53 protein-coding genes (2 of these 53 cut by a window edge) are annotated in these 56,961 nt (G+C 65.0%); 24 read left to right on the forward strand and 29 right to left on the reverse strand.

What is annotated here, in order from left to right:
- From CR152_RS28485 to egtD, 10 genes are all read right to left on the reverse strand, one after another.
- Positions 1–471, reverse strand: the 5' portion of a protein-coding gene (locus CR152_RS28485) for a tetratricopeptide repeat protein (protein WP_099880642.1). The gene continues 423 nt to the left of window position 1, outside the view; only the first 471 of its 894 coding nucleotides appear in the window; the start codon lies at positions 469–471; its stop codon lies off the left edge, out of view.
- Positions 468–932 (reverse strand): hypothetical protein, encoded by a 465-nt coding sequence (locus CR152_RS28490; protein WP_157778800.1) that lies wholly within the window; start codon positions 930–932, stop codon positions 468–470. The genes CR152_RS28485 and CR152_RS28490 overlap by 4 nt, the downstream gene beginning before the upstream one ends.
- A gap of 126 nt (positions 933–1,058) precedes the next feature.
- Positions 1,059–1,739, reverse strand: a complete 681-nt coding sequence (locus tag CR152_RS28495; RefSeq protein WP_099880644.1) for a haloacid dehalogenase type II — start codon at positions 1,737–1,739, stop codon at positions 1,059–1,061.
- A 99-nt stretch (positions 1,740–1,838) separates the two neighbouring features.
- Entirely contained in the window at positions 1,839–2,291 is a 453-nt protein-coding gene (locus CR152_RS28500) for an SUKH-3 domain-containing protein (protein WP_099880645.1), read from the reverse strand.
- Positions 2,292–2,354: 63 nt separating this feature from the next.
- Positions 2,355–2,693 (reverse strand): hypothetical protein, encoded by a 339-nt coding sequence (locus CR152_RS28505; protein ID WP_099880646.1) that lies wholly within the window; start codon positions 2,691–2,693, stop codon positions 2,355–2,357.
- A 56-nt stretch (positions 2,694–2,749) separates the two neighbouring features.
- Positions 2,750–3,802, reverse strand: coding sequence for a DUF5694 domain-containing protein (locus tag CR152_RS28510; protein ID WP_099880647.1), 1,053 nt, complete (start codon positions 3,800–3,802; stop codon positions 2,750–2,752).
- Between the two features lie 493 nt (positions 3,803–4,295).
- Entirely contained in the window at positions 4,296–4,724 is a 429-nt protein-coding gene (locus tag CR152_RS28515) for a hypothetical protein (protein WP_099880648.1), read from the reverse strand.
- A gap of 309 nt (positions 4,725–5,033) precedes the next feature.
- Positions 5,034–5,969, reverse strand: coding sequence for a YihY/virulence factor BrkB family protein (locus CR152_RS28520; RefSeq protein WP_099880649.1), 936 nt, complete (start codon positions 5,967–5,969; stop codon positions 5,034–5,036).
- Complete coding sequence (gene egtB, locus CR152_RS28525; RefSeq protein WP_370663835.1) at positions 5,966–7,171, reverse strand: ergothioneine biosynthesis protein EgtB; 1,206 nt, start codon at positions 7,169–7,171, stop codon at positions 5,966–5,968. Before egtB ends, CR152_RS28520 begins: the two co-directional genes overlap by 4 nt.
- Before the next feature lie 2 nt (positions 7,172–7,173).
- A complete protein-coding gene (gene egtD / locus CR152_RS28530) occupies positions 7,174–8,139 on the reverse strand; it encodes an L-histidine N(alpha)-methyltransferase (protein WP_099880652.1) in 966 nt (321 codons plus the stop codon).
- Positions 8,140–8,275: 136 nt separating this feature from the next.
- Here egtD and CR152_RS28535 point away from each other — a divergent pair, with 136 nt between their 5' ends.
- From CR152_RS28535 to CR152_RS28560, 6 genes are all read left to right on the forward strand, one after another.
- Entirely contained in the window at positions 8,276–9,163 is an 888-nt protein-coding gene (locus CR152_RS28535; RefSeq protein ID WP_099880653.1) for a putative selenate ABC transporter substrate-binding protein, read from the forward strand.
- Positions 9,164–9,178: 15 nt separating this feature from the next.
- The gene (locus CR152_RS28540; RefSeq protein WP_099880654.1) at positions 9,179–9,994 is read left to right on the forward strand and encodes a phosphonate ABC transporter ATP-binding protein; all 816 of its coding nucleotides are present in this window, start codon (positions 9,179–9,181) and stop codon (positions 9,992–9,994) included.
- 3 nt (positions 9,995–9,997) lie between these two features.
- On the forward strand, positions 9,998–10,828 hold the full coding sequence (locus CR152_RS28545; RefSeq protein ID WP_099880655.1) for a PhnE/PtxC family ABC transporter permease: 831 nt from the start codon (positions 9,998–10,000) through the stop codon (positions 10,826–10,828).
- Positions 10,825–11,619 (forward strand): phosphonate ABC transporter, permease protein PhnE, encoded by a 795-nt coding sequence (gene phnE / locus CR152_RS28550; RefSeq protein WP_099880656.1) that lies wholly within the window; start codon positions 10,825–10,827, stop codon positions 11,617–11,619. The genes CR152_RS28545 and phnE overlap by 4 nt, the downstream gene beginning before the upstream one ends.
- 40 nt (positions 11,620–11,659) lie before the next feature.
- Entirely contained in the window at positions 11,660–12,316 is a 657-nt protein-coding gene (locus tag CR152_RS28555) for an ABC transporter ATP-binding protein (RefSeq protein ID WP_099880657.1), read from the forward strand.
- Between the two features lie 175 nt (positions 12,317–12,491).
- The gene (locus CR152_RS28560; protein WP_054263205.1) at positions 12,492–12,779 is read left to right on the forward strand and encodes a hypothetical protein; all 288 of its coding nucleotides are present in this window, start codon (positions 12,492–12,494) and stop codon (positions 12,777–12,779) included.
- A gap of 144 nt (positions 12,780–12,923) precedes the next feature.
- Here CR152_RS28560 and CR152_RS28565 read toward each other — a convergent pair whose 3' ends face one another.
- The 3 genes from CR152_RS28565 to CR152_RS28575 all read right to left on the reverse strand — a co-directional run bounded on the left by CR152_RS28565 (position 12,924) and on the right by CR152_RS28575 (position 18,412).
- Positions 12,924–13,679: a GNAT family N-acetyltransferase gene (locus CR152_RS28565; protein ID WP_099880658.1), complete on the reverse strand. Its 756-nt coding sequence runs from the start codon at positions 13,677–13,679 to the stop codon at positions 12,924–12,926.
- Positions 13,680–13,776: 97 nt separating this feature from the next.
- On the reverse strand, positions 13,777–14,478 hold the full coding sequence (locus CR152_RS28570) for a hypothetical protein (RefSeq protein ID WP_099880659.1): 702 nt from the start codon (positions 14,476–14,478) through the stop codon (positions 13,777–13,779).
- A 187-nt stretch (positions 14,479–14,665) separates the two neighbouring features.
- Positions 14,666–18,412 carry an ATP-binding protein gene (locus tag CR152_RS28575; protein ID WP_167399965.1) on the reverse strand — a complete coding sequence of 1,249 codons (3,747 nt, stop codon included), beginning with the start codon at positions 18,410–18,412 and terminating at the stop codon, positions 14,666–14,668.
- An 894-nt stretch (positions 18,413–19,306) separates the two neighbouring features.
- Here CR152_RS28575 and CR152_RS28580 point away from each other — a divergent pair.
- Together CR152_RS28580 and CR152_RS28585 are read left to right on the forward strand one after the other, a co-directional pair.
- Positions 19,307–20,770 (forward strand): zinc metalloprotease, encoded by a 1,464-nt coding sequence (locus CR152_RS28580; RefSeq protein ID WP_157778801.1) that lies wholly within the window; start codon positions 19,307–19,309, stop codon positions 20,768–20,770.
- 39 nt (positions 20,771–20,809) lie between these two features.
- A complete protein-coding gene (locus CR152_RS28585; protein WP_099880664.1) occupies positions 20,810–21,229 on the forward strand; it encodes a hypothetical protein in 420 nt (139 codons plus the stop codon).
- Positions 21,230–21,261: 32 nt separating this feature from the next.
- Here the strand turns inward: CR152_RS28585 and CR152_RS28590 are convergent, their stop codons facing one another.
- The 3 genes from CR152_RS28590 to CR152_RS28600 form a co-directional block, all read right to left on the reverse strand.
- Positions 21,262–22,731, reverse strand: a complete 1,470-nt coding sequence (locus CR152_RS28590) for a Ppx/GppA phosphatase family protein (protein ID WP_099880666.1) — start codon at positions 22,729–22,731, stop codon at positions 21,262–21,264.
- 120 nt (positions 22,732–22,851) lie between these two features.
- Positions 22,852–24,048 carry a GGDEF domain-containing protein gene (locus CR152_RS28595; RefSeq protein ID WP_099880668.1) on the reverse strand — a complete coding sequence of 399 codons (1,197 nt, stop codon included), beginning with the start codon at positions 24,046–24,048 and terminating at the stop codon, positions 22,852–22,854.
- A 17-nt stretch (positions 24,049–24,065) separates the two neighbouring features.
- On the reverse strand, positions 24,066–24,341 hold the full coding sequence (locus tag CR152_RS28600; protein ID WP_099880670.1) for a hypothetical protein: 276 nt from the start codon (positions 24,339–24,341) through the stop codon (positions 24,066–24,068).
- Between the two features lie 167 nt (positions 24,342–24,508).
- Here CR152_RS28600 and CR152_RS28605 point away from each other — a divergent pair, with 167 nt between their 5' ends.
- The 4 genes from CR152_RS28605 to CR152_RS28620 all read left to right on the forward strand — a co-directional run bounded on the left by CR152_RS28605 (position 24,509) and on the right by CR152_RS28620 (position 30,347).
- The gene (locus CR152_RS28605) at positions 24,509–25,333 is read left to right on the forward strand and encodes a fused MFS/spermidine synthase (RefSeq protein ID WP_167399966.1); all 825 of its coding nucleotides are present in this window, start codon (positions 24,509–24,511) and stop codon (positions 25,331–25,333) included.
- 138 nt (positions 25,334–25,471) lie between these two features.
- Complete coding sequence (locus tag CR152_RS28610) at positions 25,472–28,366, forward strand: bifunctional diguanylate cyclase/phosphodiesterase (protein WP_099880672.1); 2,895 nt, start codon at positions 25,472–25,474, stop codon at positions 28,364–28,366.
- A 92-nt stretch (positions 28,367–28,458) separates the two neighbouring features.
- A complete protein-coding gene (locus tag CR152_RS28615; protein WP_099880674.1) occupies positions 28,459–28,680 on the forward strand; it encodes a hypothetical protein in 222 nt (73 codons plus the stop codon).
- A gap of 297 nt (positions 28,681–28,977) precedes the next feature.
- Positions 28,978–30,347 (forward strand): IS3 family transposase gene (locus CR152_RS28620; RefSeq protein WP_099881933.1). Its coding sequence is split into 2 segments (ribosomal slippage): positions 28,978–29,496 and positions 29,499–30,347, totalling 1,368 coding nucleotides; the frame shifts between segments, so codons are not numbered across the junction.
- A 388-nt stretch (positions 30,348–30,735) separates the two neighbouring features.
- Here the strand turns inward: CR152_RS28620 and CR152_RS28625 are convergent.
- Together CR152_RS28625 and CR152_RS33700 are read right to left on the reverse strand one after the other, a co-directional pair.
- Positions 30,736–31,101, reverse strand: coding sequence for a hypothetical protein (locus tag CR152_RS28625; RefSeq protein ID WP_099880676.1), 366 nt, complete (start codon positions 31,099–31,101; stop codon positions 30,736–30,738).
- Positions 31,102–31,183: 82 nt separating this feature from the next.
- On the reverse strand, positions 31,184–31,324 hold the full coding sequence (locus tag CR152_RS33700; protein ID WP_208640325.1) for a hypothetical protein: 141 nt from the start codon (positions 31,322–31,324) through the stop codon (positions 31,184–31,186).
- Positions 31,325–31,545: 221 nt separating this feature from the next.
- Between CR152_RS33700 and CR152_RS28630 the strand changes: the two genes are divergently transcribed.
- The gene (locus CR152_RS28630) at positions 31,546–31,848 is read left to right on the forward strand and encodes a hypothetical protein (protein WP_099880677.1); all 303 of its coding nucleotides are present in this window, start codon (positions 31,546–31,548) and stop codon (positions 31,846–31,848) included.
- A gap of 51 nt (positions 31,849–31,899) precedes the next feature.
- On the opposite strand, the gene CR152_RS33705 is transcribed toward CR152_RS28630, so the two are convergent.
- Positions 31,900–32,073, reverse strand: a complete 174-nt coding sequence (locus CR152_RS33705) for a hypothetical protein (RefSeq protein WP_167399968.1) — start codon at positions 32,071–32,073, stop codon at positions 31,900–31,902.
- Between the two features lie 159 nt (positions 32,074–32,232).
- On the opposite strand from CR152_RS33705, the gene CR152_RS28635 reads away from it, so the two are divergent.
- Positions 32,233–32,916, forward strand: coding sequence for an SOS response-associated peptidase family protein (locus CR152_RS28635; RefSeq protein WP_099880679.1), 684 nt, complete (start codon positions 32,233–32,235; stop codon positions 32,914–32,916).
- A 23-nt stretch (positions 32,917–32,939) separates the two neighbouring features.
- On the opposite strand, the gene CR152_RS28640 is transcribed toward CR152_RS28635, so the two are convergent.
- Positions 32,940–33,206, reverse strand: coding sequence for a hypothetical protein (locus CR152_RS28640; RefSeq protein ID WP_099880680.1), 267 nt, complete (start codon positions 33,204–33,206; stop codon positions 32,940–32,942).
- Positions 33,207–33,343: 137 nt separating this feature from the next.
- Between CR152_RS28640 and CR152_RS28645 the strand changes: the two genes are divergently transcribed.
- The 3 genes from CR152_RS28645 (at position 33,344) to CR152_RS34910 (ending at position 37,952) form a co-directional block, all read left to right on the forward strand.
- Entirely contained in the window at positions 33,344–34,252 is a 909-nt protein-coding gene (locus CR152_RS28645) for an alpha/beta hydrolase family protein (RefSeq protein ID WP_229413677.1), read from the forward strand.
- 219 nt (positions 34,253–34,471) lie between these two features.
- Positions 34,472–36,094 (forward strand): methyl-accepting chemotaxis protein, encoded by a 1,623-nt coding sequence (locus CR152_RS34905; protein WP_099880681.1) that lies wholly within the window; start codon positions 34,472–34,474, stop codon positions 36,092–36,094.
- Between the two features lie 238 nt (positions 36,095–36,332).
- Positions 36,333–37,952 (forward strand): methyl-accepting chemotaxis protein, encoded by a 1,620-nt coding sequence (locus tag CR152_RS34910; RefSeq protein ID WP_099880683.1) that lies wholly within the window; start codon positions 36,333–36,335, stop codon positions 37,950–37,952.
- Here the strand turns inward: CR152_RS34910 and CR152_RS28660 are convergent.
- Positions 37,942–38,235 carry a 2Fe-2S iron-sulfur cluster-binding protein gene (locus CR152_RS28660; RefSeq protein ID WP_099880685.1) on the reverse strand — a complete coding sequence of 98 codons (294 nt, stop codon included), beginning with the start codon at positions 38,233–38,235 and terminating at the stop codon, positions 37,942–37,944. The genes CR152_RS34910 and CR152_RS28660 overlap by 11 nt on opposite strands.
- 110 nt (positions 38,236–38,345) lie before the next feature.
- On the opposite strand from CR152_RS28660, the gene CR152_RS28665 reads away from it, so the two are divergent.
- The gene (locus CR152_RS28665; RefSeq protein WP_229413678.1) at positions 38,346–39,371 is read left to right on the forward strand and encodes a L,D-transpeptidase family protein; all 1,026 of its coding nucleotides are present in this window, start codon (positions 38,346–38,348) and stop codon (positions 39,369–39,371) included.
- 52 nt (positions 39,372–39,423) lie between these two features.
- Positions 39,424–40,152: a M23 family metallopeptidase gene (locus tag CR152_RS28670; RefSeq protein ID WP_099880687.1), complete on the forward strand. Its 729-nt coding sequence runs from the start codon at positions 39,424–39,426 to the stop codon at positions 40,150–40,152.
- On the opposite strand, the gene CR152_RS28675 is transcribed toward CR152_RS28670, so the two are convergent.
- Entirely contained in the window at positions 40,153–41,280 is a 1,128-nt protein-coding gene (locus CR152_RS28675; protein WP_099880688.1) for an HAF repeat-containing protein, read from the reverse strand.
- Between the two features lie 136 nt (positions 41,281–41,416).
- Complete coding sequence (locus CR152_RS28680; RefSeq protein WP_099880689.1) at positions 41,417–43,171, reverse strand: M4 family metallopeptidase; 1,755 nt, start codon at positions 43,169–43,171, stop codon at positions 41,417–41,419.
- Between the two features lie 206 nt (positions 43,172–43,377).
- On the opposite strand from CR152_RS28680, the gene CR152_RS28685 reads away from it, so the two are divergent.
- Positions 43,378–44,538 carry a glycerophosphodiester phosphodiesterase gene (locus CR152_RS28685; protein ID WP_099880690.1) on the forward strand — a complete coding sequence of 387 codons (1,161 nt, stop codon included), beginning with the start codon at positions 43,378–43,380 and terminating at the stop codon, positions 44,536–44,538.
- A gap of 48 nt (positions 44,539–44,586) precedes the next feature.
- On the opposite strand, the gene CR152_RS28690 is transcribed toward CR152_RS28685, so the two are convergent.
- Positions 44,587–46,725, reverse strand: coding sequence for a TonB-dependent receptor (locus tag CR152_RS28690; RefSeq protein ID WP_229413680.1), 2,139 nt, complete (start codon positions 46,723–46,725; stop codon positions 44,587–44,589).
- 129 nt (positions 46,726–46,854) lie between these two features.
- Between CR152_RS28690 and CR152_RS28695 the strand changes: the two genes are divergently transcribed.
- Positions 46,855–48,036 carry a PepSY-associated TM helix domain-containing protein gene (locus CR152_RS28695; protein ID WP_099880692.1) on the forward strand — a complete coding sequence of 394 codons (1,182 nt, stop codon included), beginning with the start codon at positions 46,855–46,857 and terminating at the stop codon, positions 48,034–48,036.
- Between the two features lie 581 nt (positions 48,037–48,617).
- Positions 48,618–51,068, forward strand: coding sequence for a TonB-dependent receptor plug domain-containing protein (locus CR152_RS28700; RefSeq protein ID WP_229413682.1), 2,451 nt, complete (start codon positions 48,618–48,620; stop codon positions 51,066–51,068).
- Positions 51,069–51,251: 183 nt separating this feature from the next.
- On the opposite strand, the gene CR152_RS28705 is transcribed toward CR152_RS28700, so the two are convergent.
- The 3 genes from CR152_RS28705 to CR152_RS28715 form a co-directional block, all read right to left on the reverse strand.
- Positions 51,252–51,653, reverse strand: coding sequence for a type II toxin-antitoxin system VapC family toxin (locus CR152_RS28705; protein ID WP_099880695.1), 402 nt, complete (start codon positions 51,651–51,653; stop codon positions 51,252–51,254).
- Positions 51,653–51,889 (reverse strand): antitoxin, encoded by a 237-nt coding sequence (locus tag CR152_RS28710; RefSeq protein ID WP_099880697.1) that lies wholly within the window; start codon positions 51,887–51,889, stop codon positions 51,653–51,655. The genes CR152_RS28705 and CR152_RS28710 overlap by 1 nt, the downstream gene beginning before the upstream one ends.
- Before the next feature lie 188 nt (positions 51,890–52,077).
- The gene (locus CR152_RS28715; RefSeq protein WP_099880699.1) at positions 52,078–53,307 is read right to left on the reverse strand and encodes a serine hydrolase domain-containing protein; all 1,230 of its coding nucleotides are present in this window, start codon (positions 53,305–53,307) and stop codon (positions 52,078–52,080) included.
- An 88-nt stretch (positions 53,308–53,395) separates the two neighbouring features.
- On the opposite strand from CR152_RS28715, the gene CR152_RS28720 reads away from it, so the two are divergent.
- Both CR152_RS28720 and CR152_RS28725 read left to right on the forward strand, forming a co-directional pair.
- Positions 53,396–54,055 carry a response regulator gene (locus CR152_RS28720; protein ID WP_099880701.1) on the forward strand — a complete coding sequence of 220 codons (660 nt, stop codon included), beginning with the start codon at positions 53,396–53,398 and terminating at the stop codon, positions 54,053–54,055.
- Positions 54,049–55,413, forward strand: coding sequence for a sensor histidine kinase (locus tag CR152_RS28725; protein ID WP_099880703.1), 1,365 nt, complete (start codon positions 54,049–54,051; stop codon positions 55,411–55,413). Before CR152_RS28720 ends, CR152_RS28725 begins: the two co-directional genes overlap by 7 nt.
- A gap of 86 nt (positions 55,414–55,499) precedes the next feature.
- On the opposite strand, the gene CR152_RS33395 is transcribed toward CR152_RS28725, so the two are convergent.
- Positions 55,500–55,871, reverse strand: coding sequence for a hypothetical protein (locus tag CR152_RS33395; protein WP_157778802.1), 372 nt, complete (start codon positions 55,869–55,871; stop codon positions 55,500–55,502).
- Positions 55,872–56,530: 659 nt separating this feature from the next.
- On the reverse strand, positions 56,531–56,961 hold the 3' portion of the coding sequence (locus CR152_RS28730) for a LysR family transcriptional regulator (protein ID WP_099880705.1). Its footprint extends 508 nt past the window's final position; only the last 431 of its 939 coding nucleotides appear in the window; its start codon lies off the right edge, out of view; its stop codon occupies positions 56,531–56,533.

Genomic DNA, 56,961 nt, shown 5'->3' on the forward strand with positions numbered 1-56,961 from the left:
GATCAAGTCGCCCATCATGCAGGCGATCAGGGCCAGTTCGTCGTCCGGATCGAGCCGCAGCGCTTCGTGCGCCAGCGCCTTGGCCTTCTCGAGGTGCATGGTGCGGTACATCAGCATGGCGTAGCGCGCGTAATGATGGCCGGACTCGGGATAGTCCCTGAGCAAGTCGATCAGCACCGTTTCGGCCGCAGGCAGTTCTCCGCTTTCCTGATACAGGGTGGCGAGCAGGGAACGTCCCGCGTAATGGTCGGGCTCGCGGCTGAGCACGCGAAGCAAGGCTTCGCGCGCGTCGTCCGGTTTGTCGGTCAAGTAATCGACCAGCGCCGCGCCATACAGCAAGTCGCTGTCGTCGGGATGCTGGGCCAGCGCCTCGCCCAGCTCGTCGCGGGCTTGCGCATAGCGGTTGCGCTCGATCAGGCCCTGCACGCGCCGGCTGTAGTCACGCGCCGATAATACACTCTGGTCGTTCATGGGTTGCCTGCCAGGAGGTAATACTCGAGCGCCTTTTTCATGCCGTACGCCAGCAACGCGCAGGCGATGGCCGGAATCCAGGGCGATGGCGTCGTGCTGGCGAACAAGGCGGCGGAACGGTGATGCTTGCGGTGCAGGAGATACACGATCCCCATCAGCGCCAGCGCCAGTGCGCGCCACAAGGCTTCCGCCGCGCTCCTGCCGATGACATTAATCAGTTGCATCAGCGGCGCATAGGCGGTCATGAAGGCGACCAGGAAGGACACCGCCAGCGCCATTCCCGCCAGATAGACCAGCGCGTCGAGCGGCCGCCTGAGCTTCCAGGAATTGAGCGCCGAATACAGGATGATCGCAAACGGCCCGCCGAAAAACGCGAGCACGAAGGACGATTGCACCGAATACAGGTTGGCCGTTGGTGCCGCGGAGGGCGAGAGCGACGGAGTGAGCAAGCTTTCGCGCATGGCGTGTTGGATGGAGTAAGTAATAAATGGTGACGCGAAATGGTGGCGCGAAATGGTGGCGCGAAACAGAATCCGCATCATACGCAAGTTTCGCGCCGCCTTCCAGTAATCCGGCCGATGCGGCTGTCAGCGCAAAGCGAGCATCCAGTCGGCCATCGCGGCCAGGTCGGGCACGACCACGGTGGGCGCGGCGCCGAGTTCTTCGAGCGGACCGCCATCGCGGTTGACCCAGCATACCGGAAAGCCGAACAAACTGGCCGCACTCGCGTCCCAGCCGTTGGCGGAGACGTACAGGATGTTTTCGCGCGGATGGCCGGCGCGCTGCTCGGCCAGCAGGTAAATCTTGCGGTGCGGTTTGAATACTTCGACGTCGTCGACGCTGACAAACTGGTCGAAGGCCCATTTCATGCCCGAGTTCGACACCACCTGGCTGATGGTGCGGCGCGAGCCGTTCGAGGCGATCAGCATGGGCACGCCGGCGTCGCGCAGGCGGCGCAGGGCGGGCGGCATGTCGGGGTGCGGGTTCAGGTGCAGGTATTGGTCGCTGAGCTGGCGCGCGGTGCCGGGCAGCAGCGCCAGGCCCAGCTTGGCGCAGGTGAAGCGCAAGGCGTCTTCGGTGACGGTCTCGAAATCGGCGTAGCGTTCCATGAGGCTGCGCAGCCAGGTGTAGTCCATCTGGGTCTGGCGCCACAGGCGCGCGATGGCGGCGCCGTGGCCGGGATAGGCGTCCTCGCAGGCGTGCGCCACCGAGTGCACATCGTACAAGGTGCCGTACAGGTCAAAGATAATGGCGTGGATTTTTTGCATGGGCACTCCTCGTCTGTACAGTCAATGTACCATTCTCGGGGAGAAATCATGCGGATGCGGCGAGCGCTGTTGTATCGAATCGAACAGGGAGGTGCTTGACTACATGACTTCCGGCATCCGGCGCCGCTCGAACAGATTGCTGATCCCGTCGTGCACATCGTTTCCGATCAGGCACAGGAAATCATCGTAGCCGCCATACATCCGCCCGCTGTCGGACAGGAGCAGCGTCATGTGCCTGTTATATGCCATCCCGATCACCACCAATTTCTGGTGCACGCGCGCTTCATAGGCGCTCACCTGCTCGCGGCATGTGCAGCTGATCGCGTGCTCGGGGTGAAAATCGATGCGATCGAACGCACCCGCGACCCGGTAGGCAGGCATATCGCCGCCGAGTCCGCCAAAACGCTGGAAAAATGGCTTCACCTTCGGAAAAAGTGCATAGCCGTCCGCGAGCAGACATGCAAGAAAAGGCGCCGGGTCGACTGCGCGATGCTCAGTCCATCCCATTTTCCTCAACAAATCGAAGGTCGGTTTTTCAAATTGCATATTCATGTTCAACAACCCGTTTGCCTTCGGTCCGTCGCCTGCGCACCAAGGCGGCACGGTTGATCGCAGCTAATCGAAGACCAGGAATTCGCCCTGCTGGTCGATCCTCCGGATCAGCTCCACCGTGAGCAATGCATAGACGGACGGTGACGGCGTATCGGAAGGAACGAACAGTATCCGCGAGATCGCGTAGCGTTTTTCCAGCGCATGGTTCGCGGTGTGCAAGCCCGCCATGACCTGAGCGAGGACATCGTTCGGGTCGACGCGGACATGCTCGCCCGCCCTGATTGGCAGCGCCACGACGTCCACCGCATCCATGCCGTCGCCGAGCGAGATCCCCAACAGATTATGCTGCGGCCCGGTTATCCGGGCGACTTGATAAGCATCGCCGCTACGGATAAATTGCATTACCCGCCCTCCCGGCGCAGTGCCGTTCTTGTACTCGGTCCGTCTCTTTCATCGCGTCACTTCAGCACGCCCGCAACGCCGACGATATCGACTCCCTGCAGTTGGCCCAGCCAGCTGTCGAACCATGGCTTGTGCGAGGCGCCGACAATGGAAAGGATGCGCGCGCCGGGGCGTTCGCGGAAGGTTTCGCGGATGTTCGCCACCATGCGCAGGTTGCGGATTTCCCAGCCGGCGACCCACATCTGCGGATAACCTTCCGCGGACTTGGCGCGCATGGCCGGAACGACACTGGCCTCGGCAAGCACCCGCAGACCTTCCGGTTCGTTGATGGTGCGGTACAGCGGCAGCAGGTCGGGCGCCTGCGACAGGGCCTTCTCCTGTTGCTGCCGCTCCTTCAGCGCCGCCCCGCCCACGGCCCAAGCCGCCTCGACCGGCCGGAGGAATGCCTTGATGTCCGGCACATCGATGCGGTCGCCGGTGTGGTTGTCGATGGCGTGAACCCGCTGCAGTCCGAGGCGCGCGGCCAGACGCGCGGCCAACTGGTAACTCTCATTGTTGCGCTTGCCGATGTCTGCGAGCTTGTCCACCAGCGCGGCGTTCAAGCTGTCGCCGGCGCGGCGCTCGGCTTCAGGTAGCTGCAGCCATTGCACATAGGCCGAGGCGGGGTCGTTCGCCGCCAGAAACAACGCGCCGAGACGCCGCCGTTGTGCCGGTGTCGCTTGCGCGGGCCAGGCCTTGAGCGTTTTGTCGACTTCGGCGATTGCTGCGGGAACGTCGAGCCCGGTGGCCGCCATCGCCGCATCGGTCGAGGGGCAATAATCGGCGCCATACTTGGCAGCGTGGCGCGCGGCGAGATCGCATTCCTCGCCCGATTCGGTCTCGATGGTGATGATGTCGGGCTTGAACGCCGCCAGCCGGCCGAGCACGCCCTCAAGCGATGCGGGGTCGAAGCCTGGCGGCATGTATCTCAGGTGCACGGTGCCGAGTACCAGCACTTGCGCCCGCTGTCCGGCAATGTCGCGATCGAGCGTCGTCAGGTCGATCTGCGCTTGCGCCGCGAAGGGCAATATTGCGATCGATCCCCAGATCCACCTGTTCCATTTGCTCATGCAGCATTCCCCGGTGTGTGTTTTTAAAAGGCCCAATCTTAGGCCATCGTCAACATTGACACTTTATATAGCTGAGTATGCCCGCTCTACGAACTTTGATCAATGTCTCCCTTGGCATCGCCATCCCGGGTTGCTGGCTTAAGAATCTGAAACAAAAATGCAGACGAAAAAAAAGCCCGCCGAAGCGAGCTCTAATCCAATGTATTACCAATGCTTTAATCGTGTCCCAGGCGCCCATGCTATCTGCGTGGTGCCCTGACGTGTAAATCGACTACCGTATTCGGAATTACAAATCCATGCTGTTGCTACCATTTACCTTTGCGACATTACACATATTGCGCGGCGGTGCAGGCCTTGGACGGGTTTCGGGTCGTTTGAACCTCACCACTGAACGTAGTGTAGCACAGGATTGTGCGGCGCAGCAAACATTATCGCCTCGATTTGGCGGCGCGTGTCGCGCCGGGCATCAGCCGCTGGCGCCGGCAACTCAGCTTTAGGTCAATTCGGCCATGACGGGGCTCTCACCAGCCCTCTCCAGTAATCGCTTGAGCCACAAGCATTCGTGCACGGTGCCGGTAAACACGATGCCGGATTCATGCTTCAGCACGGCATACGCGGTCATCAGATCGAGGTCAAGCGCGCTGCGCAATACCTTGACGGCATTAAATGCCGACTTGGTGCACGCCATCCTGAGGGTCCACTCGCCGTGCTCCTTCAGCATCCGGGCACGTGGTTCCGGCTGAAGAAAACCGACATCGTCACTCTCCCACATCAACCCGCAGTGGGGGCAATGGAACGACTCCCAGCTTCGCAGCGTACCGCGGTCATCGTTATAGCCAAGTGCGACCGCAGCGGCTTGAAAGCACTGGCGACAGACGACTTGTTCCGTCAATGCGCCGTTGGATCTCATCTCCGGGGTCATTGGAAATTCTCTTTCTCATTGAATGGCGCCACATAGACGAAAAAAAAGCCCGCCGAAGCGAGCTCTATTCCAATGTATTACCAATGCTTTAATCGTGTCTCAGGCGCCCATGCTATCTGCGTGGTGCCCTGACGTGTAAATCGACTACCGTATTCGGAATTACAAATCCATGCTATTGCAACCATCTACCTTTGCGACATTACACATATTGCGCGGCGGTGCAGGCTCTGGATAGTGCTTCGGTTCGTTGAACTTCACCACTGAACGTAGTGTATCACACGTTTGTGCGATGCAGCAAACTTTATCGCATTATTGCGCCGGGCGCGTGGTCATCGGGGTCGGTTCCTTGTGCTGCTCGTTACGCCCCGCCCGCTCGTATTCCGAAATCACCTGCGCGCCGAACAGCAGCAAGGTCGCGCCGATCTCCAGACTGAACATGACCACGATGGCGGTGGTCATCGAGCCGTACACCATATTCACCTGCGACAGGGTCGAAAAGTACCAGACCAGCACATGACGTGCGATTTCCCACAGCAGCGCCGCCGTCACGCCACCAATGAGCGCGTGCGACAGCGACAGCCGCCCCACCGGCATCACCAGGTAGATGGAACTGAGCACCAGGATCTCGCCGGTCAGCCCCAGGCAATACAGCAGCACCCCGGACACGCCGTTGAGCGACCACTCGTAGCCGAGGAACCACACGCTCTCCTCGCCCATCACCTGCAGCGTGCCCGCCACCAGGGTGACGATCATGATGCCGGCGCCGAGCGCCAGGATATAACAGTAAGGCAGGATGGCCGAGATCAAAAAGTGCCGCCGCCGGATCGCTACCCGGTGATGGAAGATCACGCTCATCGCATTTTCCAGCGCGGTGAACGCGAGCGAGCTAAAAAACAGCATGCTGGCAAACAGCACCCAGGTGACCAGGTCGCGGTCGTCCATGAAGTGCGACAGTTCTTTCACAATGGCGTTGGACTGCCCCGGCACCAGCCACTCCAGATAGCGCGCCAGCGTCGACAACAACTCGGCCTGGTCGATGAAGTGCGACAGCGCCACCACCACCAGCATCAGAAACGGCACGATCGACAGCAGCGCGTAATACGCCACCGCGCCGGCCAGCAGCAAGCCCTGGTTGGCCTTGAAACCCTTGAGCGTCTGCCACGCGAATGCGAGCGGATGCCCAAGCACGTACGCGTTGGCGCGGCGGTTCAAGATACGCAAGCGCAGACCCTTGGAGCCCTTCATCGCGCCAGCCTGATGCCGGTGAACTGCCAGCGCGCACCGGCCGGGAAGAAGTTGCGGTAGCTGGCGCGCGCATGACCGGGCGGCGTGGCGCACGAGGAACCGCGCAGGACATACTGGTTTAACATGAATTTACCGTTGTATTCGCCCAGCGCGCCGGGCGCGCAGGCATAGCCGGGATACGGCGCGTAGCTGCTGCTGGTCCACTGCCAGCACTCGCCGAACATTTGCGTCAGCCCCGCGCCCTGCGGCGCGCCCCCCGGATGCAGGCCGCCCGTCGCCGCGTCGATGCCGGCGGCGGCCACTTCCCACTCCGCCTCGGTCGGCAGGCGCGCCTCCATCCAGTGCGCGAACGCATCGGCCTCATACAGCGACAGATGCGTCACCGGACGCGCCGCATCGAGCGGCTGCAATCCGTGCAGCGTGAATTCGTGCCACTGCCCGTGCGCGTCGCGCTGCCAGTACAGCGGGTGCGCCAGTTTCAGCTCGCCCACGCAGTCCCAGCCCTCGGACAGCCACAGGGCCGGCTCGCGATAGCCGCCCGCCTCGATGAACGCCAGGTACTCGCCATTGGTCACCAGGCGCGAGGCCAGCGCAAACGGCGCCACATACTGGCGATGGCGCGGCAGCTCGTTGTCGAAACTGAAGCTGGCACCGGCGTGGCCGATATCGGCCAGGCCGCCGTCAAAGCTGATCCACGCCAGCGGCGCGCCGGGCTGCGCGCGCGCCAGCGCACTATCCATATAGGCCGGCCACATGGCGTTCTGCGCCAGCAGGTGCTTGACGTCGGTGAGGATCAGTTCCTGGTGCTGCTGCTCGTGCTGCAAGCCCAGTTCCAGCAAGCCAAGCAGCTCATCACCCGGCTGCGCCGCCAGCAGGCGCGCCACGCGCGCATCCACATTGGCGCGGTAGGCGCGCACCTCGCGCATGGCGGGACGCGTCAGCGCGCCACGCTGGGCGCGCGGATGGCGCTCGCCGATACCGTTGTAATAAGAGTTGAACAGCACCCGGAAGGCCGGATGAAACGGCGCGAAGCCTTCCTCGAAGCGTTCCAGGATAAAGGTCTCGAAAAACCACGTGGTGTGCGCCAGGTGCCACTTGACGGGACTGGCGTCGGCCATCGACTGCGCGCCGCAGTCTTCGTCCGACAAGGGTTCCGCCAGCATCAGCGAACGTTTGCGCACGCCGTCGTAAAGGTCGCGCATGCTCATCGGGGGATGGCGCGCGCGTAGATGACCGCGAACCACTGGTCCGGATCGGTCCACACATGCACGCTCTGAAAGCCGGATTGTTCAAGCAGGCCCACCGCCGCGCTCTGGCGGTACTTGTAGCTGTTCTCGGTGTGAATCGACTCGCCCGCGCTGAAACGGCGCTCCCCGCCCGGCCAGCGCACGGTCAGCGCTTCGCGCGCTTCAAGGTGCATTTCGACCCGGCTTTCGTCGTCGTTGAAAAAGCCGCGATGGCGCCACTGCGCCACGTTGAAGTCGGAGCCGATCAGCAGGTTCACGTGGCGCAGGATGTTCAGGTTGAAGGCCGCCGTGACGCCGATGGCGTCGTCATAGGCCGCGTCGAGCGTTGCGGAATCCTTGACCAGGTCGATCCCGATCAGCAGCGCGCCGTCGTCCTCGCACTCGGCGCGCGCGCGGCGCAGAAAGGCGCGTGCTTCGTCGGGCGTGTAATTGCCGATCGAGGAACCAGGGTAAAAGAACAGGCGCTTCCCGGGCCGTACCACGCCCGGCATATCGAGATGGCTCGAAAAATCCAGTCCCAGCCCCGTCATCTCGATATGCGGAAAGCGCTGCTGCAAGCGTTCGATCGACTCGCGCAGGAAATCGTAGGAGATGTCGATCGCCACATACTGGGCCGGATGCAGCAGCGGAAACAGGCGCGCCGCCTTGGCGCAATTACCCGCGCCCAGGTCGATCAGCGTGCTGCCCACGCCCACCGCGCGTGCGATGTCGGCCCCGTGGCTAGCCACGATGGCCGCTTCGGTGCGGGTGGGATAATATTCGGGCAATTCGCAGATCGCCTCGAACAGCCGGGATCCCAGGGCGTCGTAGAGGAATTTGGGCGAGATCGCCGCACTCCTGCCGAGCAGGCCGGCAGTCAGTTCGGACACAACGGCGCTACTGGCGCGGGCATCGCGCGCTTCGGCAAGGCTGGAAGTCGGCATAGGAGTAGTGGTCAATCGAAATCGCTGCGTTGGTGTTTTTGTTATCATAGCTGAATATCCTGTATTTAACGGTCCGACCAACGTTCAAGCGTGCTCGCTGGCCGGCGTCTACCCCACTTCCCTAAGATAGGCAACCATGACCCACTTCTCCGCCCTGCGCACCCTCAAGTCCATGCTGGCTGCATCATTAGCCGCCACCGCGCTGCTGGCCAGTGCCAGCGCCATCGCCCAGGTCACGCCGGGCGTGCTGCGCGTGTCCGCCATTCCCGACGAAGCGCCGACCGAATTGCAGCGCAAGTTCAAGCCGCTGGGCGACTACCTGGCCAAGGCCACCGGCCTGAAAGTCGAATTCACGCCGGTGACCGATTACCCGGCCGCAGTCGAGGGACTGGTCAACAAGCGCCTCGACCTGGTCTGGTTCGGCGGCTTTACCTTTGTGCAGGCCAATGTGCGCAGCAAGGGCAAGGTCACGCCGCTGGTGCAGCGCCAGGAAGACACCGCCTTCCGTTCGGTGTTCGTCACCACCAAGGCCGACATCACGAAACTCGATGACCTCAAGGGCAAGACCCTCAGCTTCGGTTCCGAGTCGTCCACCTCGGGTCACCTGATGCCGCGCTCCTACATGCTGGCTGCGAAAATCGATCCGGACGCGGATCTCAAGCGCGTGGCCTACTCCGGCGCGCACGACGCCACCGTGGCCGCTGTCGCCGGCGGCAAGGTCGATGCCGGCGCGCTGAATATCTCGGTCTGGGAAAAGCTGGTCGCCGAGAAGAAGGTCGACCCGGCCGCCGTGCGCGTGTTCTACACCACCCCGGGCTACTTCGACTACAACTGGACCGTGCACGCCGACATGCCCGCGCCGATGAAGAAGAAGCTGACCGACGCCTTCCTCGCCCTCGACAAGTCGACCCCGGAAGGCAAGGAAATCCTGGAACTGCAAAAAGCCAGCAAGTTCGTGCCGACCAAGCCGGAAAACTACAGCGCCATCGAGGCCGCCGCGCGCAGCGCCAAGCTGCTCAAGTAAGCACAGTACGCGCGCATGGACTCCTACCGCCTCGGCAAGCTCACCGTGCGTCACCTGGCCGGCGCGCAGGCGCCTGCCTTGCACGAGATCGACCTGGCGGTGGCGCAGGGCGAACAGCTGGCCGTGATCGGTCCGTCCGGGGCCGGCAAGACCACCCTGCTGGCCACCCTCGCCTGCGCCCACGCGCCGGCCGGCGGCACCCTGCAGGTGCTCGGGCAGGATCCGTGGGCCCTGCCCGGCGCGGCGCGTCACAAGCTGCGCGCCAGCCTGTTCCTGGCGCCGCAAACGCCGCCCCTGCCGCCGCGCCAGCGCGTGGTCACGGCGGTGCTGGCGGCGCGCCTGCCCGAATGGACCCTGGGCCAGGCGCTCGCTTCCCTGTTCAAGCCGGCCGATCCTGACGCCGCCCACGCGGCCCTAGTGCGCTTCGGACTGGGCGAGAAACTGTATGCGCGCGTCGACCGCCTCTCCGGCGGCGAGCGCCAGCGCTGCGGCCTGGCGCGCCTGCTGCTCTCGTCGGCCCGCGTGTTCCTGGTCGACGAGCCGCTCTCCGCGCTCGACCCCGCGCTGTCCCGGATGACGATCGGCACCCTGCAGCAGGAAGCGGCGCACCGCAATGCCACGCTGATATGCAGCCTGCACCAGGTCGACATGGCGCGCGCCCATTTCCCGCGCATCGTCGGCCTGCGCGACGGGCGCATCGTGTTCGATGCCGCGCGCGAAGACGTGAGCGACAAGATGATCGCGGCGCTTTACCAGAACGAAGCCGTGGTGCCGCACGCGCCGCAGCCACATGAAACGCCCGAACGGCTGGCCGTCGGCGCATGCTTCTGACGCATGCCCGCGGCAACCGTCCACCATCCCGACCCGGCCTGGCGCGCGCGCCTGGCCATGCTCGCCATCGGCACGGCCGTGCTGTGGCCGGCCCTGGTGTTCAGCGAATTCAAGCCCTGGATCCTGTTCGACCTGCAAAGCCTCGCGGCGGCCAGCCAGTTCCTGGCCGGCTTTCTCAAGCCCGCGCTGGCGCCCGAATTCCTGGCGATGGTGCTGCGCGAAACCTGGCAGACGGTGGCCATCGCCACCGCCGGCCTGACCCTGGCCCTACTCGGCGCCATTCCGGCGACCCTGATCATCACCGAACGCCTGTCCATCTCGCGCCTGGGCACCTTGCGCATGCACTGGGCCGCCCGCCTGCTGCGCCAGCTGGTGCGCTGGGTGCTGGTGCTGCTGCGCAGCGTGCCCGAGCTGGTGTGGGCCATCCTGTTCGTGCGCGTGGTCGGCCTGGGGCCGACCGCCGGCGTGCTGGCCATCGCGCTCACCTACAGCGGCATGCTGGGCAAGGTGTACGCCGAAATTCTCGAATCGACCGACGCCCATGCCACCGGGGCGCTGCTGGCCAACGGCAGTTCGCGCCTGGCCGCGCTCCTGTACGGGGCGCTGCCGGAATCGAGCGCCGAACTGGTCTCGTACACCGTGTACCGCTGGGAGTGCGCCATCCGCGGCTCGGCGGTGATCGGCTTTGTCGGCGCCGGCGGACTCGGTCAGCGCATGGATGAATCGACCCGCATGATGGCCGGCGGCGAAGTGTGCACCATGCTGATCGTGTTCGTGCTGCTGGTGGCCCTGGCCGATGCCGTGTCCAAGCTGCTGCGCCGCAGGCTCGGATGAGCGCGCGCCCCCTGCCCCCCGCGCCGCCGCGCCGCGTCTCGACGTGGCTGCTGGCGGGGGCCATCGTGGCGCTCGTCGTCGCCAGCTTCGCCTCGCTGCAGCTGCAATGGTCGGCCTTCTTCTCGCCCGACGCGCTCGCGGTGACCACCGAATTCCTGGCCGGCTTCACCCCGCCCGAAACCTCCCCCGCCTTCCTGCGCAAGACCGCGCTGGCCGCCGCCGAAACGCTGTCGATGTCGGCCATCGGCACTTTGCTGGCGGTCGCCGGCGGCATGGCGCTGGCGATCGCCGGCGCCGGCCGCCTGGGCAAGGTGCAGCGCGTCCTCGCGCGCGGCCTGCTCAACGTACTGCGTTCGATTCCGGAACTGGTGTGGGCCTCGCTGCTGCTGGTGGCGGCCGGCCTGGGGCCGTTCGCCGGCACCCTGGCGCTGGCCGCGCACACCAGCGGCGTGCTCGGACGCCTGTTCGCCGACGCGCTCGAAAACGCCGATCCGCATCCGGAAGCCACCCTGCTCACCAACGGCGCCGCGCCGGCGGCGGCCTTCTTGTATGCCACCATGCCGCAAACGCTGCCCCAGATGCTGTCGTACACCCTGTACCGCTGGGAGAACAATATCCGCGCCGCCGCGGTACTCGGCGTGGTCGGCGCCGGCGGACTCGGTCAGATGCTCAAGTTTCACCTGTCGCTGTTCCAGATGCAAAACGCGGCCACCGTCATCATCGCCATGCTGCTGCTCGTCGCGCTGGTCGACGCCGCCAGCTTTGCGCTGCGGCGCGCCCTCACCCGCTAGGCCTGCGGCCAGCCCCACCCTCCGTCACCAGGTATTTCTCATGCTCGAACTGCGCGATCTCGCCAAAACCTACAACGGCCGTCCGGTGCTCAACCGCCTCTCGCACCAATTCAAGGCCGGCGAATTCGTCGCCATCATGGGCGAGTCGGGGGTCGGCAAGTCGACCCTGCTCAACCTCATCGCCGGCCTCGATGCGCCCGACAGCGGCGACATCGTGATCGACGGCCAGCCGATGTCGGCGCTCGACGACAATGCCGCCACCAGCCTGCGCCGCACCCGCATGGGCTTCATCTTCCAGGCCTTCCACGTGCTGCCGCACCTGACCCTGGAACAGAACGTGGCCCTGCCCCTGTTATTGAATGGCCAGAGCCAGGAACGCGCCGGCGCCATGCTGGCCGCGGTCGGCTTGGGCGGAAGGGGCGGCGATTTTCCGCGCCAGCTGTCCGGTGGCGAAATGCAGCGCGTGGCGATCGCCCGCGCACTGGTGCACCGCCCGGCCCTGGTGCTGGCCGATGAACCGACCGGGAACCTCGATCCGGAGACCGCCGACAGCATCCTGGCGTTGCTTCGGGATGAAGTAAAGGCGAGCGGCGCTAGTGCAATAATGGTCACACATTCTCACGCCGCAGCCGCGCAAGCGGACAAAACCCTCATTTTGACCCGCTCAGGATTGCATTTTGTGCAAGATGTGCGCTAAAAGCCGCATTTCCGTCGTTTAATTTATCAACTTTGCTGCGAGTATATTCTTTCGGTAGTATCATCGGAACAAACCCGTGGTGCATGAAATATATCAGAATGTAACAAACGGGTTGAAGTTGACCAACAGTCGATCAGTCCCCCATCAATGAAAAAATAATCTTTGGAGGAGTACGATGAACGTACGGCAAAAGAAACTGGAAATGATCGAGGCGATGAACCGCGCTCGAGCGCTCGAACCATCGAGCTTTGTGCCGAACAAGCTGCTCGACACCTTGATCGAAAAAATGAACCTCAAGAACGATGCGGAGTTGTGCCGCGTGCTGGAAGTCCAGCCGCCAATCATCAGCAAGATCCGTCATCGAAAACTGGCCGTGGGTGCGACGATTTTGCTGCGCATGCACGAAAAGTCGGATATGAGTATCCGCGACTTGAAGGATTTGTCGAACGCGTCAATGCACTAGGCAGTTCTGCACAGCTGCCTGGCGCCGGCAGCGCATTGTCCGGCGCCCGTTGTATTGCTGCGTGCCCCATGGCGCAGACGTCGATATGCTGTACCGCTTGCGCCGTCCCGCTGCATCCCCACCGAGCCCCCGTGCGGACACCAGCTATTCCATCCCGTAGTGCTTCGCGTAGCGGCTGTCCAGGTTCGCCAGCGGCAGCAGCAGGAACAAATCCGCACTCTCGAAATCAGGATCCCAGGCCGGCTCGCCGCACAGCCACGCGCCCGATCGCACGTAGCCCTTGACCAGCGCCGGCACCTGCACCTTGCCGGCCGCTTCCAATGCCCCCACCGGAAACGGCAGGTGCGGCGTGACCCGGTATTCGGCCGGCGCGGCGTGCTTGCCGATCAGCGACCGGTACACGCCGGCCGCATTGTGGCCGCCGTCGGCCACGCTCATGCTGGCGCAGCCGGCCAGGAAATCGCAGCGTTCGCGCCGCATGCATTCGGCCAGGCCGGCCCACAGCAGCATGATCACGCTGCCGCCGCGGTATTTGGGATGGATGCAGGCGCGCCCCGCTTCGATGATGCGGTTGCGCAGATGATTCAGACGGCCCAGGTCGAATTCGTTTTCGGCGTACAGGCGGCCGATCCGGCGCGCCCGCGACGGACTCAATACCCGGTAGGTGCCCACCACCTTGAGGGTGGACGCGTCGCGTACGATCAGATGTTCGCAGTGCTCGTCGAATTCATCGCGGTCGAGCCGCTCGGCATTGGCCAGCGCGGACAGGCCCATCGCCTCGATGAAGACCTTGTAGCGCAGGCGCTGCACTTCGCGCACTTGGGCCGGCGTCGACGCCAGGCTAAGGAGCAGCCGCGGCGCGGCCGGTTTCGTATCCAGGTGGGGATGGAGGTTTTGCATGCTTCGTCCTTTCAGTGGCGACGAAGCACAGCCTAACTGCGTAATTTGTCAGGCAAATGACAGCCGCGTGTCAGGCAGATGACACGCGGCGCGCGGCTTATTCGCTTTTCGGGCGGCCGGTCTTGAGCTGCGGAAGGCTCGACAGCACCTTTTGCAGGGTGGCGATATCGAGGTCGCTGATCAGCGCCACGCCGATGCGCAGCAATTCGCTTTTCTTGATCTCGAAGCCGGCTTTCAGGCAGGCTTTCTTGACCTGGCCGAGCACCGCGTACTCCTGCTCCGGCATGGTGAAGCTGTCGCGCACCAGCTTGGCCTTGCGCGCCTTGTCGCGCGTGCCAACGTCGGCATCGCCATCCGGCGCGACGCCCGCTGCCAGCTTCGGCGCCGGCTTGGCGGCCTTGCCGGTGATGCTTTTCGCTGCCGGTTTGGACGCGGTTTTTGCCGGCGCAGCCGCTGGCGCCTTCGATGCCGCCTTCGGTGCTGCTTTCGGTGCCGCCTTCGGTGCTGCCTTCGCTGCTGCCTTCGCTGCTGTTTTCGGTACTGCCTTCGCTGCTGCCTTGGCGCGTGCAGGCGCAACCGCCTTCACCGGTTCCTTGGCTGCGGCGCTCTTGCGCACGGCCGGCTTGACCTCGGCCTCGGCCTTGGCCGGGCTACGGGTCGGTACCGCCTTCTTCACCGCTGCCGCCGCCGCGCCAGCCGTCTTTTTCGGCGCCGTCTTGACAGCGCGCGTTGCCGGGGCGGCCGCCTTCAGCTCCGCGATCGTGTGTCCGTTGGTTTTTTCGCTTGCAGTCTTGGCCATTGAATAACTCCGTCTTGATATCGATTTAAACAGTATATACGATTTACTCAATTGCCGACGCGCAGCACTTTTCTTGAGTTCGTACAACCTTACGGCAACTTGACGCCGAATATCGCACAACTGGCCGCGCCAAGCTCCGGATATTGAGCTGGATCACATTCCATGCGGAAATATTTGCACGCTGACGTCATTCGGCCGCGCGTCCGCATGTCGCTTCGCCAACTGAGGCGTCCGCCGCCAGTTCCGGGAAGCGCCGCAGCAGGTCGCGCACCTTGGCCTGGGCGCCCCAGGCATCCCAGGCCCGCAGCGCGCGGCGGCCGTAGTCGATGGCATCAAAGGCGGCGCCGCGTTCGCGGCAGCAGGCCGCCGCCAGTTCGCAGGCCAGCGCCGCGTTCTGCACGAAGCCGCCCTCCATGGCCGCCGCGATGGCATCCTCGTAGCCGCGCATGGCGCCCGCCGGATTGCCGTCGATGCGCGCCAGTTCGGCGCCGACCAGCAGGTGGCGGCTGGCGAAATTGACCGGGCACGAACCCGCCCAGCCGGCCAGCAGCGCGTGCTTGTCGCACACCGCTTCGAGCAGGCGCCGCCGCCGCGCCGGCGGCGCCGTGCGGTACACCGCCGTCATCGCCAGCGCATGATAGAAATGATGCGTGGTCTCGTTGAGCGAGGCCAGGAAAAAATGCAGGTTGGCCGCCGCTGCCTCGGATGCCGCCAGCGCCTCCTCGTAACGCCCGAAAGCGAACGCCAGCACCTGCTGCATCAGCAGATAGCGCGCGCGCGACGCGCCGAAACTGCCCTGGCCGATGACGGCAATGGCGCCGGCCGCGCCGTCTTCGCCATGCCCATCCTCGCCCATCAGGGTCAGCGCGAGTTGCTCGTAGCCGCGCAACAGGCGCACCAGCGCGTGGTTGCCGTGGCGCCGCGCGAAGCCCTGGTAGTGCTCCGCCATCCGGCGTACATCGGCCAGCGGCAACCCGGCCTCGAACGCATTCCAGGTCGCGACGTGGGCCGAATAACCGGCGTGCGGCAGGTCGCCGGCGCGCTCGCAACTGGCAAAAGCCTGCTCGAGCGGTGCCACGCTGGCGGCGATCGGATCGCGCCACGAGTGGATATAGGCCGCGTGCACGAAGCGCAGGCGCCCGCTGCGCTTGGACGGCGGCGCATTGAACTGCACCTGTTCGATGGCCAGCGCCGAAAACGCAAACGCATCCTCGACCGCGCCCAGGGACACCAGCAGGATCGCGTAGCGCGAGTAAATCATGCAGCTCGACTCGCTGCTCCCGTGCGTGAGCGTGTAATTGAGCGCCTTGGCGGCCAGCAGAAAATACAGTTCGGGACGCACCGCGAACACGGGCGAACCGATATCGGACAGCAGCTCGGTCACGATCGCCACTTCCGGATCGGTGCTGGCCGGCTCGTCGCGCAGGCTGTCGATGCTGCGCCCGGCCATGCGCGCGTCGATGGCGGCGCGTTCCTCGCGCAGGGCCCAGTCGATTTCAGCGCGCGTGGCCGGGAAGGTCACGCCGAACAGCGCCAGCGCATCGAGGGCCACCGCCACCGCCTGGTCGAAACGTTCGCGCAGCTGGTACACGGCCACGCGCAGCAGCGCCACGCGCGCCAGGTCGATGCGCGAACGGGACTGCTCGACCAGCAGCTCGAACAGGCGCCCGGCGCGCTCCAGGTGGCCGCACAGGTATTCGCATTCGGCCAGCGCGGCGTACATGGCGTAGGTGCCGTCGAGGTCATCTTTCCAGGCGCGCGCCGGCGTCAGCGCGGCCGCCAGCGAAAAGTAATTGCGCGCCGAATCGTAGGCGATGGCGTTGCGCGCGCGCGTGCCGGCCAGCGCGTTCAGGCGCGCCAGCTCGCGCAGTTCGGCCGTGTCGCGCATGGCCGCGCGCGCGCGGTTCAGGTGGTGCACGATGTCGAACACGTGCTTGTCGAGCGAACCGGGCGCCACGTTTTCCAGCAGCAGGCGCCCGATATGCAGGTGGCGCTCGGGCAGCGAGGATGCCGCGATCATCGAATACGCGCCCTCCTGCACCCGGTCGTGGGCAAAGCGGTAGTTGCCCGGCTCGCGCACGATCAGCCCGAGGCGCGCGGCCGGCCACAGATATTCGTCCGTTTCCAGCAGCGACATGCCCGACACCAGCGCGATCGTATCGAGTCCGCAATCGGGCCCAAGGCAGGCCAGCAGCTTGACCAGGTCGAGCGTGCAGCCGGGCAGCTGGCCCAGGCGCGCCACCATCAGCTCGACCACGTTGTCCGAGAACTCGCGGGCCTGGATCGCTTGCGCATCCCACTCCCAGCACGCGGCGCTGTCACTGAAGCGCAGCAGGCGGTTTTCGCCCAGGCGGGTCAGGAACTGCAAGGTGAAAAACGGATTGCCGGCCGTCTTGGGGAACACCAGCGCCGCCAGCGGGGCCGCTTCGGCGCTATCGCAATCGAGCGCCGCGGCCACCAGTTCGCAGGCCTCGGCGCGGTCGAGCGCTTCAAGCACCACCTCGCGCACCTGCGCGCCGTTGGCCAGCATGGCGTCGCGCGGCAGCGCCATCGGATGCGCGCCGCTCGCCTCGCGCGTGCGCCAGGCGCAGATCGCCAGCATGTGGTCCATGCCGCGGTGGGTCAGCAGGTGCGACAGCAGTTTCAGGCTGGCCGGATCGATCCACTGGACGTCGTCAAGACATAGCAGCAGCGCCGTGCCGGGACGGCGGCACGCTTGCAGGAAGCGCCGAAACACGCCATCGAAGCGGCTCTGCGCTTCTGGAGGCGCCAGCGGCGGCGGGCTGGCGTGCTCGCCGATCACCATCGCCAGCTCGGGAATGAGGTCGAGCATCAGGCGCGCGTTGGGGCCGAGGGCCTCCCGCAGCGCGGCGCGCCAGGCCGCCAGCGCGGCCGGCTCCTCGCGCAGGCGTTCGCGCACCAGCCCCTGGAAAGCCTGGGCCAGGGTGGCGTACGGGATGTCGCGCTGGCGCTGGTCGAATTTGCCGGCGATGATGGTGGCGCCCTGGGCCGCGTCGGAGCGGCGCAGGGCCGCCACCAGGGCCGACTTGCCGGTGCCGGCGCGTCCCGACACCAGTACCAGCTGGGGCGCGCCGCCGGCGGCCGCGTGGCGCAAGGATTCGTCCAGCAGCGCCAGTTGCGGCGCGCGCCCGACCAGCGCCGCCGGAATGCGCACGCGCAGGGCGCCGTCGTGGCAGCCCAGCACGAAGGGCTCGACCCGGCCCTGCGCTTCGAGCATCGAACGGCAGTGCTGCAGGTCGGCGTACAGCCCGGCCGCGCTCTGGTAGCGCTGCGCCGGGTCGGCGGCCAGCAGCCGCGCGACGATCGAAGAACAGATGCGGTCCACGCCCGGACGGCGCCGGTGCGGCGCGAGCGGCCCGGGCGCGCCGTCGCCGCCTGCCTGCGCCGCGGCGCCGCACAGCATGTGATACAGGATCAGGCCGAGGCGCACCAGGTCGGCCTGGGGGTCGTCCGGACCATTGAGCGGCGTGGCCATGCCGAAGCCGGTCAGGCGCACCCCGGCGGTGGCCGGATCGAACAGGATATGGTGGGCGGCGAGGTCGCGGTGGACCAGGCGGCTGTGGTGCGAATACGACACTGCCAGCGTGATCGCGGCCGCCTGCGCCAGGAAATCGGGCAGATCGAGGGGCGTTGCGGACAGGTCGAGCGGCGCGCCGCCGCTGTCGGCCAGCACCAGGGTGGCGCTTGCGTGGCCATGCAGCAGCGCCAGCGGCGTGGCGGCCCAGGCGCCGTCGAGCACCTCGCGCAGGGCGTATTCGTGCTCCAGGAGCGCAGTAGCATGGGGCGCCGCGCCGTGCGCTGCCAGCAGCAGCACCGGCAAGCGGTCGGCGTCGCGCGCCGCGCGCAGCAGGACGAACTGCTCGTCCGCGCGCAAGGTATCGATCACGGTGTATCCGTCCGGGGCCTGGGTCAAGGTCACCTCTTATTTTTGTCGTACAAACGCCGTTCTCCGTTCAGGCGTTGGCAATTATGCCACTACTGATGGATGTTTGATACAAAAATCCGGCGCCAACCGACCCCGCAATATTGCTAGGCTTGCCAAACCGCTTCCCCTGTGCAGGCCCGCCAGCAAAGGCTGGGCTGGGCCGCTCGGGCGATTGCAAAGCGCAAGGCGGCTCCATGGACAGCCCTCGCGCCGCACGGCCCAGGCGGGCCTTGCTCAGTGCAGCTCGCCGGAGCACATGGCGAAATATCCTTTATCGCAACGAAACCACAGCCACTTGCCCTGCCTCCCTTTCCGTGCGAGCGATCGGCTCACTTCAACCGGCCGCCAACCGTGGCGCAGCGCCGCGTCCGACATGGCTGACTTAAGCGCTTGACGCAGATCGCTTCTTCACGTTTTCAGCGTTCTAGACTAAGTCTCATGTCGTGCCGCTTCTTGAAACAAAATGTGAAGGAGAAATATATATTTTTATGCGCACACTTTCAAGATGGAGAGCATCCAGCGCTGCTGCCTGGTGCTCGACGATCCAGGCATGCCTGCGTTCTGTCCCATGCTTTACATCACCACAGCAGGCCGGGCCGCCGAGGCGTATCGACCAAAAGGGACTATCGAACCCATGTGGTGACACGCGGATTTCATGATCTTGTCGCCGGCCAGGACTCATGCCATGCGACGGGTAACTCAGTCAGGGAGGTCATTACCATGTGGCGACGTTTTCTCAGTATCTGCTTCCTTGCTTCCAGCCTGGTCGCCGCTTCAAGCGAGGCCCGGCCATTCCGCGGTTCGACCAAAATCCACGTGCTGCTTTGCCAGAGTGCGGATGACGGCGCCGCCCTGCGGACGGCGGACTATTATCGCAGGCTCTTGTTTACTCCCGGTAACGGCGGCCTCGCGGACTGGTGGCACGACATCTCGTACGTCAACTTCAATAATGCGGGGTCGGAAGTGCATGGCTGGTACCGTATGTCGCAAACTACCGGGCAACTGCAGGCGCTCAATCGGTCGGACAAGATCAATGCCTGCGTCGAAGCGGCGCGGACCGCGCCATCCGGTGCGCTGACCGTGCCACCGGGTGCGATCCGCTACATCGTGACCTCGCCAGGGATCGACGCCTTCGGGTGGAACGGCGGCGCGTTCATGGCGTTCGACTTCGAGGTCGGCCTGGCAGTGCACGAAGGAGGCCACGGGATCGGCCTCAATCACACCTTCTCCAACAATCCCGACTACCGTAACGTCGATTGGGCCGCCATCGGCGAGTACGACGATCCGTGGGACGCCATGAGTTGGGCCAACAGCTATGTTGCGACCACACCGTTCGGCGCCGCTCCGGCAGCCCTGGTGGCGCCGCACCTCGATCGCATGGGATGGCTGCCGCGCTCGCGCATCGCGGTGCACGCGGCAAACGGCGCGTCGGAGGCCATCTATACGCTTGCGGCCACCAATCACCCCGAAGCGTCCGGCGCGCTGCTGGTGCGCGTGCCCTTTGCCCCGGACGATCTCTTCCGCTACTACACCATCGAATTCATCCGTAAAGATCGCTGGAGCGCGGGCATCCCGGCAGACACCGTACTGATCCACGAAGTAAAGCGCAACCGCGACGCCGCCGGGGTGCCGGTGGGGGAGCAGATTGCGTGGCTCCAGCGCGACCTGGCGCGCGCCGACAAGGCCCCGGCGCAGGCGCTCGATGCCAACGGCGTGCAGATCAGGGTATTGTCGATCAACCCGGCCACGAACCAGGCGACGGTGAGCGTGCGCTCCGAGATGGCGGCGCGCTGTCTGATGGGCTTCGTGTGGCGTGAAGCCCAACCCGGCGACCTGGTCTGCGTGCCCCCGGCCGAGCGCGCCGAAACCAGGCAGGAGAACGCCGAGGCGGCAAGCCGCAGGGAACCGGGCGGGGGCGCCTACGGTCCGAACACCTGCCGCTCCGGGTTCGTGTGGCGCGAGGCATTCGACGGCGACGCTGTCTGCGTGCCGCCCGCCTCGCGCACGCGCGCCAGGGCAAGCAACGCGCAGGCCGGCGCGCGCGCCAATCCCGCCCGCATAGCCTACGGGCCGAACACCTGCCAGAGCGGATTTGTCTGGCGCGAGGCCGACGATGTTGACTGGGTGTGCGTGTCCCCCGCCGCACGGCAACAAGCCCGCGACGACAACGCGCTGGCATCCTCGCGCCGCCAGCCCGGCGGCGGCGCCTACGGTCCGAATACCTGCGACTCCGGGTTCGTGTGGCGTGAAGCCTTCCCGGACGACGTTGTGTGCGTGCCTCCGGCAAGCCGTGCCGCCGCCCGCGCCGACAACGCGGCGGCGCCGACGCGGCTGATGATACCGTAAGCGCCATTCCTTCCGCTCTTTACCGTGGAGTCCAAGCCCATGAAAACCACTTTCTCCCTGCTCGTGCTGATGGCCGCATGCGCGAGCTTGCCTTCCCCGGCCGCCGCCCATGACGACGACCCGCGCGGCGCCAAGCCGCGCATCGGCTTGATCTCGAACGATGTCGCCCTCCAGCGCTTGCGGGCGGCCGGCGTGCCAGGAGCAACCGTGATCAAGCGGGAACAAGGCGTGATCGTGCTGCGCGCCTCCATCGACGGCAAGCCGGTCACGGTGCACATGGACGCCCTCAACGGAAACATGGTCGATCCGGGCAATCCGGCCCGCCGCATCGCCACTCCCGGCATCGGGCGCTTGCCTCCGATGGTCTCGGTACCGCAATTGAGGGTGCCCAGGGCGCGCCTGAGCGAGCCGGACCTGATGCGCGAGGCCGCTGCCCCGGCCCCGGCCCTGGAAAAATAGCGCCAGCCCGGCACTCGTGTGCCGGGCGCCTCCTATGGAACGCTGCGCACGCTGAAATCGATGCCCACCTCGTCCCACCATTCCTGCTCTTTTTCGATCCAGTACGACACGGTCGGGTGGCTGCCCACCCATTCGCGCCGGATCTCGAGATCGATCCGGTTCTTCATGCGCAGCTTGAGTTCATCGGCGTCGGCGTCGATGCGCGCATGCATCAGCAGGATCGCCACGCGCAGCGCCAGCACCGCCTTGGCGAAGTCGGTGTCGCTCAGCGCCTCGGCCACCTTGCGCAGATTGCCCTTCTGGGCCAGGATCAATTTGCCCATGACGCGCTGCTCGCGCGTGGTAAACCCCGGCAGGTCGGCGTTCTCGATCATGTAGGCTGCATGCTTGTGGTAGCCGGTCTGCGACACCACCATGCCCATTTCATGCAGCAGCGCGCTCCAGCGCAGCAGCTTGGCGCAGCCGTCGCCGGCCGGCTTGAGTTGCGCGTACATGGCGCTGGCCAGCGCCGCCACGCGCGCGCCGCGGTCATCGTCGACATGGAATTTGCGCGCCAGCGCCACCACCGATTCCTCGCGCCGGTCGCGCTGCATCGAGCGCAGGTACAGGTCCCACATGACGCCCATGCGCAGGCCCGCCTCGACCGGCTGCATGACATCGATATCGAGTTCGCGCAGCAGCGCGATCAGGATCGCCAGCCCGCCGATGATGGTGCTGGCGCGGTCCGGACGCAGGCCCGGCATGTCGATGCGCGCCACCTGCCCGAACGCGATGAAGCGCAGCTTGAGCGCATCGAGTCCGGCGGCGGAGAGTTTGCCGTCGCCCAGGCAGTTCTTGGCGATGATGTCGGCGATCGCCCGGATCGTGCCCGAGGAACCGTAGGCCTGCTTCCAGAATTGCGGATGGTAGGGCGGCGCGGCATCCTCGAAGTGGCTGCGCGCCGACAGGATGGCCGCCTCGAACGAGACCGCGTCGATCCGCCCGCCGACGAAAAACGACAGGCTTTGCTTGACCGTGCCGATGCTGAACGACTCGACCCGCTCGATGTCCGGGCCATGCCCGAGAATGATTTCGGTCGAGCCGCCGCCGATATCGATCACCAGGCGCCGCTCCGAGGCGTCGGCCAGGGTGCTGGCCACGCCCATGTAGATCAGGCGCCCCTCTTCCTCGCCCGAGATGATTTCGATCGGATAGCCGATGGCTTGCTCGGCGGCCGGCAGGAACGCCGCGCCGTTGCGCGCCACGCGCAAGGTGGAGGTAGCGACCACGCGCACAGCATCGAGCTGCGGGTCGAAGCGGTAGGCGGCGAGCACCGTCTGGAAATTGCGCAGGCAGGCCAGGGCCGACTGCATGGCCGCCTCGGTCAGGTTGCCCTTGGCGTCGAGCCCGGCGGCCAGGCGGATCGGCTCGCGCACGCTCTTTAACACGCGGATCGCATCGCCATCGTGCTTGCCTATATGCAAGCGAAAACTATTGGAACCTAAATCTACGGCAGCGTACATCGAAGCCTCTTTCTGTATTGTTGTCATCAAGGCTCTCCCGCTGCAAAACCAATCACAGTAACGGAGTTTTATGACGCGGTCATGACCGGCGCCGTCGGCAATCGCAGTATGCCATCCGCGCTACACGGGCGGCGTTTCCTCGCCGGACGCTTCCCCGCCCGGCGCATCCCCGGTGGGCGCGGCCACCACCTTGTTGCGCCCGCCCTGCTTGGCTGCGCGCAGGGCCTCGTCGGCGCGCTTGAACAGGCTCACCATGCTGTCGTCCGGACGGATCACGGTCACGCCGAAACTGGCGGTCATCGAAATCATCGCACGTTCGGTCTTGACCGGACTGGCTTCGACCGCGGCGCGGATGCGCTCGGCCACCAGCAGCGCCTCATCGAGGCCGGCGCGCGGCAGCAGCAGGGCAAACTCCACCCCCACCAGGCGGCCCAGCTGGTCGCTGTCGCGCAACTGGCGCTTGCATACGTCGGCCACGCTGCGCAGCACCGTGTCGCCGGCCGGATGGCCATAACTGTCGTTGACGCGCCTGAACTGGTCGAAGTCGAGCATCACCAGCGCGCTCGGCTGGCCGGGCCGGCGCGCCAGCGCCATCCACGGCGCCAGGGCGGCGAAAAAGCTGCGCCGGTTGGGCAGGTCGGTCAAGGGATCGACCAGCGCCAGGCGGTCCAGTTCGTGCCGCTGCTGCTCGCGCGCCAGCAGCAGGAAACCGAAGCCATTCAACAACATCAGCAAGTACAGCGCGCCCGAGGTCAGCACCTGCAGCAAGCCCTTGCTCAGCCAGCCCCAGCCGCCGGGCATGGTCAGCACCAGGATGCCGCGCGCCGCCACCAGCAGCGCCAGCAGCGTCATGGCGATCACCAGGAAGCGGTGCAGCATGCTGCCGCCGCGCCAGCCGCGCACCAGCGCCGCCGCGCCGGCCAGGTGCAGGCCGCCCAGGATCAGCGCGCCGGCCACCACCCGCATCCCGGCTTCGTCGATGACGTAGCAGACCAGGAACAGCGCCACCGACAGGCCGATGACTGGATAGGCGACGCGGCGCCAGGCCAGGCGCCCGGCCGCTTCCCATAGCGCACCGGCTTCCAGGCCGACCCCGGCGAACAGCACCGCGTAGCCGGCCGGAACCGCTACCGCATCGGGCAGCACGCCGCTGGCGTTGAAATACAACAGCAGCCAGGCCACCGCCTGGCACTGCTTGGCGATGGCCCAGGTCGACCAGCTGAGCGACTTGCCGCGTTCGTATTCGTAGAAAAACAGCGCCGCCGCCAGGCTCAGGTTGCCCAGCGCGAGCGCAAACAACATCGTCGTGATGTCCATGGCGGCGCCTGGGGGCGTCAGATTTCGTGTTCGACGTTGCTGCTGCCGTCACCGATCTTGCTGGCCCAGGCTTGCGCGAAGAACTGCTTTTCGATGTCATTGGGCAGGTCGTTCCAGAACACGATCAGCGTGCCCTTGTGATCGTGGATCTGGGTGAACTTCTCGATGAAGCCCTCGACACCGGCAAGGTCGGCCAGCGCCACCACATAGCCGTATACCCGGGTCAGCCGCTCAATGCGGTCGGGCTCGGTGAAACTGTTGGTCGCGGTGATGGTGGGGTGGTCTAAAAACATAGTCTCTCCGGGTTGGCCGCGCCGCAGGCTGGCCGCTGATGCCGGCCACACACAGCCGGGGCAGGATCAGCTTATCAGAAACCGATGGGGCGCAACAGGGGCGCGCGGGTGCGCTTGCGCCACGCGCTCCGCTATACTGGCGCCAGCCCAGCCCGCACCCGACCGCCATGCCGCCACTGACCGACCAATCGCCTCCGCCGTTGCACGCGCCGTCGTCCGGGCATGCCCCGGTCTGCGCCGCGCCGCTGGTGCACACCCGCGGCGACCGCCGCACCCTCGAATTCATGCCCGGCGACGTGCAGTCCGAAATGCGCCTGTCGCGCCCGGCGGCGCTGGTGCTGGCCTACTGCCGCGCCATCATGTGCTTTGCCCTGTTCGTGCCGCGCCCGCGCGCCATTGTCATGGTCGGCCTGGGCGGCGGCTCGCTGGCCAAATTCTGCTACCGCCACTTTCCGCGCGCGCGCATCACCGTCATCGAGCTGCGCGCCGACGTCATCGCCCTGCGCGAGCAGTTCTGCGTTCCGCCCGACGACGCGCGCTTGACCGTGGTCCACGCCGACGCGGTCGACTGGCTGGCTGCCCACCCCGCCTGCGCCGACGTGCTGGTGATCGACGGCTTCGACACCGCCGGCCTGCCGCCGGCGCTGGGCACGGCCCGCTTCTATGGCGACTGCCGCAGCGCCCTGCGCGATGGCGGCGTGCTGGTGGCCAATATCTTCAGCTACGACCCGCGCTACGCCGGCATGCTGGAGCGCCTGCGCCTGATGTTCAACGACCGCGTCTGCTGGTTCGATCGCATCGCCGGCAACAACCGCATCCTGTTCGCCGTCAAGGCCCCGGCCCGGCTCGACCCCGCCGCCCGGCTGCCGCGCGCCCTGCGCCTGCAGCGCTGGGTGGCGCGCCGCCAGGGCCTCGGCCACAGGGTACTGAACCGCCTGCTGGCGCACGCCGTCGTGGCATGGCTGCAACATCCGTTCAATCGCTCCAAATAAATGTCGCCTTAGCACGGGAACGTCGCTTTTTAGTTGCTAGAGATCAATCACCTTACCGATTTTCATCATTTTGTGACAAACTAAGGCCGCATCCATACCGGCGCCCGGGCGCCGCCCTCTTCTTTTAGGAAACAGGAAATGTTGCGTCGTCGCTTGCCGTTCTCGCTCTCCGTCGCGGCGGCGCTCACCCTCGGTGGCGGACTGGCCGCCACCGTGCTGCTGGCGGTGGTGGTGGCCCGGCTCGAGGACGACAAGCACGCGCTCGCCTTCCAGCAGCGCGCCACTGTGCGCGTGGCCGCCATCCGCCAAGGGCTGGACGAAGCGGTCGAAGTGGTGACCGTGACCAATCAGCTGTTTGCCACGGTGCACCCGGTCACGCGCCGCCAATTCCACGATTTCACCCAGCCGCTGCTGCAGCGCTACCCCTTCATCCAGGCCTTCAACTACCACCGGCTGGTCAGCGGCGCCGGGCGCGCAGCGGCCGAGGCCGAGCTGCAGCAAGTGGTGCCGGGCACGCGCATCACCGAAATGGGGCCGCAGGGGAGACACCTGGCGCCGCCGCGGGCCCAGTACAGCGTGGTCGACTACCTCGAACCGATGCAAGGCAACGAAGCGGCCTTCGGCCTGTCCGTCGGCATCAATGCGCAGGTCATGAACGCGCTCGATCAAGCCGCCGTCAGCGGGCGCGCGGTCGCCACCGGCCTGCTCAGCCTGGCGCAGGACAAGCGCCCGCAGGGCGGCTTCGAAGTCATCATGCCGGTGTACCGGCCCGGCGCCCCGCTCGGCAGCGCCGCCGAACGGCGCGCCGCCCTGATCGGCGACACCGCCGCCATCATCCGCGCGCGCGAACTGGTCGACAAGATCCTGCGCGGCGCCGACCTGCACGCCGACCAGGGCGTGCACCTGGCGGTCTACGCCAATGCCGGCACCGACCCGGCGCACCTGGTCTACGCCAGCGCCGGGCTGGAGAGCGCCATGCGCGAGCACGCCTCCCTCGGCCCGGTGCGCCGCTGGACCACCGCGCGCCACCGCGAACGCCACAGCGCCGCGCTCAGCGTGGCCGGCCAGCCCTGGACCGTGGTGGTCAGCGCCGCCCCGCGTCCGTTTTTGCACAACCATCCCGGCTCGGTGTTCACCCTGGCCGGCGGCCTGCTGTTTACCCTGCTGATCACCGCCTTCGTGCAAACCCTGGTGCAGCGCTCGCGCCGGGTCCAGCTGCTGGTCAACGAACGCACCGCCGACCTGAAACTGTCGAACCAGCGCCTGCTCGACGACGTGCTGGCGCGCCGCCGCACCGAAGCGGCGCTGCAGGAAAGCGAACAGCGCTTCCGCCAGCTGGTCACCATGTCGTCCGACTGGTACTGGGAACAGGATGCCGACCTGCGCTTTGTCGACATCACCGGCGGGGTCGGCGAAAAAGGCGGGGTCGCGGCCGGGCGCCTGATCGGCCGCACGCGCTGGGAAACCGTGGCCGGCATGCAGGACAGCGACTGGGGCAAGGCCCACATGGCGCAACTGCTGGCGCGCGAAGCGTTCGCCGAACTCGAATACGAAACCGTCGACGAAAAAGGCCAAGCGCGCTGGTTCAGCATCAACGGCGAACCGGTGTTCGACGCCGGCGGCGTGTTCCGCGGCTACCGCGGTACCGGCACCGACATCACCGCCCGCAAACTGACCGAGCAGCGGATCCACCACATCGCCCATCACGACGTGCTCACCGGCCTGCCCAACCGCAGCCTGCTGCAGGACCGCCTGACCCAGGCGGTGGCGTATGCGCTGCGCTGCGAGCGGCCGGTGTGGGTCTTGCTGATCGATCTAGACCGTTTCAAATTCGTCAACGACAGCATGGGCCACAAGGCGGGCGACGTGGTCCTGATGACGGTCGCGGCGCGCCTGCGCGCGGCCCTGCGCGACACCGACACCGTGGCGCGCCTGTCGGGCGACGAATTCGTCGTCATCCTCACCGAGCACGCCGAAGAGCGCCTGCAGGCCGACGTGGTGCAGCGCCTGATGGATGCGGTGGCGCCGCCGGTGCCGCTCGGCAGCAAGGAATTTTTCGTCACCTGCAGCATCGGCGTGGCCGTGTTCCCCACCCCCGACACCCCGGCCGGCAGCCTGATCGAACACGCCGACATCGCCATGTACCGCGCCAAGAAACTGGGCCGCAACAACTTTCAGTTCTACACCCCGGCCATGAACGACGAAGCCCAGGAACGGGTACGCATCGAAAGCGCGCTGCGCAGTGCGCTCGAGCGCAACGAATTCGTGCTGCACTACCAGCCCCAGGTCAACCTGGCCAGCGGCGAGATCGTCGGCATGGAAGCGCTGATCCGCTGGCAGCATCCCGAACTGGGCGTAGTGGCGCCGAACCGCTTCATCTCGGTGGCCGAGGAAACCGGGCTGATCGTGCCGATCGGCGCCTGGGTCATGCGCACCGCCTGCGCCCAGAACAAGGCCTGGCAGGATGCCGGGCTGGGCATGCTGCGGGTGGCGGTGAACCTGTCGGCGCGCCAGTTCGGCGCGCCCAACCTGCTGGCCGACATCCGCGCCGTGCTGGCCCAGACCGGGCTGGCGCCCTCGCTGCTGGAGATCGAACTGACCGAAAGCCTGTTCATGAGCGACGTCACGCTCGCGGTCGAACTGCTGCACAGCATGAAGTCGCTTGGCGTGAATCTGTCGATCGACGACTTCGGCACCGGGTATTCGAGCCTGTCGTATCTGTCGCGCTTTCCGATCGACGTGCTCAAGATCGACCGCTCGTTCGTCTCCGACATCACGCGCGACGCCAACGATGCCGCGATCGTGGCCTCGATCATCGCGCTGGCGCACAACCTGAAGCTGTCGGTGATTGCCGAAGGGGTGGAGACGGCCGAGCAGCTCGACTACCTGCGGCGCCATGGCTGCGACGAAATGCAGGGCTACTTCTTCAGCCGCCCGCTGGCAGCGCACGCCTTTGAAGCCTTGCTGCGCGACCGTGCCAGCCTGCCGCCGACGGCGCTCGCGGCTGTGCAGGATGCGGCGGCCGAAGTGTAAGGAAGCGGCAGTACTCGTGTCAGATCGACATCTTTGTTCAAAAATAGACTATCATCGCCGACTGACAGCCATTTTTGAGCCAAGCGACACACATGAGTGAAGAATTCCAGCGCCAGCGAGCCGATGCGCACGGTAGCGAAGCGAGCAGTCCGCGCACCGATTTCCGCACGCGCGATGTGGTCAACCAGGCCATCGCCGCGATGCCGACGCTGGGCGTGCAGCAAGCGGCCGAATACCTGGCGGCAATGAACGTGCCGCCGGAAGTGGCGATCCGCACGCTGATCTACAAAGGCCCGCGCCGCGACGAGCCGTAGCGCCTGTCTCGCTCCCTCCTCCGCCTGCACCGCCGATCAAAGACACCTGCATCCAGCGTCAAAGCTCTTACAACCGGGGTCAGAGCTCTTACAACCGGGGTCAGAGCTCTGACTCGAAACATTGTTAAATCCACGCGCGATGTCGATCCAAATCGAACCACTATTCCTTAACCGGGGTCAGACCTTAATGCCGTTAAGTTAAGCCGTTTTCCGACCGCAAACTTCAAAACCGTCATTCCCGCGCAGTGAACTGACCCAAAAAAGTTGGACACCGTTTCTACTTTTTGGGGGAAGTCGATGACGAAGCATACGACGGCATTCAAGCTAAAAATCGCTAAGCAATATGTACGTGGCTTGATGGGCTATAAGGAAGTAGGCCGCATCAACAACGTTAGCTACGGCCAAGTACGCCGTTGGGTACTGTTCCACCGCTATCACGGCAAAGCTGGCCTTGAACCGAGGAAGTCTGTTCAGTACAGCGCCGATGAGAAGCTTGAGGTTTTGCGGTACATGTGGGCGAACAAATTATCGTATGTGGAAACGGCGGCCAGGTTCAATATTCGCGCGCAGGGCTACGTCGGGGTTTGGGAGCGCGATTTTCGTGATGGCGGTATAGTGCCACTGATCCGCAAACCCAGAGGAAGACCCAAGCGCATGGCTGATTTACCCAAGCAAGTTGCACCTGCCAGCGTGCATAGTGATGCCACACGTAGCCGTGAAGAGTTGCTGGTGGAACTGAACCAGTTACGGATGGAGGTCGCCGTTCTAAAAAAGCGGAGAGCCTTAGCTCAAGCGGCCGAACAGGCTGCGGCAATGCGCAAAAAGCGCACATAGTCCACGAGTTAAGGCTGCAATTTCCCATTGCGCAGTTGCTTGCGCTTACCGGTCTGAAACGTAGTACGTTTTACTATCAAAAGAAGGTTGCGCAAGACGGCGACAAGCATGCGCACTTGAAGCAGGGTATCGAGACGACCTATCAGGCACACAAGGGGCGTATGGGCTATCGGCGTATCGCTGACGTGCTGCGCAAGGCAGGCCATCGCGCATGCGCCAATACCGTCCAGCGCTGCATGCAGGCAATGAAGCTGACATCGCTGGTACGCATCAAGAAATACAAGTCGTACAAGGGGGAAGTGGGCAAGACTGCGCCGAACATCTTGCTGCGCGATTTCAACGCAGAGGGGGTGAATCAGAAGTGGGCAACCGACGTCACCGAGATGAAAGTCGCTGGTCAGAAAGTGTATCTATCACCCGTGATGGACCTGTTCAACGGGGAAATTGTAGCGTATGAAATGGACACGCGTCCGGTACTCGGACTGGTGACAGGCATGCTCAAAAAAGCCTTCCGGAAGTTGCGTGCCGACGATAAACCGATCGTCCATTCAGATCAGGGATGGCAGTATCGCATGCCGGCCTACCAGCACATGCTGGCGCAGAAAGGCATCGTGCAGAGCATGTCTCGCAAAGGCAACTGCCTCGACAACGCAGCCATGGAGAGCTTCTTCGCAGTGCTGAAGACGGAGTATTACCACCTGAACAAATTTAGTAGCGTCGACGAGTTGAAAAAAGGTCTGGCCGAGTACATTGACTACTATAATCACTGCCGTATCAAGATGAAGCTGAACGGACTGAGCCCGGTGCAATACCGAACCCAGCATTCGCTTTGATTTAATCAAAACACCGTCCAACTTTCTTGGGTCACTTCACAGGCGGGAATCCAATTCCGTAGCGCAGTCACAGGCGGCTCGACGAACCTGGATTCCCGCCTGCGCGGGAATGACGGAGCTTAAGTTAACGGCATTAGGGTCAGACCTCGATTAGGAAACACTTATAACACTTATCCGAGCAGGCGGATGCGTCGACGTCCCGGCAGCAATTTCATGCGGGAGGATGATGGTAATTCGGGTGTCACGATGCGTGGACGAGCCGCTTGAGGGCAGACACATTTCCTAACCGAGGTCTGACCCCGGTTAGGAAAGAATGTTAAATGTTGCTAGTCAGAGCTCTGACCCCGGTGTGTGGCGGCGGTCGTCGCTGAAGTGAGAGGCGGGGGACTTATTTGTCCTGGGCGTCGATGTCGGCCAGCGATTCGCGGCCTTTGTCGGTCACGCCGTGGCCGCCCGCTTCGAGCGGGGCGATGTGCGATTTTTTGCCGAGGAAGACCAGCACGTCGGCGTCAACCACCGCCGCCGGGTCGGCCAGCAGCGCGCGCAGGCCGGCGATGCAGCGGCGCAGGAACAGGACCTGCTGCCCCTTGTCCGTCAGCGCCAGCTTGCCGTCCTTGCTGTACTGGATCATCTTCAGGCCCGCCAGACGCTTGGCGTTGCGCCCGACGCAGGCGTTGAAGCGGTCATGCTTCGCCCCGCCCAGGATGTGCCCGAGCGCGTCGTATTCGTCTGTGGTCAATTTCTCGTTCTTCATTGCTGCTTTCCATGTGGCCAATTTTCGGCCCCCATGGTAACCGCGCAGGCTGCCCGCGGCAACCTGCATTCGCTGACAACAGTTACTTTACTGTGCGGAACAGGAACCAGACAACGCCAATACTGATCAATGCGCTGACCAGCAGCACCACCTGCATCGGGCGCGAACGCAGTACCGAAGAGCGGCCAAGGTAGATCTTGTTGTGTAAGGAATTGCCCATCATGTTCTCCTGGAACAAAACAACGGTTGATGGATGAATTATAGAAAGCAGATGCCATTCCGGTTGTGATGAGGAGCACAAATAATAACAAATGTAGGCTGAGAGCAACACTGTCGGCGACCTGCCGCCACGGCCTACCGCGCGCCAGCCGATCCCTTGCAATGTTAGCATCGTTGCGAGAGCGCCGCGCCAGTGCGGCACCTCCTTACCGATTGGAGAATCCCATGCACGCCACCAAATCTTTTCCCGACCCGGCCGACGCCAAATCGCTTGTCGACGAGGCCGACATCGGCAGCGGCGAAAAACCGCCTTCGCAAATCGAAACCGAGGCCATCATCCGCCAGATCCCCCCCCTGCCGCCATCGGACCAGAACGATGCCGATAACGACAATGGCGCTTCGGCCGCCGCCAACCAGTTCGATGGTGGAGAGAACCGCGACAAGCGCGAACATGACGCGTCGCTCGAACGCGATGAGCCAAGCGAACAGCTCGACCAGCTCGATCCGGTCCCGCCCAAGGGCCAGTAAGTATCCGTCCCGGCTGGTCCGGGCACGCCGGCGCGTGCCGATGCGTGCCCGTTACGCCTTGATCGGCGGCACCGGCATGACCGGCTCTTCGACCGGCGCGTTGACCGGCGGCGGCACGTCGTCCGGAAGCGGGCTCGGTTTCGGATCGGTGGGCGGCACGCCGTCCGGATCGGGGGTCGAATGGGCGCGCCGCGGCGCTGCGGATGGGTTCTCGTTGCTGGTCATGGAATGCCTTTCCTCAAGTGGTAATGCGACTGTCAACACCGCGCTGTCCGGGGCGATGAACGCCCTGCGCGCGCGCGGCAAACCTGCCTTTTGCGGTATCGTTGATCCTTCCGGACGCCCCCCGGGATCACCACCACCTCAGCAAAAAGGTTATAGCGCATGTGCGGACGTCTCGATCAAAACCATACCGCCATTGAATACGTCGCGGCGATGCACTGGCGCGGCGCCGAACCGCGGGTTGCCAGCCAGGCCGCACCCAGCTACAACGCGCCACCCGGCACCTGGCGCCCGCTGGTGCGCGTCGTCGGCGACCAGCTCGTCGTCGAGGATGCCTTCTGGGGCTACCGCGCCTCGTGGGCCGCGGACAAGCTGCCGATCGCCATCAATGCGCGCCTCGAAAAACTCACCAACCGTTACTGGACGCCCCTGCTCAAGGCCGGCCGCGCCATCGTGCCGGCGGACGGCTGGTACGAATGGACCGGCGAAAAGGGCAAAAAGCAGCCCTGGCACATCCACCTCAAGACGCGCGAGCCGCTCTTCATGGCGGCCATCGGCGCCTGCGGCAGCGAGCGCGAGCAGGCGGCCGAGTCGGGCTTCGTGATCGTCACCGCCGATGCCGAGGGCGGCATGGTCGATGTGCACGACCGCCGCCCCATCGTCTTCAGCGCCGAGGACGCGGCCCTGTGGCTCGACCCGGACCTGTCCGCCCAGCAAGCCGAACAGCTGGCACGCTCGGTGGCGCTCGCCCCGGACGCCTTCGACTGGCACCCGGTCGCCAAGGACGTGGGCCGCGCCAGCAACGACGGCCCGCACCTGGCGGCCCAGCGCGATCTGCTGGCCTGACCCCTGCCCCGGCACGCGCCGGATCAGCGCTCGGGCTCGCGCTCGCGCGCCATGGCCAGCAGGTTGTCGACTTCGATCCGTGCTACCTCCACGCCGGCAAGGCAAGCCACTTCCGGGGTGGCGTGGCCGCCGGCCGTCTGGCTGCGCGTGAGCGCTGGCGCGGGATCGGTATCCTGCCCGCCCTGCCCGGTCTTGGTGATGCGGTATTCGAAATCCCACTGGTCGCCGCAATCCTTGACCGGCGTGACCACGATGGTAAAACCCTTGTATTCGTCCGTTGTGATTTGCATATCATCCTCATTGTTGTTCGCAGCCTAGCATGGAAGGCCGCCGGCATGGCGCCGGCGCGCCAATCGTGCGCCGCCCCCTCCCCGGCGCGTGCCGGACCCGGTATAGTGGCGCTTCCCTCCGCTCCCGCCCGCCCACGATGAAGACTGCCCTGCCGTCCCTGGTTCCCGCCCTTCTGGTGCCCGCCGTGCTCGCCTCCGGCGGCGCCCTCGCTGCGCCGATGACCCTGGCCGACTACCTGGCCTTGAGCGGCCCGCCGCCGACCGCCAAAATCGCCTACGGCAGCGCGCCCTCGCAGTTCGCCGAACTGTTCCGCCCGGCCGGCCCCGGGCCGTTTCCGGTGGTGGTGCTGGTGCACGGCGGCTGCTGGACGGTGGAGTACGGCGGCATCAGCCAGATGCACAATGTGGCCGGGGCCCTGGCCGCGCGCGGCATCGCCGTGTGGAACGTGGAATACCGCCGCGTCGACGAGGAAGGCGGCGGCTATCCCGGCACCTACCTGGACATGAACGCCGCGCTCGACAAGCTGGCCGCCGAAGCGCCCGCCCACCAGCTCGACACCAGCCGCATCGTCGCGGTCGGCCATTCGGCCGGCGGCCAGCTGGTGCAGTGGATCGCGGGACGCAGCCGGATTCCCGCCAGCAGTCCGCTGTTCCAGCCCAGCCCCTTGCCGGTGCGCGAGGTGATCAGCCTGGGCGGCCTGGCCGACCTGCGCCACGAGCAGGCGCTGATCAAGACCAGCTGCGGGCGCGACCTGGCGCAACTGGCCGGCACGCCGAGCGCCAGCCGGCCCGATATCTTCGCCGACACCAACGCCGCCGAGCTCATGCCCAACGGCAGCCGCACGCTGCTCGTCACGGGCGAACTCGACACCATCTCGCCGCCGCGCGCGGCCCACGATTACGCGGCGCGGGCACGCGCCGCCGGCGACCGCGCCGAGGTGCTGATCCTGCCCGGCGCCAGCCACTACGATGAAATCGCGGCCAGCTCGCCAGCGTGGAAACTGATCCTGCCCTTGATCGAAACCGCCCTCGGCAGGAGCAGATAACCTGGCGCGCCCAGGCGGCAGACGTTGCCGGGCGACGCCAGACTGTGTCGGAAACCGCAGTCACCGACGAAAAGCGATTAACAGTTACATACGCTTCGCGTAGCGTGTCACTCAGGGCAGCCCGATCCGCGCTGTCCCGGCACGACCAGCATCAACCAGCAGAACCAGCAGCGCGCCCGCCATCGCCCGACCACGTCCAGACGTTATACGGAGAACCGCATGCTCGACAATCCGAAGCCAGGCACGCGCCTGCTGGCCGCTTTCCTGACCGTCGCCATCGTGGGCGCCATCGTGGCCGCTGCCGGCATCGTCCACAAAGCGGACATGATCGGGCAGGCCGGGCGCACCGACGATCAGACACTGGCCCGGCGCTCCCACGCCAAGCAAGCGCACATCCACCTGATCCATATCGGACGGGCCGGCGCGCTCCTTGCCGCGACGCCCGAGCAGGTGCGCCGCTTGAGCGGCCAGCTCGACAAGGCGCGCCCGCGCTACACGCTTGAGATAGGTAAAAAGCTGCGGGCCGAGGTCGACCGTGGCTTGGCCGGCTACGCGGCCAGGCTGCCGGACTTGCTGAAACAGGCGCTGGCTTTCACGCCCGAGGGCAAGGCCGCAGCGGCCGAACTTGCGCCCGGCCCGCTGGCGGCCAAGGCCAACAGCGTCGACGACCAGCTTTCCGCGCTGGCCCGCCCGAACGAGAAAAAATCCGCCGTGATGGCCGCCCCATCGAGCCGGCACGGCCAGGGCAGCCAGGCGCTGACGCTGGCCCTGGCGCTCGGCAGCCTGGGCGCGGGCGTGGGGCTGGGTTTGTGGATCACGCGCGGCCTGACGCGCCAGCTGGGGGCCGAGCCGGCCTGCCCGGTGCAGGTGGGCGGCGCGATGGCCGCGGGTGAATTGCCGAGCGTGATCCGGCCCCGCCCCGGCGACAACGACAGCCTGCTGCACGCGATGGAAACCATGCGCGCCGCGCTGGAGAGGATCGCAGCCCAGGTACGCAGCGGCACCGGCACCGTTGCCGCCGCATCCGGCCAGGGCGCGGCCGGCAGCCTGGGCCAGTCCGCGCGCACCGGGCAGCAGGCCAGCGCACCGGAACCGGCGGCGTCCTCGATGGAAGAGCTCACCGGCAGCGTCATGCGGAACGCCGACAATATGCGCGAAACCGATGTGCCGGCGGCGAGCGCGGCCGAGGTGGCCGGGCGCGGCGGCTCAGTGGCGCACACCTTGGCCTCGATCAACGATTCCTCGCGCACGATCGCCGATATCATCGGCGTCATCGACGGCATCGCTTTCCAGACCAATATCCTGGCGCTCAACGCGACCGTGGAAGCGGCAGAGGCCGGCGAACAGGGGCGCGGCTTTGCGATGGTGGCCAGCGAGGTGCGCAACCTGGCGCAGCGCTCGGCGGCGGCCGCCAGGGAAATCAAGACCCTGATCGACGATTCGGTCGGCCAGCTCGATGCCTGCGGCAAGCTGGTCGACCACGCTGGCGTGACCATGGCCGACATCGTGGAATCGATCACGCGCGTGACCGGCCTCATGTCCGGCATCGCGCCGGCCGGTGTGGAGCAGAGCGCCGGCATCGAGCAGGTGAACATGGCAATCAGCCAGATGCATGAAGTGACCCGGCAAAACGCGGCGCTGGTCGAACAGGCGGCCGCGGCGGCCGGATCGATGCAGGAGCAGGCGGCTCACCTGGCGCACGTGGTCAGTATCTTCAAGCTGGGCAACGAGCAGGCCGCGCGCGCGGCCGTACCGCTGCCCCAGGCGGCCGCGCGCGCAGCAGCCATGCGGCCACCGACCGTTGCGCTGGCGGCCGGCGCGGCGCCGGAGGGGGAAACATGAGCCAACAGATCTTCACGCAGCCCGGATAATGTTGCTGCATTGAAATTTTCGTGAAGTTCTCGCAAAAAAGTGCGCACGCGGACGAATATCGGTTATCAAGATGGCGAACTTGGCGTAGCGTGTACTCACGGAAGCCCGATCCGCTGTCCTCACTGCAATAGCAGCCTGCCCCATCGCGGCGGAGTGCCGCGCCCTTGCGCAACAGTCTGACCCCCCATACGTTTTCACGGAGACATCCATGCTCAACAACATGAAGGTAGGCACGCGCCTGCTCGGTTCCTTTCTGATCATAGCGCTGCTGGGAAGCGCGGTGGCCGCCATCGGCATCTTCAACATGGCCACCATGAACGAGCAGGCCGAGCTGGCGTACGACAGGGAATTGCTGGGCCTTTCGTATACCAAGCAAGCCAACATCGACCTGATCGGCATGGGGCGCGCCGCGCGCGGGGTGCTCCTGGCCGACACGCCGCAGGCCGTGCGCCTGTCCATGGCGCAGGTCGAGCAGTCGCGGCGCCAGCTGCACGACAACCTGGACCAGTCGCGCACGCGCTTCAAGACCGTCACCAGCAAGAGAATCCTGGCCGATGTCGACAGCAGCGTCGCCCAATACGAGGCGCTGCTGGCGCAGTTGATGACCCTGGCGCAGGACCGCACCCCCGAGGGACAACGCGCCGCCGCCCGGTTTGCGACCGGAACCGTGTCAGCGATGGGCAATCTTGCCGACGGCCACCTCGCGGCGCTGGCCAAACGCAAGGAGAAAACCTCTTCCGAAGCGGCCACCGCATCCCATGATCGCTACGAAAGCAGCCGCACCCTGATGCTGGCGCTGACCATCGGCAGCCTGGCGCTCGGCGCGGGCCTGGGGTGGCTCATCACGCGCCGCCTGACGCGCCAGCTGGGCGGCGAGCCGGGTTACGCGGTGCAGGTGGCCGACGCCATCGCCGCAGGCGAATTGTCGACCGTGATTCAAACCCGCTCCGGCGACAACCGCAGCCTGCTGTACGCGATGGAAACCATGCGCGCCGCGCTGGTCGGAATCGTGGCCCAGGTGCGCAGCGGCACCGATACCATCGCGACCGCATCCGGCCAGATCGCGGCCGGCAACCTGGACCTGTCCTCGCGCACCGAGCAGCAGGCCAGTTCGCTGGAACAGACCGCGTCCGCGATGGAAGAGCTCACCAGCACCGTCAAGCAGAACGCCGACAACGCGCGCCAGGCCAATGTGCTGGCGGTGGCCGCTTCCGAAGTGGCCGGACGCGGCGGCGCGGTGGTGGCCGAGGTGGTCCACACCATGGCATCGATCAACGATTCCTCGCGCAAGATCGTCGATATTATCGGCGTCATCGACGGCATCGCTTTCCAGACCAATATCCTGGCGCTCAACGCGGCCGTGGAAGCGGCGCGCGCCGGCGAGCAGGGGCGCGGCTTTGCGGTGGTGGCCAGCGAGGTGCGCAACCTGGCGCAGCGCTCGGCGGCGGCCGCCAGGGAAATCAAGACCCTCATCAACGATTCGGTCGACAAGGTCGACGCGGGCGGCAAGCTGGTCGACCAGGCCGGCGTGACGATGGCCGAGATCGTGCACTCGATCACGCGCGTGACCGGCATCATGTCCGGCATCGCCTCGGCCAGCATGGAGCAGACCGCCGGCATCGAGCAGGTGAACATCGCGATCAGCCAGATGGATGAAGTGACCCAGCAAAATGCGGCGCTGGTCGAACAGGCGGCCGCAGCGGCGGGCTCGATGCAGGAACAGGCGGCCACGCTGGCACGCGTGGTCAGCATTTTCAAGCTGGGCAACGACAAGCCCGCGCGCCCGGCCTTGGCGGGGCCGGCGCGTGCGCGCGCACTTATGGCGTGACGCGGCGCGCCGCCGGCGCCCACAGAACCAGGTCGGCGCGCGCCACCGCCACGCACGGCAAGGTCTCGCCGGCGCGTCGTTCGTCCGCGCTCAGGCCCGGCCAGTCGATCAGGTAAGCCACCTCGCCCGCCGCCACCCGGCACAGGCAGGTGCGGCAGGTGCCGTTGCGGCAGGAACTGGGCAGCACGATGCCGGCGTCCTCGGCCGCCAGCAGCAGCGCGCGCCCTGCGCCCGCCTCGAAGCGCCAGCCGGCCGGCTGCACGGTAATCAGATAACTGTCCATGCGCGCATTTTACCCGGCCCGCCTGCCCTTCCAGGCCTTAGTACGGTGCCGCACAGACTATATATCCGACCGGAACTAATCTAAGCTATCCGATTCCCAAGGGGCTTTAATTGAAACCATCTTCGCTTTGCCTGATCGCCGCCATGTTTGCAGGCGCGGCCACCATTCCAACCGCCATGGCCGCCAGCGCGCCGTCCACCCTGACGATCGAGGCTGTCAATGCGGCGGGCAAGACGCCTGACCCGGCCGCCAAGCCAGCCAAGCCGGCCAAGGGCGCGAAAGCGGGCAAGCTGGCGGCGCCGGCCCTGCTGCGCGCCCAGGTCCTGCTCGACCGCGCGCGTTTTTCGAGCGGCGAGATCGATGCCGCGTCCGGCTCCAACATGCGCCTGGCGCTGGCCGGCTTCCAGAAGAAAGCTGGCCTCGAACCATCCGGCACGCTTGACGAAGCGACCTGGACCGCGCTGAACGCCGACACCGCCGACGCCCTGCTCAGCCACACCCTGAGCGACGCCGATGTGGCCGGTCCGTTCCAAGCCATTCCCGAGAGCATGGCCGAGAAAGCCAAGCTGACCTCGCTCGGCTACGGCAGCGCGGCCGAAGCGCTGGGTGAAAAATTCCATGTCAGCCCGGCCCTGCTGGCGCGCCTCAATCCAGGCAAGGATCTCGGCCGCGCCGGCGAGACCATCGTCGTGCCGAACGTGCTCGACACCGAGCCGCTGCCGAAAGCGGCCAAGATCGTGGTGGACCGCTCGGACCGCTCGCTGACCCTGCTCGACGCCGAGGGCAAGGTCCTGGCCCAGTTCCCGGCATCGACCGGCAGCTCGCACGATCCGCTGCCGATCGGCACCTGGAAGGTGAACGGCGTGGCACGCCAGCCGGTCTACCACTACAACCCGAAACTGTTCTGGGATGCCAGCCCGGGCGACAAGAAAGCCAAGCTGCCGGCCGGCCCCAACAACCCGGTGGGCGTGGCCTGGGTCGATCTGTCGAAAGACCATTACGGCATCCACGGCACCCCGGTGCCGGCCTCGATCGGCAAGACCCAGTCGCACGGTTGCATCCGCCTGACCAACTGGGATGTGGCCACGCTGACCGAGTCGGTCGGCTACGGCACCGAAGTGCTGCTGCAGGAATGAAGCAAGAGAAAAATTGCTCGGCACACCCTTCACAACGAAAAAGGATAATTTTATGAAATGGCTTCTTACTTTCCTGGCAGGCTTGCTGCTCGGCGCAGGCTCCCTGTTCGGCTACTTGCGCGCGGTGCCCAAGCCGGCCGAGGTGGTCGTGGTGGCGCCTGCGGTGCCGGCGCCGGCGCCGGCCGCAGCCGCTGCAACGCCCCCGAGCGGCGTGTCCTTGCCGGTCTCCGACCTGCCCGGCGCCCCGGTGGTAAGCACCGACCTGACCGAACTCGATTTGCCGCTGCGTCCGGCCGCCAGCGAGATCGCCGCGCCCGCCGCGAATGGCGCCAACCCGGCCGCCGTGCCGGCCAGCGGCAAGCTGATGGTGCCGGTCGAGGGCATCAAGCTGTCCAGCCTGCGCGACAATTTCGACCAGCCGCGCGGCGCCGACCGTCACCATGAAGCGTTGGACATCATGGCGCCCAAGGGTACCAAGGTGCTGGCGGTCAGCGACGGCAAACTGGTCAAGCTGTTCAACAGCAAGCCGGGCGGCCTGACGGTGTACCAGTTCGATCCGAGCGAAAAATACGCGTATTACTACGCGCACCTGGACCGTTACGCCGAGGGCGTGAAGGAAGGCATGGAACTCAAGCGGGGCGATCTGGTCGGCTATGTCGGCGTGACCGGCAATTCGGACCCGAACGCACCCCACCTGCACTTTGCCGTGGTCGAACTGACCGCCGAAAAGAAATGGTGGAAAGGCACGCCTATCAACCCATTCCCATTGCTGGGCGAGTAATCAGTTCTGGCGCAGGGCGCGCACGCGCCGTGCGCGCCGCATGCCGAGCAGCATCATGCCTGCTCCGAGCGCCAGGATGGCCGGCGTGCCCGGTTCGGACACCTTGGCCACGCCATCGTCCGGCGTGAGCAGGAAACCGCGGCACAGGCCGGTCGTATTGCAACCGTGCGCCGTGATCTGCCCCAGGTCGTTGATATCGGCCGCGTAGTTGAGCGTCCACCCGAAGCCCGGCCCCACCAGCGAATTCAAATCGAGCATCGTGCCATCCGCGTACAGGAAGGCGTGCACGGCCATGCCGCCGGCGATGTCGGAACTGCCCACCGCATGGCCCGCATTGTTGATCCCGTAACTGACGCTGTTGGCGCCGCCCAGGGTGTTCAGGTCGGTCATCACGCCATTGTCGTACATGAAGGCATGCGCGTTGGCGTCGCCCGCCAGATAGGAAAACCCCACCACCGCGCCACGGTCGTTGATCCGGTTCGCTTCGCTGTAGTTGCCGCCCAGGGTGCCGAGGTCGCGCATGCCGCTGTCGTCGGCGCGAAAGGCGTGATACTGGCCGTTGGCCAGTTCCGAGCGCCCCACCACCACCCCGCTGTCATTGATGTCCGTGCCGAGGCTGCTGTCGCCGCCCAGGGTGCCGAGGTCGCGCATCTGGCCGCCCGGCGTGTAGCGAAATGCCGCCTGGGTGCCGTCGGCGCGGTCGGCGCTGCCGCCGACCTGGCCGGCATTGTTGATGCCCTTGGCGGCGCTGTTGCTGCCGCCCAGGGTGCCGAGGGTGTCGATCTTGCCCCCGCTAAAAGTGACCGCGCGCGATTCGCCGCTGCCGGTCAGCACCTGGCCGGCCGCCACCCCGGCGTCGTTGATGCCGCTGGCAAAGCTGCGCGTCGACTTGTCGGGACTCAGGCTTTGCATGGCGCCGCCGCGCGAGACGTAGGCGCTGCTGATGTTGTTGCTGTTGAGCGAGTAACCGACCACCGAGCCGCTGTTGTTGATGGCGCGCACGTCGCCGCTGTCGCCGCCGAGGCTGCCCAGATTCTTGACGGAATATAAAGGCGCGGCCTGTGCAGCGGCCGGGATCAGGAAAACGGACAGCAGACCGAGCTGCAACAGACGCGGTGTAACGGGCATGAGGGACTCCAGAACGATGAACAGACGCGCCAGGCTGCCTGGACGCGTGCGTCGATTCTAATCCCGATTTCCTCACGCACATTATGTTGCCCACAAAATAGTTCCGACCGTACACACATCACCCCGAAATTTTGGATTAAGGCAACTGTTCGTTGATATCGCTCCCCACATTCACTGCCGCGTAGGCGCGCTGCACGGCCACCGCCTCCTTGCTGTTCTTGCCATACAGTTCCTCGGCGGCGGCCAGCACCTTGGCGCGCGCATCCTTGTAGTCGGTAATTGAGGTAAAGCGCGTGGTGGCCGCGTTGAACCAGATGCGGTACGCCTTGTCGAGGCCGATGCCGCTCATCGCCCGCGGCGTGGCGGTGAGGTAGGTGCTGTGGGCCTCGCTGGCGGGGTCGGCGTGCGAGCCCTGTGCCAGGAAATAAAACATGCGGTTGTTCGGGCCGCTGCTGTAATGCACGTCCAGGCGCCTGAGCCTGGACGACCAGGCATCCGGACTGGTGCCATCCTTGCTCGGGCGAATCATGTAGCGCAAGGGCGTGCCGGTCTTGCTGATCTCCTTGCCGATCATCCAGTCGTTGCCGCCGGCGGGAATCAGCGTGCCGCCGGCGCCGGCGCGCGCGTAGGCTTCCACCACTTCGCCGGTGATGTCGGACGACGATTCGTTCAAGCCGCCCGACTCGCCCGCGTACACCAGGCGCGAGGTGGCGTCGGTCACGCCATGGCCCATTTCGTGGCCCACCACGTCGAGCGCGCCCAGGCTGTTGAAGGTCGAGCCGTCGCCGATGAACATGCATTTGCAGGTATCGCTGTAGTAGGCGTTGTCGTAGGCCGTGTTCACGTGGGCGGCAATGTAGGTGGCGGTGTCCTGCCCGTCCAGCGAATGCCAGCCCAGCGCGTTCCTGAGCATGTCGTAGGTGCTGGCCAGCCCCCACATGGCGTTGACCGCCGCGGTCTGGCCGTTGGCGTCGGTGGTGCTGCCGCCGGCGATGTACTGCTTGCCGTCGCCCCAGGCATTGCTGCTGTTGGTGAACACCTCCCCGGCGCTGCTGCCGTGATTGGCGTTGGTCACGGCCAGCCCGCCGAACTTGCCGCCCTTGGCGCGCAGCGGATCGATCATGCGAAAGCCGGCGCCGCCCTCGCTGGTGCTGAGCGGCACCTCGCCGCTGTACTGGCTCTTGCCGGTGCCGGCGGCGCTTTGCAGCATGCTCCACTGCGCCAGGATGCGCCCGTTGCGGGCGCTGACGATGGTGTCGTGGTAGACCGGCAGCGGGCCGGCGCGCAGGCGCGTGCCGACCAGCCAGGCCAGCTCATAACCGGTCACCACGTCGGCCATGTCGAGCGCGTTGAGGGCGTCGTCGGTCTTGCCCAGCGCGGCCGGCAGGCGCTCGCTACGGACCAGCGGAAAGACGATCAGTTCGGCCGCCGGCGGCGTCTCGGCCACGGCACCGGCGCGCACCGAGCGCAGCACCACGGCGATGGCCTCGGCCGCCGTCAGCGCCGGCTTCACATCGAATTCGGCCGTGGCCGCTCCGAGCTGGTTGGCGCTGCCGCGCCCGAGGTGGACGCGCCGCGCCGAGACCGATTCGCGCACGATCTTGCCGGCGCCATCGGCCACCAGCACCGATTCCGAACCGAACACGCGTACGCCCTTGTACGTATGGTGGGCGCGCACCACCGTGCTACCCTGCAAGCCTGGATGCCGGGAAGCGAGCAGGAAATGGTGGTCGGCATCCAGCCCGTGCCGGGCCCGCTGCGCGGCCAGCTGGCCGACCAGCGCGGCGGCGTTCGGTGTCGGCGTCACGGGACCGTTCATCAATGGCGGTGCGGCGGCGCCGGCCAGGTGAACAGCGAGCGCAACAGCCAGCAGGATCGGACGAATTGTCATCAGGCATCTCCAGTGAAAAGGCCCTACCCCAGAAACGGCGCAGGCAACACCGATTGTCACAGCAGATATCCATGAAGAATTTGCTCAAGCGCAAAGAAAAGCCGAAATCCGCCACGCTCGCCGTCATCGTACGGTCATGCAAGCTTGCTACGCTCTGCGTTTTTGCAGTTTCAACACTTGTTCCCACCACACCGGAGTCCATTGCGATGTACCAAGCGTCCCGTACCACCCTGTCCCTGATGTGCGCCGCCAGCGTTGCGGCCTTGATGACCGCTTGCGGCGGCGACGACACCCCCGAGCTGCAAAATCCCGGCGCCAGCTGGCCGCCGCAGCCGACCGTGACCGCGCACCGCGGCGCCTCGGCCCTGCGTCCGGAACACACCTTGGCGTCGTACCAGAAGGCGATTGAAGACGGCGCCGACATGGTCGAACCGGACCTGGTGGCGACCAGGGATGGGGTGCTGGTGGCACGCCACGAAAACGAAATCTCGGGCACGACGAACGTCGCGGCGCTGCCGCAGTTCGCCAGCCGCAAGGCCACCAAGACCATCGACGGCATTCCCGTCAGCGGCTGGTTCACGGAAGACTTCACCCTGGCCGAACTGAAAACCCTGCGCGCCAAAGAGCGCATTCCCGCCAACCGCCCGGCCAATACCGCGTTCGACGGCCAGTTCGAGGTGCCGACCTTGCAGGAAGTGGTCGACCTGGTGAAGAAGGAAAGCCAGGCGCGCAAGAAGACCATCGGCATCTACCCCGAGACCAAGCATCCGACCTACTTCAAGAACATCGGCCTGCCGCTCGAAAAGCGCCTGGTCGACCTGCTGGTGGCCAATGGCTATCGCGGCAAGGACGCCGCGGTGTACCTGCAATCGTTTGAAGTGGCCAACCTGAAGGAATTGCGCAAGCTGACCGACATGCGCATCGTGCAGCTGATCGACAATCCGGCCAACCCGCCGGCGGCCAATGGCGCGCCGCGCAATGCGCCCTACGACTTTGTCGCCGCCGGCAGCAAAAAAACCTACAAGGACCTGACCACGCCGGCCGGCCTGAAAGAGATCGCCACCTATGCCGACGCCGTCTCGCCCTACAAGGAAGTGATCATCGCGCGCACCGCCGCCAATGAACTGGGCGCGCCGACCAGCTTCGTGGCCGACGCCCACGCCGCCGGACTGAAAGTGCACACCTGGACCCTGCGTCCGGAAAACCCGTTCCTGCCGCCGACCATGCGGCGCGGGAACGTGGCCTCGCCGAGCGAGCGCGGTGACGCCGTGGCCGAAATCACGGCCTACCTGAACGCCGGCATCGACGGCTTCTTCACCGACGATCCGGCCGTGGGCCGCGCGGCCGTCGCCCAGTTCAAAAAATAGCCGGCACAGCGCGTCGCCGGTGCCGGCAGCACCAAGCGACGCGCAGCGTTACCAGGTGCGGTTCCAGCTGAGCGCCAGGGTGCGTCCGCGGCCCGCGAACGTCCCGGTCGCGTCGAGCGCCGCCGCCGATTGCGAGTAGTAGCCGACATACTGCTTGTCGAGCACATTTTCCACGCTGACCCCGATGCGCCCGTACGCGCTCTCGAACGTCACGGCCATGTCGGCCAGGGTGTAGCCCTTGAAATGCTCTTCCAGGTTGCTGGTGCCGACCTTGCGTCCGATGTTGATGTCGCGGTCGCGCAGGTGGCTCGCCTGCACGCGCAGCTGGGCCTTGGGCGCGAACTGCCAGTTCGCCCCGAGCACACCCTTGTCCGGACCCTGCGAGCGCGCCGACAGCGCCAGGTCGAGCGGCGCGCCCTGGCTGGCCGCCGTTTTGCCGTCGGTGACGGCGTAGCTGCCGAACACCGACACCGTCTTCACCGGCCGCCAGTCGCCCGACACTTCCCAGCCCTTGACCACCGTCGGCACCCGCTCGACCGAGCCGATGCCGGCCGCATTCACGCGCAGCACGCTGCCCAGCTTCGAGCGCGAATCGTAGCGCGACAGGCCCACCTGCCCATCGGCGCCGCGCCAGTTGACGCCGACTTCGTTGTTGCGCGTGATGATGGGTTTCAGGTCGATCAGGGTCGCCACCGACTTGCCGTTGGTGTTCACGCCACGCAGCACCAGGCCCACGTCGGGCAGGCCGAAGCCTTCGGAACTGGCCACGAAGGCCGACCAGCGCGGTGCGAAGCGCCACACCGCGCCGATATTCCTGATCGACTTCGAGAACTCGGTCTCGCCGCCCTCCACCAGCCGGTTGCCGTAGGCCGCCAGAGTGGTGTAGGTGTCGACCGTGAGCCTGGCCTGCTCATGGCGCACGCCGCCGCGCAGCGTCACCGGGCCGATTTCATATTCGAGCTGCGCGAACGGCGCCGTCGATTTGAATTGCAGCTGCGGCACCCAGGTGCGGTTGGTGGCGGCCAGGCGCTGCAGGGTATTGTCGTGCAGGATATCCAGGCCGACCGTCATTTCCAGCCCATCGGCCAGCATGTCGGGACGCACCCAGGTCATGCGCGCGCCGCGCTTGTCGGCCACGATCTGCGACTGGTCCCACAGGGTGCCGACCGGCGCCAGGCGCACATCCTGGAAGGTCGCCACCGGCGTGGCGCCGTACAACGCTTCGAAATCGTGGCTGAACAGCTGTGCGCTGAAGGCGCCGCCGAACAGTTCATCGTGGCGGTAATCGAGGCTGGCGCTGCGCACCTTGTTACGCGGCGGCTCGCCCGGCGCCCGGCCCGGCAGCGATGTCGTGGTCACCCCGGCGGCCACCACGCCCGGCTCGTTCCTGTAGTCGCCCTCGCCGCGCAGGTTGAAGCGGTTCAGGCTCAATTGCATGCGCTGGGCACCGAAGCGCTGGCCGATCTTGAGGAACAGGTCGTCGCCGCGGCTGTCGAGGGTGTCGCCCTGGACGTTGTCGATGCCGAGGCGGCGCCCGTCGCCGTCGTAGCCCATGCCGCGCCGCTGCAGGCCGACGTAGCCGAGCAGGTCGAAGCCGCCATCCTTGTGGGTGACGCTGTAGCCGGTTTTCCAGTCCAGGTTATCGGAGCGCAGCTGGCTTGATGCGCGCACGTTCAGGCCGTGCGTGGTGCCGTCGGCGCGCGCGGTCTTGGTGATGTAGTTGATGATGCCGCCGGTCGCGCCCATGCCCTGCATGGCGGAGGCGCCGTTGATCACTTCGATGCGCTCGATGATGGCGCTGTCGGCAAAATAGCCCTCGCGCGAGCCGGCGCGCAGCGGGTTCGATTGCGGTATGCCGTCGAGCAGGATCAGCGGCTGGCGTCCGCGCAGCGATTCGCCGGTCGAGGTCATTTTCTGCCGACTCGGCGCGTAGCCCGGCACGTAGGTCGCCAGCGCTTGCGAGGGGTCGTCGGCGATCAGGTATTGCGATGCCAGTTCCTGCTGGCCGATGACAGAAATCGCGCCCGGAATCTTGTCCACGGCCTTGGCGCCGCGCGTGGCCGTGACCACCACCGTGCTGGAGGATGCGGCCTCGGCGCCGGCGCCTTGCTGGGCCAGCGCGTCGGTGTTCGCCATGAGCAGGCAGGCCAGCGCAACCGCGCGGGAAAGGGGCGTCAGTGTGGTCATACGGGGAAAATCCTTGATGGTGGGACAGATGTGTTGACATTCGGAGTACAATGTGAATGATAACGATTCCCATTCAATTATTCAAGAAGCATTAAATACGATGTGTCCTGCCCTCGATTGTTCCTTCCCATGAAACCCGCCATCCGCTTTGTCCACCTGTGGGCCGGACTGATTTTCGGGACCATCCTCGTCGTCCTCGGCCTGACCGGCAGCGCGCTGGCGTGGATGCACGAACTCGATGTGCTGCTCAATCCCACCCTGCTGCAGGTCGCGCCGCCGCCCGGCATGGCGCGCGGCGCCGCCATGCGCGTGGCGCCGGCCACCGTACAGGCGGCCACCGAGCGCCTGCAGCGCGATCCGCTGTACGGGCGCCCCAGCCAGCTGATGTTCCCGGAACGTGCCGGCGACGTGTTCGTGGCGTGGTACCGCGATCCGAAACAGCAGGCATCGACCTGGAACGTGGCCGTGTCGCGCCAGGTGATGCTGGACCCGGCCACCCTGGCCGTGACCGGCGAGCGCACCTGGGGCGGCTTCGCTTTCTCGCGCCCGCAACTGATGTCGACCCTGTTCCACATTCACCGCTACCTGGTGGCGGGCGACACCGGCAAGACCGTGATCGGGGTCACCGGCGTGGCGCTGCTGCTGCTTTCGATCACCGGCATCGTGCTGTGGTGGCCGCGCATGACGGCGTCCGCCATCAAGGGCGCGCTGACGGTGCGCCATGGCGGCAACTGGCCGCGCTTTAACTTCCAGCTGCATCGCGCCGGCGGCTTCTTTGCCGCGCCGGTGCTGCTGGTGCTGGCGGTATCGGGCGTGTATTTCAATATGCCGCAGTGGGTGCTGCCGGTGGTGGGCGCGGTGGCCACCCTGGCCCCGGCCGGCAAGCCGGTCAACCTTAGCGCGCCCGATGCGGCGCCGATTGCCCCATCGGCGGCGATGGCGGCGGCGCAGGCGCAGTTTCCGAACGCGCGCGTATCGCGCCTGGCGCTGCCGGCCAAGCCCGGCCAGCCTTATGAAATCCGCCTGCGCCAACCAAGCGAACTGCGCGCCGGCGACGGCGCCACGCGCGTGTCGATCGACGCCGGCGACGCCAGCGTGCTGCGCACGGTCGACCCGCAGCGCGCCCCGGCCGGCGATACATTCTTGAGCTGGATGTTCCCGCTGCATACCGGCGAAGCATTCGGCATCGCGGGACGCACCTTCATCAGCATCTTCGGCGTGGTGCCGCTGATGTTCTTCGTGACCGGGCTGGTCATCTGGATCAAGCTGCACCGCCCCAGGAAGCGCAAGGCCAAGCCCATCGCTGCCTGAGCTGACGGAGATGTTGCGCCATCCACGGCGCGATGTCCCGTCGGCCACCGACGCCGGCGGCATCGGACAAATACTTTATACGGTTTACCTTTCGCGAAACTTGCATTCTCCGGCTGACAGGCCGGCCTCCCTACCCTCGTTGTATTCTGTTCACTCCACCTGCCCCACAGTCCAATTTCATGGACATTCCTACATTCTGTCTATAGATTAGATGCGGCAATCGTTGTTAATTAATATTCCACAAAACAAACATTGAACATGGGGAGGTGTCCGCGTTTTTCGCTGGATCCGAGGCAGATCACGCCACGGCAGGCACATCTGAAACAAAGTCCACCTCACGCAACAAGGCTGCAAAGGTCGCCTGTTTTTCACCCGTTTTCCCATTCAGGGTGAGGCGACAGCTTGAGCTTTTCTTGATCTAACTGCATCCGCCAAGAGAGATTTTAATGAAAAAGACTTTTCCAATTGCAGTCATGTTGTTATCCACTGGCGCCGCCGTCGCGCAAAGCCCTCCGCCTCAACCACCCGCTCCCGACACTGCCGCCCCCGCCGCAGCCCCAGCGGAAGAAATTCAGAAAGTCGTGATTGTCTCAACCGGTAGCCGCGGTTCGCAGCGCACCGTCGTCGATGCGCCCGTCCCGGTCGACATCATCAACACCAAAGACTTGAACAAGACTGGCCAGATCTCGCTGGACAAGGCCCTTGGCATGCGCGTGCCCTCGTTTAACACCGTGCAGACCCCGGTCAATGACGCCACTTCCCTGCTCGATCCTTACGAGATCCGCAACATGGGGCCGAGCCGTTCACTGATCCTGATTAACGGCAAGCGCAAGAATTCGAGCGCGCTGATTTACACCCAGACCTCCCCAGGCCGCGGTGAAAGCGGTTCCGACATTTCCGCCATTCCGCAAGACGCGATCAAGCGCATCGAAGTGCTGCGCGACGGCGCGTCGGCCCAATACGGCTCCGACGCGATTTCGGGCGTGGTCAACATCATCCTGAAAGATAATCCTCAAGGCGGCTCGCTGACCGCGCGCGCCGGGGTCACCCACGAGGGCGACGGCAAGATGGGGGCGCTGAGCCTGAACCATGGCATACCCCTGTCCGACAAGGGCTTCGTCAACTACACGATCGACGTGTCGAAAGTCGGCCTGGCCGAACGCTCGGGCATCGTGGACGGCCGCGGCGACGCTGCCGACTTCGGCGCCGACCTGCAAAAGGACGTGCTGCCATTCCTGGCCAAGTACCCTACCGCCGGCAACATCAACGGCTCGCCTGAAACCAAGGCCAACAAGTTCCTGGTCAACAGCCGTCTCGATATCACCGACGAGTTCAGCATTTACGGCAACGCGGCCTACGTCAAGAAACAGGTCAACAGCTTCGCCAACTACCGCACGCCGTACTGGCGTCCGACCGACTTCGGCCTGCTGCATGCGGCCGACCAGCCGTATGTCGGCTATGTGCCCGACTTCATCGGCAAGCTCGACGACTACAACGCGACCCTGGGCGCCAAGTTTTCCGTGGGCGACTGGAACGGCGACGTCAGCCTGACCATCGGCGGCAACAAGCAAGCCTATGAAGTGCACAACTCGGTCAACCGCGGCATTGAAAACGCGCGTCTCGACGCCATCGCCGCGGGCAAGACCCCCGGCCCGCGTTCGCCGACCAGTTTCGATGCCGGCGGCACGCGCTTTCGCCACACCGTGGTCAATGCCGACGTCTCCAAGCAGGTCAACGATTCCATCAATGTGTATGCCGGTACCGAGCTGCGCAGGGAAAAATATGACGTCATCGCCGGCGAATTCGCTTCGTACACCGCGGGCGGCGCCGATTCGTATGCCGGCAACATGCCGGAGAATGCCCTGTCGGCCGACCGCAAGAACTACGGCATTTACGGCGGCAGCATGTTCGACATCACCAAGCAGTGGCTGATCGACCTGACCGGCCGCTACGAAAAATACAGCGACTTCGGCAACGCCACCGTCGGCAAGCTGAGCACCCGCTACAAGGTCAGCGACATGGTCACGCTGCGCGGCTCGCTCTCGAGCGGCTTCCGGGCGCCGTCGCTGCACCAGATCTACACCCAGAAGAAGCAGTATGCCTTCGTGCCCGGTTCGGGCATCCAGGTATCGGGCCTGACCAACAATATGTCGCCCGAAGCGCGCGCGCTCAACGTGCCGCAGCTGAAAGCGGAAAAGTCGAAAAACGTGACGCTGGGCCTGGGCTTGACGCCCGATGCCAACACCAGCGTCACGCTCGACTACTACCATATCTCGCTGAAAGACCGCATCATCCTGGGCAAGGAAATCAAGCCGACGGGCGATTCGACACAGGAACTGGACAAGATCCTCGCCGCCGGCGGCGTGGTCTCGCTCAGTTTCTTCGCCAATGCGCTCGACAGCCAGACTTCCGGCATCGACTATGTCGTCAGCCGCAGGAATATCCCGGCCCTGGACGGCAAGCTGGCGGTGAACCTGTCGGGTAACTACACGCTGAAGAACGAGCGTGACGGCGCGATCAACAACCCGCCGGCGATTGCCGCCGCGCGCCAGTCGGTGCTCGACGCGACCCAGGAAGCGCTGATGTTCACCTCGCGTCCGAAGCACAAGACGGTGCTCGGCCTCGATCTGGATTACAGCAAGTTGAACTTCTCGCTCAACAACACGCTGTACGGCCCGACCCAGTTCCGCAATGCGGGGCTGGACGACAACCTGATGGTCAAGTTCAAGACCCGCACCGTGACCGACTTCGCGCTCAACTACCAGTTGACGAACAACACCACCCTGTCGTTCAACGTCAACAATATGTTCGACGTCCTGCCGAAGTGGGATCTGAAGCCGGTCAACAACACCGCCAAGGGGAACGACATCCTGACCAGCACGGCCAAGGATCCGAAGACCGGCATGACTCCGCGTGAAACCCAGGTCAACCTGATCACCTTCAACGGACGCTACCCGATCGTGACCTACGATGGCTCGCATTTCAGCCAGCTGGGCCGTGCGTACAATATGTCGCTCAACGTGCGCTTCTGATCATCCGATGATCGCGCCGGTAAAGATGTTCCCGTCTTGAACCGGCGCCGGCAAAGCTGGTTGGCGGTGCGCTGGAAAAAACTTCCAGCCCGCCGCCGGCCAGTTCCTCCTGACTGAACCGATGCCGACGTCGCGTTGCATGAGGCTGTGGGCTAGTTCGCTCGTGTCATTTTCCAAAAAAAGTCAGCCGTTGACCCAGTTTTCCAGTCTGAGCCCAGGGTAGGCGACAAAGTCGCGTTCGTTATTTGTGACAAGAGTCACGTCAAGCGCCACGGCATGCGCTGCGATGAGCTTGTCGAGCTGATCCTTTTTGCGGTCGCGCGTCGCTTCCCTGATCGGGCCATACGCCACCGCTGCAGAAGCATCGAATGGAACGACGTTGATATCTTTTACGAGTGCAGCGAGGTTCTGCCGTTCACGCAAGATATTCGCGGAGATGGTCACGCCATATTCCAGTTCGGCGAAGGTAATCGCCGACATGACCACATCGCCCACGTAGCATTGGGCAAAGCGCCTGGCCACTTGCTCAGGTTGCTCCCTCATCAAATAGATGCAGATATTGGTGTCGAGCATGTACAACGGCATTACAACGCCTCCCGGTCGCTCTGCTCCTGGTCGCCGCGTCCGTCCGCCATGAAATCAGGCCCGAATTGGGCAAATTTATCCAGCACACCAGCAAGCGAGCGCCGTGCAGGGCGAATGCGAAGCTCGTCGCCGACACGTTCAATTTCCAGTTCAATGTCGGTCCGATCATAGGCCAGTTCGGAGGGAATCCGGACCGCCTGCGAATTTCCATTTCGAAAAACTTTGGTCGTTTTCATCTGCTTGTCCAGAGGTGTACCCGGATGTAATGTACCACGCCTTCATCACCGTACATACATGTGTGCACAACGGTGAACAGCGGGTGCTGGCGCGGCCCATGTGTACCTCCACGCGCGGGTTCACGGACAATGGGGCAACTGAAGCGCCAACTCCCGAATTGGCAACCTGCCTGACGATCCGCGCGGCGCTACAGGCCCGCGTCCTTGAGCGCCGCCTCGATCCGATGCAGCGCCTGTAGCTGATACGATGCGTCGCCTGACGGATTGTTGTCGGCCAGCTTATTCATCATCACCGTATAACTGATGCCTGACGAGAGTTGGCGCAGCACGGTTGAAACGCCGGGATCGGCGCCGGTGAATCCACCATTATTCTTCGCGCCGTCGAGCGGCACGCCTTCCGGCATGCGGTAGTGGGCCGCGAACAGCGTCATCGCCTTTGCCGTGGAGATCATCTGGCCGGCCGGAGCCCAATTTTCGGCCCGGACTGCGCCGTCGAGCGCCAGGACAGTGGTGCCGGGGAAAAAGACGCTAGGCGCCATGATCGTGGTGATGTAATGCGGCTCGCGCGGATGACGATCGCGCATCAGCGAGCGCATCACCTGGAAATCGTCCTTTGGAACGCCCAGCGGCCCCATGATGTTTTCTTGAACGTAGGTGACGTAGCCCGCCCCGGACGCCTTTTCGATGATCTGTCCGAGTAACAGATAGCCAAAATTCGAATAGGCCGTTTTTGTGCCAGGGACGAAATCGAGTTGCTGGCGCAGGACAAAGCGAATGATATCGTCCTGTTGCGGCGGCGCCGACAAGCCGAGCGATTGCTGGATATCGAACTCGGATTGCATCGGGTCGCCGCTGATGTCGGCATCCCAGCCACCTTGATGTTCCAGCAGCTGGGCGATGGTGATCGCGCCTGCCCGGGCATCGGGCAACGCCGGCTGCAGTTCGCGCGCCAGCCAGCATGGAGCGTTGAACCCGGTGCAAAACACATGGTCGGTGAGGGCGAGCTTGCGCTCGCGCGCCAGTTTCTGGATCGCCGCGGCGGTGACCGGCTTGACGATGCTGGCGGTGATGAACAGGGCATCGGCCGGCAGGGCAATCTGGCGGGCGCTATCGCGATGGCCATAGCCACGCTCGGCGAGCATGACGCCATCCTTGGCCACCGCCACCGTGGCGGCGGTGATACCATTGGCGGCCATGAAAGGCTTCATGGCGGCGTCGATTTTGCCATTCAGATCGCTGCTGCAAGCAAGCAGTTCGGCCACCGATGCGCCGGGCTGCTGCGCCGTGCAAGTAAGCGATTTGCCGGCATTCGACGCCACGTCGCCACTGCTTCCGCCGCCACATCCGGCCAGCACGGCAATGAAAGCGGCGCCAATAACGGACTGCGTTGCGCCAGGTAGATACGATAACAATTTCATGCGACTCCTTCTTCAGTTCAAAGTAAGACGCGATTATCGCAACAGTAATCTTTTGCAAATCTTAAGACCGGCAGATCTATAATGCGCGATGCACATACTGATCATTGAAGACGATCTCGACCTCGGTCGAGCCCTGCAGAAAGCGCTCCGTCTGGAAGGTTTCAGCAGCGAGTGGCTGCGCCAGGCCGTCGACGCGCCCCGCTCGTTCGAGGGCCTCCACTACGCCTGCATTCTGCTGGACCTGTCGCTGCCGGACGGCGACGGGAAAACGCTGCTGGCCCGCTGGCGCAGCGAGGGCGTGGCAATTCCCATCATTATCATGACGGCACGCGGCGCACTGGAAGAGCGCATCGCGGGGCTCGACGGCGGTGCGGACGATTTCATCGTCAAGCCTTTCGCCACGGTGGAACTGGCCTCCCGCATGCGCGCCGTGCTGCGCCGCTATGCGCAGCAGTCCACGCAAGTGTGGACCATCGGCGATCTAGAACTGGAGCCAAAGTCCTATCTGGCGCGACTGGCCGGAAATCCCGTCGATTTGTCGCGCCGCGAATTTCAGCTGATGCTGGAACTGGCGCGCGAACCGGGTGTCGTGGTGTCGAAAAGCGCCCTGTCCGAGCGCCTCGAACCGCTCGGCGAGCCGGTCAACTTCGGCGCCATCGACGTGCATATCTTTAACTTGCGCGGCAAGATAGGCGGGCACCGGATCCGCACCGTGCGCGGGGTTGGCTACATGCTCGTCCCATGCTGAATTTTCTCCGCCCCACGCTGGTCAGGCGCGTGGTCCTGGCGCTGATGATGGCGTTTTTCATCGCCTGGTTGTTGTTATTGGCGGTGATATTCATCGAGGCGGTAGATCCGGCCGTCACGGACAAGAGCATCCAGGAGGTGGGACAGGGACTGGGCGCATCGCTGGCGCGGCTCGACAATGCGGGAGAAGCACGCGCCGTCGCCGCAGCCACGTCGGAACAGATCGAGCGGCTCTACCGCACCTACGACATTCCGGCACTCATGCTGATCCAGCTGAACGATCAGGATGGAACGCGCTTGTATTCATCCCCCGCGGCCGGCCCCGCCCTGCCGGACGGCAGCCTCGGCGCGCTGACGACGGCACGTGTCAATGGCAGGTCGTTCCGGGTTTTCAAGGGCACGGCCGGGCGCTGGACGGTCACGGTGGCCGGGTCGAGGGTGGACGACAGCTTTTTGCTGATGTCGATCACGCGCGACCTGGTCTATTATCTGCTGATCGCCTTTCCCTGCATTCTGCTGCCGGTCTGGATTGCCGTCTCGCGCGGCATGCGCCCGCTGCGGCAAATGAGCAAGCGGATCGCCGCGCGCGGCACCGACGACATGTCGCCCACCGGCGTCGATCCGATCTATGCCGAGCTGACGCCGCTGGCGGGCGCGCTGGACCGCCTGCTTGCGCAACTGCGCGAGAAAATCGCCCGCGAACATGGCTTCGTCCAGGACGCCGCGCACGAACTGCGCACGCCGATGGCGGTCATTTCCGCCCAGGCCCACGTACTGGCCGTCGAGCCTGAACTGGAGGGGCGGCGCGAAGCGCAGCGCCATCTCGATCAGGCGATCGGGCGCGGATCGCACCTGATTGCGCAGTTGCTAGCGCTGGCGCGGGTGGACAGCACGCGCGTCGGCGACACCAGCACCATCGACGTGGCCCATCTGGTGCGCCACGAACTGGCGCGGTCGGCGCCAACAGCGATGGAAAACGGCATCGAACTGGCGCTGGAGGCGCCCGAGCGCTTGCCGTTCACACTCGAGGTGCATGCGTTTCAATCGATCCTGAACAACCTGTTGGACAACGCGCTGCGCTATGCGCATGCCGGCGCCAATATCGGCGTCGAACTGGCTCGGGAAAACGGCTATCTGACGCTCGCCGTTGCCGACGACGGGCCGGGTATTGCGGAGCCGGACCGGGCGCATATCTTCGAGCGCTTTTACCGCGCCAGGTCGCAGGACAAGACCGGCTCGGGCCTCGGCCTGGCGATCGTCAAGCAGGCCACATTGCGGATGAACGGCACGGTCACGCTGACGCCAGGTCCGGGCGGGCGCGGTTGCCGCTTCGTCGTGCGGATCGCGACGCCGCCATGATGGGACCTGCCGATGACTTGCGCGGCTGCCGTGCCGGTTCAAGGATGCCTGACGGTCCAGGCCGATAGCTGACGAATTACACGCGCCTATTGAATTTTGCAATACGCAGTTCCCCGGTCCGGTCCGATTGCTTCGACTACGCAATAATGTGCACCTGTCGTGCGGGTTGTAACTTCATGGTCATTGGTATCACCTCTGAAATTGTCGCTCAAGACAAACCTGCCGGTTTCGGAATCGACGATCCTGCAATGGCCAAGATCGGGAGCGTATGCAATATTGATCGTGCACCGGTAAGCGATCTTTTTATCCGCACCAGCATTGACGGTACCGGTTTGGCAGCGTCCTTCGGACGAACGGCAAGTCTTGGCGTTTTGCGCCCACGCGGAGTGCATTGACCCAGCTAAGGTGAACATTGTAGCCGTCAGCACAACGGCTTTCAGGGTGATTTGCTTAGACATGATTACTCCCTTTTTCCAAGTACACGAACCACGCTTTCACAGCGCGGCTTGGCTGACTTTCTCGCAAAAGATATATTCAATTGAGATGAATCCTCCCCCTGCAGGAACTGCCAGGCCGACTGTGACGATTGAACCAGGCTCTCCTCGTCGTACCGCTCGTATAGCGTTTCTGATTCGATCCGTGGTTCCCGCATCACGCCATGGCACTCGGAGTTAGTTCTCATCATGTCGCGGTCTTTCAAGCCTCCGTTGGGGCAGCTCAATCAATCTGATGCGTTTTACGAGGTGCGCGGAGCGGCGAGGATAAGCTGGCGCACGAGGCCAGTTCGGCCAACCGGGGCACCGGTGTGCCGATGCGGCCGCTGTCAACCGCTTGCATGGCGCTGCCCGGCTTTTCGAGGCGGGCAGCGCCGCCAAGGAAAAGCAATACGTGGATGGGAGAAAGGAATTCCTGAGCTATACGGTGCTCAGCCGTCAGGTCGTGCCATCGCCACGCGGCAAAAGAACGCGGCGTTGCGCCCGCGATCTCACTTACTGCAGCAATAACTCTTCCGGTACCGCTTGAGATGGTCCTGCTTTTGCCATGTGCGGACTACCATTCTCTCACCTGAACGTGGACAGACGGGATGCCATCGTACAGTAGCGAGGATGCGGCCGGGCTAACTGGCGCTACGCTGGTAAAACCCTTCCAGCTCGCTGCGCACCAGCTCCTGGCCGTGTTCGATCACAAAATCCTGGAACGCGGCGGCCACCTTGGGGATCGGCTGGCCGGCCAGGTGCATCACCTGCCAGTCGGCGTCGACCGGATTGCCCTTGAGCGGAAGCATGCGCAGCAAGCCGGATTTGAATTCGAGCGCGCAGGCGTGCACCGACAGGAAGCCCACGCCCAGGCCCGCCGACACCATGCGCTTGATCGCCTCGTTGGACGAGACTTCGGAGCCGAAGTTAAGCGCGTGTCCGCCCTCCTTGAACAGCCGCTCCACCGCCGTGCGCGTGCCCGAGCCGCGCTCGCGCACCAGCAGATTGGCGCCCACCACATCGGCCAAGGTCAGCTTGCGCTTCTTCATCAATGGATGGTCGGCGGCGGCCA

Origin of the sequence: Massilia violaceinigra (genome assembly GCF_002752675.1) — a bacterium.
GTDB lineage: Bacteria > Pseudomonadota > Gammaproteobacteria > Burkholderiales > Burkholderiaceae_D > Telluria_A > Telluria_A violaceinigra.

Coding starts and splice junctions, on each gene's coding strand:
- CR152_RS28490 (WP_157778800.1), bottom strand. CDS start 932: ATGCGCGAAAGCTTGCTCACTCCGTCGCTCTCGCCCTCCGCGGCACCA.
- CR152_RS28495 (WP_099880644.1), bottom strand. CDS start 1,739: ATGCAAAAAATCCACGCCATTATCTTTGACCTGTACGGCACCTTGTAC.
- CR152_RS28500 (WP_099880645.1), bottom strand. CDS start 2,291: ATGAATATGCAATTTGAAAAACCGACCTTCGATTTGTTGAGGAAAATG.
- CR152_RS28505 (WP_099880646.1), bottom strand. CDS start 2,693: ATGCAATTTATCCGTAGCGGCGATGCTTATCAAGTCGCCCGGATAACC.
- CR152_RS28510 (WP_099880647.1), bottom strand. CDS start 3,802: ATGAGCAAATGGAACAGGTGGATCTGGGGATCGATCGCAATATTGCCC.
- CR152_RS28515 (WP_099880648.1), bottom strand. CDS start 4,724: ATGACCCCGGAGATGAGATCCAACGGCGCATTGACGGAACAAGTCGTC.
- CR152_RS28520 (WP_099880649.1), bottom strand. CDS start 5,969: ATGAAGGGCTCCAAGGGTCTGCGCTTGCGTATCTTGAACCGCCGCGCC.
- egtB (WP_370663835.1), bottom strand. CDS start 7,171: ATGCGCGACCTTTACGACGGCGTGCGCAAACGTTCGCTGATGCTGGCG.
- egtD (WP_099880652.1), bottom strand. CDS start 8,139: ATGCCGACTTCCAGCCTTGCCGAAGCGCGCGATGCCCGCGCCAGTAGC.
- CR152_RS28535 (WP_099880653.1), top strand. CDS start 8,276: ATGACCCACTTCTCCGCCCTGCGCACCCTCAAGTCCATGCTGGCTGCA.
- CR152_RS28540 (WP_099880654.1), top strand. CDS start 9,179: ATGGACTCCTACCGCCTCGGCAAGCTCACCGTGCGTCACCTGGCCGGC.
- CR152_RS28545 (WP_099880655.1), top strand. CDS start 9,998: ATGCCCGCGGCAACCGTCCACCATCCCGACCCGGCCTGGCGCGCGCGC.
- phnE (WP_099880656.1), top strand. CDS start 10,825: ATGAGCGCGCGCCCCCTGCCCCCCGCGCCGCCGCGCCGCGTCTCGACG.
- CR152_RS28555 (WP_099880657.1), top strand. CDS start 11,660: ATGCTCGAACTGCGCGATCTCGCCAAAACCTACAACGGCCGTCCGGTG.
- CR152_RS28560 (WP_054263205.1), top strand. CDS start 12,492: ATGAACGTACGGCAAAAGAAACTGGAAATGATCGAGGCGATGAACCGC.
- CR152_RS28565 (WP_099880658.1), bottom strand. CDS start 13,679: ATGCAAAACCTCCATCCCCACCTGGATACGAAACCGGCCGCGCCGCGG.
- CR152_RS28570 (WP_099880659.1), bottom strand. CDS start 14,478: ATGGCCAAGACTGCAAGCGAAAAAACCAACGGACACACGATCGCGGAG.
- CR152_RS28585 (WP_099880664.1), top strand. CDS start 20,810: ATGAAAACCACTTTCTCCCTGCTCGTGCTGATGGCCGCATGCGCGAGC.
- CR152_RS28590 (WP_099880666.1), bottom strand. CDS start 22,731: ATGTACGCTGCCGTAGATTTAGGTTCCAATAGTTTTCGCTTGCATATA.
- CR152_RS28595 (WP_099880668.1), bottom strand. CDS start 24,048: ATGGACATCACGACGATGTTGTTTGCGCTCGCGCTGGGCAACCTGAGC.
- CR152_RS28600 (WP_099880670.1), bottom strand. CDS start 24,341: ATGTTTTTAGACCACCCCACCATCACCGCGACCAACAGTTTCACCGAG.
- CR152_RS28605 (WP_167399966.1), top strand. CDS start 24,509: ATGCCGCCACTGACCGACCAATCGCCTCCGCCGTTGCACGCGCCGTCG.
- CR152_RS28610 (WP_099880672.1), top strand. CDS start 25,472: ATGTTGCGTCGTCGCTTGCCGTTCTCGCTCTCCGTCGCGGCGGCGCTC.
- CR152_RS28615 (WP_099880674.1), top strand. CDS start 28,459: ATGAGTGAAGAATTCCAGCGCCAGCGAGCCGATGCGCACGGTAGCGAA.
- CR152_RS28625 (WP_099880676.1), bottom strand. CDS start 31,101: ATGAAGAACGAGAAATTGACCACAGACGAATACGACGCGCTCGGGCAC.
- CR152_RS33700 (WP_208640325.1), bottom strand. CDS start 31,324: ATGATGGGCAATTCCTTACACAACAAGATCTACCTTGGCCGCTCTTCG.
- CR152_RS28630 (WP_099880677.1), top strand. CDS start 31,546: ATGCACGCCACCAAATCTTTTCCCGACCCGGCCGACGCCAAATCGCTT.
- CR152_RS33705 (WP_167399968.1), bottom strand. CDS start 32,073: ATGACCAGCAACGAGAACCCATCCGCAGCGCCGCGGCGCGCCCATTCG.
- CR152_RS28635 (WP_099880679.1), top strand. CDS start 32,233: ATGTGCGGACGTCTCGATCAAAACCATACCGCCATTGAATACGTCGCG.
- CR152_RS28640 (WP_099880680.1), bottom strand. CDS start 33,206: ATGCAAATCACAACGGACGAATACAAGGGTTTTACCATCGTGGTCACG.
- CR152_RS28645 (WP_229413677.1), top strand. CDS start 33,344: ATGAAGACTGCCCTGCCGTCCCTGGTTCCCGCCCTTCTGGTGCCCGCC.
- CR152_RS34905 (WP_099880681.1), top strand. CDS start 34,472: ATGCTCGACAATCCGAAGCCAGGCACGCGCCTGCTGGCCGCTTTCCTG.
- CR152_RS34910 (WP_099880683.1), top strand. CDS start 36,333: ATGCTCAACAACATGAAGGTAGGCACGCGCCTGCTCGGTTCCTTTCTG.
- CR152_RS28660 (WP_099880685.1), bottom strand. CDS start 38,235: ATGGACAGTTATCTGATTACCGTGCAGCCGGCCGGCTGGCGCTTCGAG.
- CR152_RS28670 (WP_099880687.1), top strand. CDS start 39,424: ATGAAATGGCTTCTTACTTTCCTGGCAGGCTTGCTGCTCGGCGCAGGC.
- CR152_RS28675 (WP_099880688.1), bottom strand. CDS start 41,280: ATGCCCGTTACACCGCGTCTGTTGCAGCTCGGTCTGCTGTCCGTTTTC.
- CR152_RS28680 (WP_099880689.1), bottom strand. CDS start 43,171: ATGACAATTCGTCCGATCCTGCTGGCTGTTGCGCTCGCTGTTCACCTG.
- CR152_RS28685 (WP_099880690.1), top strand. CDS start 43,378: ATGTACCAAGCGTCCCGTACCACCCTGTCCCTGATGTGCGCCGCCAGC.
- CR152_RS28690 (WP_229413680.1), bottom strand. CDS start 46,725: ATGACCACACTGACGCCCCTTTCCCGCGCGGTTGCGCTGGCCTGCCTG.
- CR152_RS28695 (WP_099880692.1), top strand. CDS start 46,855: ATGAAACCCGCCATCCGCTTTGTCCACCTGTGGGCCGGACTGATTTTC.
- CR152_RS28705 (WP_099880695.1), bottom strand. CDS start 51,653: ATGCCGTTGTACATGCTCGACACCAATATCTGCATCTATTTGATGAGG.
- CR152_RS28710 (WP_099880697.1), bottom strand. CDS start 51,889: ATGAAAACGACCAAAGTTTTTCGAAATGGAAATTCGCAGGCGGTCCGG.
- CR152_RS28715 (WP_099880699.1), bottom strand. CDS start 53,307: ATGAAATTGTTATCGTATCTACCTGGCGCAACGCAGTCCGTTATTGGC.
- CR152_RS28720 (WP_099880701.1), top strand. CDS start 53,396: ATGCACATACTGATCATTGAAGACGATCTCGACCTCGGTCGAGCCCTG.
- CR152_RS28725 (WP_099880703.1), top strand. CDS start 54,049: ATGCTGAATTTTCTCCGCCCCACGCTGGTCAGGCGCGTGGTCCTGGCG.
- CR152_RS33395 (WP_157778802.1), bottom strand. CDS start 55,871: ATGTCTAAGCAAATCACCCTGAAAGCCGTTGTGCTGACGGCTACAATG.